Origin of the sequence: Pseudoalteromonas sp. CST2 (assembly GCF_028599385.1) — a bacterium.
Classification (GTDB): Bacteria; Pseudomonadota; Gammaproteobacteria; order Enterobacterales; family Alteromonadaceae; genus Pseudoalteromonas; species Pseudoalteromonas atlantica.
In genome coordinates, this window is record NZ_JAQREO010000004.1 from 1 (window position 1) to 57,671 (window position 57,671).

The 57,671-nt window shown below is 40.5% G+C and carries 55 protein-coding genes and 2 pseudogenes; 26 read left to right on the top strand and 31 right to left on the bottom strand.

The annotated features are described in order from the left end of the window. The first annotated feature begins 328 nt into the window (after nt 1-328). On the top strand, nt 329-1,378 hold the full coding sequence (locus PSH41_RS06885) for an NAD(P)-dependent alcohol dehydrogenase (protein WP_273589020.1): 1,050 nt from the start codon (nt 329-331) through the stop codon (nt 1,376-1,378). Nucleotides 1,379-1,447: 69 nt separating this feature from the next. On the opposite strand, the gene PSH41_RS06890 is transcribed toward PSH41_RS06885, so the two are convergent. Further along, entirely contained in the window at nt 1,448-2,650 is a 1,203-nt protein-coding gene (locus tag PSH41_RS06890) for an MFS transporter (RefSeq protein ID WP_004587418.1), read from the bottom strand. 370 nt (nt 2,651-3,020) lie between these two features. Here PSH41_RS06890 and PSH41_RS20120 point away from each other — a divergent pair. The 3 genes and pseudogenes from PSH41_RS20120 to PSH41_RS06900 all read left to right on the top strand — a co-directional run. Continuing rightward, nucleotides 3,021-3,791: pseudogene (locus PSH41_RS20120) on the top strand (PAS domain-containing protein); the annotation flags it as partial. 108 nt (nt 3,792-3,899) lie between these two features. After that, nucleotides 3,900-4,322 (top strand): annotated as a pseudogene (locus PSH41_RS20125) (methyl-accepting chemotaxis protein); the annotation flags it as partial. A 98-nt stretch (nt 4,323-4,420) separates the two neighbouring features. After that, nucleotides 4,421-6,556: a TonB-dependent receptor plug domain-containing protein gene (locus PSH41_RS06900; protein WP_273589018.1), complete on the top strand. Its 2,136-nt coding sequence runs from the start codon at nt 4,421-4,423 to the stop codon at nt 6,554-6,556. A 42-nt stretch (nt 6,557-6,598) separates the two neighbouring features. Here PSH41_RS06900 and PSH41_RS06905 read toward each other — a convergent pair whose 3' ends face one another. Further along, the gene (locus PSH41_RS06905) at nt 6,599-6,772 is read right to left on the bottom strand and encodes a DUF2986 domain-containing protein (RefSeq protein WP_273589017.1); all 174 of its coding nucleotides are present in this window, start codon (nt 6,770-6,772) and stop codon (nt 6,599-6,601) included. A gap of 215 nt (nt 6,773-6,987) precedes the next feature. Here PSH41_RS06905 and PSH41_RS06910 point away from each other — a divergent pair, with 215 nt between their 5' ends. Next, on the top strand, nt 6,988-8,475 hold the full coding sequence (locus tag PSH41_RS06910) for a dipeptidase (RefSeq protein WP_273589016.1): 1,488 nt from the start codon (nt 6,988-6,990) through the stop codon (nt 8,473-8,475). 74 nt (nt 8,476-8,549) lie between these two features. On the opposite strand, the gene PSH41_RS06915 is transcribed toward PSH41_RS06910, so the two are convergent. Further along, nucleotides 8,550-9,335 carry a putative porin gene (locus tag PSH41_RS06915; protein ID WP_273589015.1) on the bottom strand — a complete coding sequence of 262 codons (786 nt, stop codon included), beginning with the start codon at nt 9,333-9,335 and terminating at the stop codon, nt 8,550-8,552. A gap of 238 nt (nt 9,336-9,573) precedes the next feature. Here PSH41_RS06915 and PSH41_RS06920 point away from each other — a divergent pair, with 238 nt between their 5' ends. Continuing rightward, nucleotides 9,574-9,762 (top strand): 2TM domain-containing protein, encoded by a 189-nt coding sequence (locus tag PSH41_RS06920; RefSeq protein WP_273589014.1) that lies wholly within the window; start codon nt 9,574-9,576, stop codon nt 9,760-9,762. Nucleotides 9,763-9,820: 58 nt separating this feature from the next. On the opposite strand, the gene PSH41_RS06925 is transcribed toward PSH41_RS06920, so the two are convergent. The 3 genes from PSH41_RS06925 to PSH41_RS06935 form a co-directional block, all read right to left on the bottom strand. Further along, entirely contained in the window at nt 9,821-10,258 is a 438-nt protein-coding gene (locus PSH41_RS06925) for an OsmC family protein (protein WP_273589022.1), read from the bottom strand. Between the two features lie 147 nt (nt 10,259-10,405). Continuing rightward, on the bottom strand, nt 10,406-10,543 hold the full coding sequence (locus tag PSH41_RS06930; RefSeq protein WP_024034255.1) for a DUF2256 domain-containing protein: 138 nt from the start codon (nt 10,541-10,543) through the stop codon (nt 10,406-10,408). 1 nt (nt 10,544) lies between these two features. After that, nucleotides 10,545-12,047, bottom strand: coding sequence for a cryptochrome/deoxyribodipyrimidine photo-lyase family protein (locus PSH41_RS06935; RefSeq protein ID WP_273589013.1), 1,503 nt, complete (start codon nt 12,045-12,047; stop codon nt 10,545-10,547). An 84-nt stretch (nt 12,048-12,131) separates the two neighbouring features. On the opposite strand from PSH41_RS06935, the gene PSH41_RS06940 reads away from it, so the two are divergent. The 4 genes from PSH41_RS06940 (at nt 12,132) to PSH41_RS06955 (ending at nt 17,141) form a co-directional block, all read left to right on the top strand. Then, nucleotides 12,132-12,740: a flavin reductase family protein gene (locus PSH41_RS06940; protein WP_154944808.1), complete on the top strand. Its 609-nt coding sequence runs from the start codon at nt 12,132-12,134 to the stop codon at nt 12,738-12,740. A 71-nt stretch (nt 12,741-12,811) separates the two neighbouring features. Continuing rightward, nucleotides 12,812-14,740 carry a S9 family peptidase gene (locus tag PSH41_RS06945; protein WP_248462578.1) on the top strand — a complete coding sequence of 643 codons (1,929 nt, stop codon included), beginning with the start codon at nt 12,812-12,814 and terminating at the stop codon, nt 14,738-14,740. A 262-nt stretch (nt 14,741-15,002) separates the two neighbouring features. Next, nucleotides 15,003-16,457 (top strand): ATP-binding protein, encoded by a 1,455-nt coding sequence (locus PSH41_RS06950; RefSeq protein ID WP_004587406.1) that lies wholly within the window; start codon nt 15,003-15,005, stop codon nt 16,455-16,457. Nucleotides 16,458-16,466: 9 nt separating this feature from the next. Continuing rightward, nucleotides 16,467-17,141, top strand: coding sequence for a response regulator (locus PSH41_RS06955; RefSeq protein WP_029773415.1), 675 nt, complete (start codon nt 16,467-16,469; stop codon nt 17,139-17,141). Nucleotides 17,142-17,159: 18 nt separating this feature from the next. Here the strand turns inward: PSH41_RS06955 and PSH41_RS06960 are convergent, their stop codons facing one another. After that, nucleotides 17,160-18,014, bottom strand: a complete 855-nt coding sequence (locus PSH41_RS06960; protein WP_024034251.1) for a PA4780 family RIO1-like protein kinase — start codon at nt 18,012-18,014, stop codon at nt 17,160-17,162. Between the two features lie 253 nt (nt 18,015-18,267). Between PSH41_RS06960 and PSH41_RS06965 the strand changes: the two genes are divergently transcribed. Then, entirely contained in the window at nt 18,268-18,543 is a 276-nt protein-coding gene (locus tag PSH41_RS06965) for an EF-hand domain-containing protein (protein WP_004587403.1), read from the top strand. Nucleotides 18,544-18,554: 11 nt separating this feature from the next. After that, on the top strand, nt 18,555-19,007 hold the full coding sequence (locus PSH41_RS06970; protein ID WP_004587402.1) for a hypothetical protein: 453 nt from the start codon (nt 18,555-18,557) through the stop codon (nt 19,005-19,007). Nucleotides 19,008-19,135: 128 nt separating this feature from the next. Here PSH41_RS06970 and PSH41_RS06975 read toward each other — a convergent pair whose 3' ends face one another. The 5 genes from PSH41_RS06975 to PSH41_RS06995 form a co-directional block, all read right to left on the bottom strand. Beyond that, entirely contained in the window at nt 19,136-20,437 is a 1,302-nt protein-coding gene (locus tag PSH41_RS06975; RefSeq protein ID WP_096739964.1) for an MFS transporter, read from the bottom strand. A 4-nt stretch (nt 20,438-20,441) separates the two neighbouring features. Next, nucleotides 20,442-22,382 (bottom strand): putative bifunctional diguanylate cyclase/phosphodiesterase, encoded by a 1,941-nt coding sequence (locus PSH41_RS06980; protein WP_273589012.1) that lies wholly within the window; start codon nt 22,380-22,382, stop codon nt 20,442-20,444. A 145-nt stretch (nt 22,383-22,527) separates the two neighbouring features. Next, nucleotides 22,528-23,367 (bottom strand): glutathione-dependent disulfide-bond oxidoreductase, encoded by an 840-nt coding sequence (yghU, locus tag PSH41_RS06985; RefSeq protein WP_004587400.1) that lies wholly within the window; start codon nt 23,365-23,367, stop codon nt 22,528-22,530. Between the two features lie 90 nt (nt 23,368-23,457). Further along, complete coding sequence (locus PSH41_RS06990) at nt 23,458-24,039, bottom strand: rhomboid family intramembrane serine protease (protein WP_024034245.1); 582 nt, start codon at nt 24,037-24,039, stop codon at nt 23,458-23,460. Between the two features lie 104 nt (nt 24,040-24,143). Further along, on the bottom strand, nt 24,144-24,827 hold the full coding sequence (locus tag PSH41_RS06995; RefSeq protein WP_029773419.1) for a type 1 glutamine amidotransferase domain-containing protein: 684 nt from the start codon (nt 24,825-24,827) through the stop codon (nt 24,144-24,146). A 164-nt stretch (nt 24,828-24,991) separates the two neighbouring features. On the opposite strand from PSH41_RS06995, the gene PSH41_RS07000 reads away from it, so the two are divergent. Beyond that, nucleotides 24,992-25,915 carry a LysR family transcriptional regulator gene (locus PSH41_RS07000; RefSeq protein ID WP_024034243.1) on the top strand — a complete coding sequence of 308 codons (924 nt, stop codon included), beginning with the start codon at nt 24,992-24,994 and terminating at the stop codon, nt 25,913-25,915. 12 nt (nt 25,916-25,927) lie between these two features. On the opposite strand, the gene PSH41_RS07005 is transcribed toward PSH41_RS07000, so the two are convergent. From PSH41_RS07005 to PSH41_RS07025, 5 genes are all read right to left on the bottom strand, one after another. After that, nucleotides 25,928-26,662, bottom strand: coding sequence for a dienelactone hydrolase family protein (locus PSH41_RS07005; protein WP_029773421.1), 735 nt, complete (start codon nt 26,660-26,662; stop codon nt 25,928-25,930). A gap of 77 nt (nt 26,663-26,739) precedes the next feature. Then, nucleotides 26,740-28,071 carry a glycerophosphodiester phosphodiesterase family protein gene (locus tag PSH41_RS07010; RefSeq protein WP_248462568.1) on the bottom strand — a complete coding sequence of 444 codons (1,332 nt, stop codon included), beginning with the start codon at nt 28,069-28,071 and terminating at the stop codon, nt 26,740-26,742. Between the two features lie 55 nt (nt 28,072-28,126). After that, the gene (locus tag PSH41_RS07015) at nt 28,127-28,990 is read right to left on the bottom strand and encodes a carboxylate/amino acid/amine transporter (protein ID WP_055252992.1); all 864 of its coding nucleotides are present in this window, start codon (nt 28,988-28,990) and stop codon (nt 28,127-28,129) included. Nucleotides 28,991-29,093: 103 nt separating this feature from the next. Then, on the bottom strand, nt 29,094-31,229 hold the full coding sequence (locus PSH41_RS07020) for a M3 family metallopeptidase (protein ID WP_096042068.1): 2,136 nt from the start codon (nt 31,227-31,229) through the stop codon (nt 29,094-29,096). Between the two features lie 212 nt (nt 31,230-31,441). After that, nucleotides 31,442-31,648, bottom strand: a complete 207-nt coding sequence (locus PSH41_RS07025) for a hypothetical protein (RefSeq protein WP_004587392.1) — start codon at nt 31,646-31,648, stop codon at nt 31,442-31,444. 197 nt (nt 31,649-31,845) lie between these two features. On the opposite strand from PSH41_RS07025, the gene PSH41_RS07030 reads away from it, so the two are divergent. The 6 genes from PSH41_RS07030 (at nt 31,846) to yegD (ending at nt 38,801) form a co-directional block, all read left to right on the top strand. After that, nucleotides 31,846-32,709: a mechanosensitive ion channel family protein gene (locus PSH41_RS07030; protein WP_024034237.1), complete on the top strand. Its 864-nt coding sequence runs from the start codon at nt 31,846-31,848 to the stop codon at nt 32,707-32,709. 410 nt (nt 32,710-33,119) lie between these two features. Further along, on the top strand, nt 33,120-35,384 hold the full coding sequence (locus tag PSH41_RS07035; RefSeq protein ID WP_273589011.1) for a TonB-dependent receptor: 2,265 nt from the start codon (nt 33,120-33,122) through the stop codon (nt 35,382-35,384). Nucleotides 35,385-35,490: 106 nt separating this feature from the next. Then, entirely contained in the window at nt 35,491-35,790 is a 300-nt protein-coding gene (locus PSH41_RS07040) for a hypothetical protein (RefSeq protein ID WP_004587389.1), read from the top strand. A gap of 52 nt (nt 35,791-35,842) precedes the next feature. Next, nucleotides 35,843-36,499: an HAD family hydrolase gene (locus PSH41_RS07045; protein ID WP_264390434.1), complete on the top strand. Its 657-nt coding sequence runs from the start codon at nt 35,843-35,845 to the stop codon at nt 36,497-36,499. 33 nt (nt 36,500-36,532) lie between these two features. Next, nucleotides 36,533-37,375, top strand: a complete 843-nt coding sequence (locus PSH41_RS07050; RefSeq protein ID WP_096739955.1) for a DNA ligase — start codon at nt 36,533-36,535, stop codon at nt 37,373-37,375. A gap of 61 nt (nt 37,376-37,436) precedes the next feature. Then, on the top strand, nt 37,437-38,801 hold the full coding sequence (gene yegD, locus PSH41_RS07055; protein WP_273589010.1) for a molecular chaperone: 1,365 nt from the start codon (nt 37,437-37,439) through the stop codon (nt 38,799-38,801). A gap of 11 nt (nt 38,802-38,812) precedes the next feature. Here the strand turns inward: yegD and PSH41_RS07060 are convergent, their stop codons facing one another. Genes PSH41_RS07060 through PSH41_RS07070 form a run of 3 tightly spaced genes read right to left on the bottom strand, consistent with a single transcriptional unit; the run spans nt 38,813 to nt 41,169 of the window. Next, nucleotides 38,813-39,277 carry a methylglyoxal synthase gene (locus PSH41_RS07060; RefSeq protein ID WP_004587385.1) on the bottom strand — a complete coding sequence of 155 codons (465 nt, stop codon included), beginning with the start codon at nt 39,275-39,277 and terminating at the stop codon, nt 38,813-38,815. A 60-nt stretch (nt 39,278-39,337) separates the two neighbouring features. Then, entirely contained in the window at nt 39,338-39,979 is a 642-nt protein-coding gene (locus PSH41_RS07065; RefSeq protein WP_273589009.1) for a LysE family translocator, read from the bottom strand. Continuing rightward, a complete protein-coding gene (locus tag PSH41_RS07070; protein WP_273589008.1) occupies nt 39,976-41,169 on the bottom strand; it encodes a multidrug effflux MFS transporter in 1,194 nt (397 codons plus the stop codon). The genes PSH41_RS07065 and PSH41_RS07070 overlap by 4 nt, the downstream gene beginning before the upstream one ends. Before the next feature lie 183 nt (nt 41,170-41,352). Between PSH41_RS07070 and PSH41_RS07075 the strand changes: the two genes are divergently transcribed. Beyond that, the gene (locus PSH41_RS07075) at nt 41,353-41,826 is read left to right on the top strand and encodes a hotdog fold domain-containing protein (RefSeq protein ID WP_273589007.1); all 474 of its coding nucleotides are present in this window, start codon (nt 41,353-41,355) and stop codon (nt 41,824-41,826) included. A 7-nt stretch (nt 41,827-41,833) separates the two neighbouring features. Here PSH41_RS07075 and PSH41_RS07080 read toward each other — a convergent pair whose 3' ends face one another. The 3 genes from PSH41_RS07080 to PSH41_RS07090 all read right to left on the bottom strand — a co-directional run bounded on the left by PSH41_RS07080 (nt 41,834) and on the right by PSH41_RS07090 (nt 43,931). Next, nucleotides 41,834-42,325, bottom strand: coding sequence for a bactofilin family protein (locus PSH41_RS07080; RefSeq protein ID WP_004587381.1), 492 nt, complete (start codon nt 42,323-42,325; stop codon nt 41,834-41,836). Then, nucleotides 42,315-43,478, bottom strand: coding sequence for a M23 family metallopeptidase (locus tag PSH41_RS07085; protein ID WP_273589006.1), 1,164 nt, complete (start codon nt 43,476-43,478; stop codon nt 42,315-42,317). Before PSH41_RS07085 ends, PSH41_RS07080 begins: the two co-directional genes overlap by 11 nt. 138 nt (nt 43,479-43,616) lie before the next feature. Then, nucleotides 43,617-43,931, bottom strand: coding sequence for a YebG family protein (locus PSH41_RS07090; protein WP_024034226.1), 315 nt, complete (start codon nt 43,929-43,931; stop codon nt 43,617-43,619). Nucleotides 43,932-44,276: 345 nt separating this feature from the next. Here PSH41_RS07090 and PSH41_RS07095 point away from each other — a divergent pair, with 345 nt between their 5' ends. Continuing rightward, nucleotides 44,277-44,573 (top strand): ComEA family DNA-binding protein, encoded by a 297-nt coding sequence (locus PSH41_RS07095; RefSeq protein ID WP_273589005.1) that lies wholly within the window; start codon nt 44,277-44,279, stop codon nt 44,571-44,573. Between the two features lie 11 nt (nt 44,574-44,584). Here PSH41_RS07095 and PSH41_RS07100 read toward each other — a convergent pair whose 3' ends face one another. Both PSH41_RS07100 and dsbB read right to left on the bottom strand, forming a co-directional pair. Beyond that, on the bottom strand, nt 44,585-44,887 hold the full coding sequence (locus tag PSH41_RS07100; RefSeq protein ID WP_273589004.1) for a DUF6170 family protein: 303 nt from the start codon (nt 44,885-44,887) through the stop codon (nt 44,585-44,587). A gap of 1 nt (nt 44,888) precedes the next feature. Continuing rightward, nucleotides 44,889-45,407: a disulfide bond formation protein DsbB gene (gene dsbB, locus PSH41_RS07105; protein WP_004587376.1), complete on the bottom strand. Its 519-nt coding sequence runs from the start codon at nt 45,405-45,407 to the stop codon at nt 44,889-44,891. Nucleotides 45,408-45,929: 522 nt separating this feature from the next. On the opposite strand from dsbB, the gene fadR reads away from it, so the two are divergent. Together fadR and PSH41_RS07115 are read left to right on the top strand one after the other, a co-directional pair. Next, the gene (fadR, locus tag PSH41_RS07110; protein WP_004587375.1) at nt 45,930-46,643 is read left to right on the top strand and encodes a fatty acid metabolism transcriptional regulator FadR; all 714 of its coding nucleotides are present in this window, start codon (nt 45,930-45,932) and stop codon (nt 46,641-46,643) included. A 235-nt stretch (nt 46,644-46,878) separates the two neighbouring features. Then, nucleotides 46,879-47,484: a peroxiredoxin gene (locus tag PSH41_RS07115; RefSeq protein WP_004587374.1), complete on the top strand. Its 606-nt coding sequence runs from the start codon at nt 46,879-46,881 to the stop codon at nt 47,482-47,484. An 88-nt stretch (nt 47,485-47,572) separates the two neighbouring features. Here the strand turns inward: PSH41_RS07115 and PSH41_RS07120 are convergent, their stop codons facing one another. Together PSH41_RS07120 and smpB are read right to left on the bottom strand one after the other, a co-directional pair. Further along, on the bottom strand, nt 47,573-50,164 hold the full coding sequence (locus PSH41_RS07120; RefSeq protein WP_096042063.1) for a TonB-dependent receptor: 2,592 nt from the start codon (nt 50,162-50,164) through the stop codon (nt 47,573-47,575). A 378-nt stretch (nt 50,165-50,542) separates the two neighbouring features. After that, nucleotides 50,543-51,022, bottom strand: a complete 480-nt coding sequence (gene smpB, locus PSH41_RS07125; RefSeq protein ID WP_004587371.1) for an SsrA-binding protein SmpB — start codon at nt 51,020-51,022, stop codon at nt 50,543-50,545. A 145-nt stretch (nt 51,023-51,167) separates the two neighbouring features. Here smpB and PSH41_RS07130 point away from each other — a divergent pair, with 145 nt between their 5' ends. Continuing rightward, entirely contained in the window at nt 51,168-51,605 is a 438-nt protein-coding gene (locus PSH41_RS07130; RefSeq protein WP_055253005.1) for a type II toxin-antitoxin system RatA family toxin, read from the top strand. After that, nucleotides 51,605-51,922, top strand: coding sequence for an RnfH family protein (locus tag PSH41_RS07135; RefSeq protein ID WP_029773434.1), 318 nt, complete (start codon nt 51,605-51,607; stop codon nt 51,920-51,922). The genes PSH41_RS07130 and PSH41_RS07135 overlap by 1 nt, the downstream gene beginning before the upstream one ends. Before the next feature lie 64 nt (nt 51,923-51,986). Here the strand turns inward: PSH41_RS07135 and PSH41_RS07140 are convergent, their stop codons facing one another. After that, complete coding sequence (locus tag PSH41_RS07140) at nt 51,987-52,346, bottom strand: outer membrane protein assembly factor BamE (RefSeq protein ID WP_004587368.1); 360 nt, start codon at nt 52,344-52,346, stop codon at nt 51,987-51,989. Nucleotides 52,347-52,453: 107 nt separating this feature from the next. Here PSH41_RS07140 and PSH41_RS07145 point away from each other — a divergent pair, with 107 nt between their 5' ends. Continuing rightward, nucleotides 52,454-52,768, top strand: coding sequence for a GIY-YIG nuclease family protein (locus PSH41_RS07145; RefSeq protein ID WP_004587367.1), 315 nt, complete (start codon nt 52,454-52,456; stop codon nt 52,766-52,768). Here the strand turns inward: PSH41_RS07145 and PSH41_RS07150 are convergent. The 3 genes from PSH41_RS07150 to ilvC form a co-directional block, all read right to left on the bottom strand. Then, nucleotides 52,754-53,932, bottom strand: a complete 1,179-nt coding sequence (locus tag PSH41_RS07150; RefSeq protein WP_273589003.1) for a tetratricopeptide repeat protein — start codon at nt 53,930-53,932, stop codon at nt 52,754-52,756. The genes PSH41_RS07145 and PSH41_RS07150 overlap by 15 nt on opposite strands. Nucleotides 53,933-54,011: 79 nt before the next feature. Beyond that, complete coding sequence (locus tag PSH41_RS07155; RefSeq protein ID WP_273589002.1) at nt 54,012-55,931, bottom strand: methyl-accepting chemotaxis protein; 1,920 nt, start codon at nt 55,929-55,931, stop codon at nt 54,012-54,014. Between the two features lie 164 nt (nt 55,932-56,095). Next, nucleotides 56,096-57,568 carry a ketol-acid reductoisomerase gene (ilvC, locus tag PSH41_RS07160; RefSeq protein ID WP_273586184.1) on the bottom strand — a complete coding sequence of 491 codons (1,473 nt, stop codon included), beginning with the start codon at nt 57,566-57,568 and terminating at the stop codon, nt 56,096-56,098. Nucleotides 57,569-57,671 lie beyond the last annotated feature (103 nt).

Sequence of the window (57,671 nt, forward strand, 5' to 3'; positions counted from 1 at the left end):
CTACTTGCTCAACAATAGATAATTTAAAGCCTAATGTATAATCTCGCTGAGTACGCTTAACGTCTTTAGTTTTAGTGGTTTTCATAAAATAAGTCCTAAATGTGTAAACACATTTCAGGACAAGACAACATTTAAATTAAAAAAGCCCAACCTTGTTGGGCTTTTTTGGTCAGGGTGCATTCACTGCGCCGGCGTTAGTGTAAACCACATCAAAGTGCATACCGGTATTATTTTTAGAGACAGCCCTTATGGGGTTGGCTTTTTAAATAAAGCACTTAAATAAGCAAAAAGGTAGACGACTTAAATTTTTACAGACTATGGAGTTGTTATGAAAACAGTAGGATATGCAGCAAAAAGCGAAGGTGCGCAACTAGGTGAATATACTTTTGAGCGCCGCGATTTACGCGATAACGATGTAGAAATTGAAATTTTATATTGTGGCGTATGCCACTCTGATTTACATGCAGTGCGCAATGACTGGGGAGGCAGCCGTTACCCGTTAGTCCCTGGGCACGAAATTGTAGGTAAAGTAAAAGCCATTGGTAGCGCTGTTAAAAACTATGCAAAAGGTGACACGGTAGCGGTAGGCTGCATGGTTGATTCATGCCAAAGCTGTAAACAGTGTGATAACGGCGAAGAGCAATTTTGCCAAGAAGGCATGGTAGGCACATACGCAGGTAAAGATAGAGAAACCGGCGAGATGACCCAAGGTGGCTATTCTAAACATATTGTTGTTCGTGAAGAATTTGTACTATCAGTCCCTGAAAGTCTAGAGCTTTCGCGCGTTGCCCCTTTATTATGTGCAGGTATCACTACTTACTCTCCATTACATAAGTGGGGCGTTACAAAAGGCAGCCGTGTTGCCGTTGTAGGGCTTGGTGGCTTAGGTCACATGGCTGTTAAAAATGCCGTAGCCATGGGCGCGAGTGTAACAGTGGTTGGGCGAAGTGAGTCTAAAAAAGATGACGCACTAAAACTTGGCGCGCAGCATTATTTAGTGTCGACTGACGAAGATGCAATGAAAGCGTCGCAGTCGGCTTTTGATATTATTATTGACACCGTACCTGTTAAGCACGATTTGTCTATTTACACACCCTTATTAGACATAGATGGGACGCTAGTTATTGTTGGGCAGGTTGGCCCTGTAGAGGAACTAAACACTGTGCCTCTTTTAATGGGTCGTCGGCGCATCGCAGGCTCACTAATTGGTGGGATAGAAGAAACCCAGCAGATGCTAGATTTTTGTGGCAAAAATAACGTATTGCCAGAGTGTGAAATGATTAATATTGACCAAATAAACACCGCGTATGAGCGAATGGAAAAGTCAGACGTACGCTATCGTTTTGTTATTGATATGGCGTCGTTAGAGGCCCAGTAAGGTGGGTGACTAAATACCCTTGTTAAAGTAAAAGAGCGGCTAATTGTATTAGCCGCTCTTTTTATATGCTTAACACGTTTGTGCTGCGGGTTGTTGTTTATTAAGTTGCAAGTAGCTTAAAAACCACATTACTAAGCCGCCTAAAAACAACGCCGCTGCGACATAACCTGTTTGGTTAGGCGCTGCACCTTGTGCAATAACAGCCCCGCCAACCCAAGGGCCGATAGCATTTGCGGTGTTAAATGCGCATTGTACTAATGCACCAATCATTGCATGGCCCTCTGGGGCTACATCCATTAATAAAGATTGAATAAGCGTTGCCAAACCTACACTGCAACCAATAAAAAATATAACCGCATACAGCATCCAAATATTGTAACTTGCGCTAACGTAGGCAATTGCAAATACGATGGTGCACACCAGTGCAAGGCCTGTGGTTTTAATGGCAGATTTATCGGCCGCTTTACCTAATATGTAATTACCTAACGTACAACCAATACCAAACATCACCATAGCGATAGAAATAGTGTAAGGGGCTGTTTTAGTTACATCTAAAATTGTATCGGCAATGTAAGTGTAAATACAAAACACGCCGCCAAAGCCAATAATAACAATACCTAAAATAGACCACACCAGTTTATTTTTAAGTACGCCAAACTCGTTAAGTAAGTTAGATGGCTTAGCGTTATCAATATTTGGCACTACTTTGTATACAAATATAAACGCAATAAACGCTAAAACCGCAGCGCCACCTAAGCAATAACGCCAGCTTAGATTTTGCCCCACCAAGGTAACAATAGGCACGCCAACGATGGTCGCAATGGTTAAGCCCATAAATACTTTTGACATAAAGCTTGCGCGTTTACCCGAAGGGGCAATATCGGAGGCAAGCAAAATAGCGGCACCAAAGTAAGCGCCGTGAGGTAAGCCACTTAAAAAGCGAAAAATAACGAGCTGCTCTAATGAGGTTGCTAATGCACTCAAACCATTAGAAATACACATTAGGCTTAAAAAAATCAGCAAAGCTTTGCGTTTTCGCATATTGGCCGTTGTAAGCATTAATACCGGCGCGCCTACCACAACACCAATAGCATAGGCGCTAATTGCATAGCCACTTTGCGAAGGGGTTGAGCCAAACGTTTCACTGATCAGCGGCAGCATAGGCATCATTGAAAATTCTGATAATCCTAAAATAAACGTACCTAGTGCTAACACTAATAAAATAGCAGCTTTATTTAACTGATTAGATGCCGACGCAACATCTGCACTCATAGAAGATCCTTTAACTTTGATTTTAAAAATAGTGAATAGCCACACATTAACTGTGTGGAGAGTAAACATATATTAGGTGTGGAGTGTGTCAGTGAGATGGCTATTTTAAGTTAAAAAGTGTACTGCGTCATGTATAAAAAATAGTATTTTTGGCTTGTTTTACTTTTGTTAACTGTCAAAAAGTGCTAGTTATTAGATTAATTTATAAAAAGTTTTTACAAAGCAGCTCACTAGCAAGTGTTTAATTGCTCGCAGAAAAACTAAAAAACACCTATATTTACAAAGTTGTTACATTTATTGCTAACTTACATATTATTTTTATATTTGTTTGTTATTGTCATCCTATTATTATTCCTTAAAGGTTTAACACATGTTTGGTCTACGAAAAGATAACGCCAAAGTTGAAGAATTGGAACGTCAACTCAATGAAAGTAAATCAGTACTATCCGCTATTTATAACCATGTAGCGTATATTGAATTTACACCCGAGGGAAAAATTTTAGACGCTAATGATCTTTTTTTAGATACCGTAGGCTACAAAAGAGAAGAGATAATAGGCAAGCACCACCGGATTTTTTGCGATTCAGACTACGCTAAGTCGAGTGAGTACAGCCAATTTTGGCAAGCGCTGCAAGGAGCAAACTCAACGAGCGGTAACTTTATGCGCTTTAACGCTAATGGCGAAAAGCTATGGCTAGAGGCTACTTATTTTCCTGTTGAAGTAAACGGGGTGGTTACTAAGGTTATTAAAATAGCGTCGGATATTACAAAAAGTTATGTACAGCGAAAATCTCAAGAAGCGCTCACCGAAGCGCTTGATAAGGCGCTGGCTACAATAGAATTTCACCCTGATGGCACCATAATTAAAGCAAATCAAAACTTTTTATATACGGTGGGTTATTCACTTGCAGAAATAGTTGGCAAGCATCACAAAATGTTTTGCACTGACTCTTTTTATCAAAATAACCCTCGGTTTTGGGAAGAGCTAAGCGATGGACAGTTTAAGTCGGGTAAGTTTAAACGCATAACCTCTGATGGCTCGCAAATATGGCTAGAGGCAACTTATAACCCAATTTTAGATAATAAAGGCAAAGTGATAAAAATAGTGAAGTTTGCCTCTAATATTACCGATCGCATAAAAGACAACGAAGCCGTTAGTGAGGCCGCACAAATTGCGTATGAATCGGCGGTGTCGAGTGCGCAAACGGCAAAAACGGGCTCAGATATATTACATGATGCAATTGCAAACTCAGATGCAATTGTAAGCCAAGTACTTAAATCGGTTGATTTAATTAAAAACCTGAATGAGCAGTCAGCAGTTATCGGCTCTATTGTTTCGACCATAAGCAGTATTGCCGATCAAACTAATTTATTGGCGTTAAATGCAGCCATTGAAGCCGCCCGAGCGGGCGAGTACGGGCGAGGCTTTGCCGTGGTAGCCGATGAAGTTAGGCAGCTTGCAGCAAGCACCAGCAGTTCAACCAACGAAATTGCAACCGTAGTTAAAAACAACCAAGAGCTGACTAACGATATTTCAAAGCAAATCACCTCCGTCTCTGATTCGTCAGAGCAAGGCCGAGAGCTAATAGCGAAAGTCTCAGAAGTAATTCAAGAAATAGAACGCGGCGCAGATGCTGTTTCTGCTACAGTGTCTAAGCTTAACGCGAGTTAAGTGGCAGTAAGTTCTCAAAGTGCGACATTTTGTCGCGCTCTAAACTTGTAACTACATTATATAATTTATGCCATATATAACAGTGGCATAAATTATAAATGGCTCATATTCAACATATCCAACACACTTATTTATTCTCACCTTTAGCACTTTTATTAACTGGCCTTTTTTCTCCTGCAGTATTTGCAGATGATAACACTTTAGAAATTATTGAAGTGCATGGGCAGGTACACAATAAGCACTTATCGCTTGGTTCGTCAGAGGCAATGCTTAGCAATTTAGGTGTTGATTTTTCGGCTGCGGGCGGGGTGTCTAACTTACCTATTTTAAATGGTTTAATGGGCGATAGAGTAAAAGTACTGGTTGATGGCGCAGAGGTTACTGCAGCGTGCGCTAATCAGATGAACCCGCCTCTTTCTTACGTATCAGCCAATCAAGTAACGGCTTACAATGTAGTTGCTGGTGTTTCACCTGTAAGCGCTGGTGGCGATAATATTGCAGGTGTAATAAGCGTTAACTCAATTTCACCACAATACAGCGAAAGTAGTGAGCTTGCATGGCACTCAGGCTATGTCTCGGCTAAGTACAGCAGTGTTGATAACGGCCATAAACTAGGTTTGGGAGCACGTTTAGCAAGCGATACTGTGAGCCTTAATTATCAAGGGTCGTTTAGTGATGCCAACAGCTACGAAGACGGAAAGGGGAATGTGGTACTAGATACATTATATCGGGCTCAAAACCACAGCCTAACTGGCGCGATACGTGACGATAAACAGCAAGTTGTGATAAAGCTTACGCATCAAAAAATACCGTATCAGGGTTTTGCTAATCAGTACATGGATATGACTGATAACACCAGTTATGGCGCTATTGCCCAATATAAGCGCAGTTTTGAAAACAGCGAGCTACAAGGACAAGTTAATTGGCACAGCGTTAAACACGAAATGGGTTTTTTTAGTAAAGAAAAAACCGGCATGATGCCCATGAAAACAGATGCAAAAGACATAAGCACACAGCTTAAATGGCGCCTTACACTTGATCAAAATAGCTCATTACTACTTGGACAAGAATATTATAATTACCGCATTGATGATTGGTGGCCGGCGATTGAAGGCTCAACCATGATGGGGCCAAATGATTATATAAATATTAATAACGGTAAGCGTGAGCGTATTGCCTTATTTGCAGAATATGAAAGCCAAATCAATAACAAGCTCTGGTTAAATACGGGTATAAGGGTTGAGCGTGTTAATACACAGGTTGATGAAGTACAAGCCTATAACGATGGCATGAGTATGATGAATATGGGCAGTATGAGCACAATGACAACTGCCAATAATGCGCTAGCTGCCAATAACTTTAACAATGCCGATAGAGATAAAACCGACACCTTAGTTGATGTAAATGTATTAGCTAATTATCAATTTACACTTTATGACGAGCTGCAATTAGGCCTTGCCCGTAAAAACCGAGCCCCTAATTTATATGAGCGCTACAGCTGGGGTGTAAGTAATATGGCAAGCACTATGATTGGCTGGTACGGCGACGCTAATGGTTATATTGGTAACCCAAACCTCAAAGCCGAAACCGCCCATATCATCAGTGCAACGTATTCAAAAACAGCAAAAAATGATGCGTGGCGAGTAAGTGCTAATGTGTGGTACACCGATGTAAACGACTACATTGACGCAAATATTGTACGTAGTTTTAATAGTTATGGATTAGCAAATACAACACGTAACATTTTAAGCTTTACTAATGTTGACGCCACACTTTATGGCGCAAAGCTTGATATAAGTAAGTCACTTTATCAATCAACACAGTTTGGCGAATGGCAATTAAAAGCAAACATAACGAGCACTCGTGGTAAGCGCCGCGACACTAACCAACCGCTTTATCAAATTAAGCCGTTACATACAGCGCTCTCATTAAGTCAGCAAATAGGGATATTTGAAAATGCACTGTTGTGGGAGTGGGTGGATACAAAATCACGCGTTGATGTTAACCGCTTAGAAAACCAAACCGTTAGTTACAGCTTAGTTAATATAAGCTCTAAAGCTTCTTTTGATGCGCTTACGCTGGGTATTGAGGTGGTAAACTTATTTGATACGTTTTATCAATTACCCCTAGGCGGGGTAAGTATTGCAGCGCTTAAGCAAGGTAGCAGCACGGGGTTTACTCAATTAGCTGGGCAAGGGCGCTCATTTAATATAAGTGCCAGTTACGCATTTTAAACCCATATAAAGCGTTGAGAATAGGTTGCTTGGCGCTTTAGTTTAATCAGGTGTTGGCGTAACTTGCTCGGCGTTGGTTGCTTGCTGCGCCTCTAAAGCTAGTTTTTCACGCGCTGCTTTTGATACATACGCCGGTTTATTGCTTTTATGCAATTTAGCATTAGCACGTTTATCTTTTTTCTGAAATTTGGTGACGATTTTTTTGCGGCGGTTCATTAGTACTAATACTCTGATTAATTAAGGTCGCGCATTATACAACCAATGCAATGTAAGCCGCTATCTAAATTTAAAGCGCGATTGTTGTAACCCTGCCGCAAAGCGCTATTTAATACTATTGCTTGGCGGTATAATTTAGCTTTAATACCAATTTAATTATTTAAGCGATTTATTATTGCGCATTGGTAGTAATGATTCATACAAAAGGATACGTTTTGAAAAAGTTAGCTTTGCTTTGCAGTGCTTTATTTGCTTTTAGCGCACATGCACAATTACATACAAATATTGATAGTGTTGCCGATTACGCTGTGGATACTTATCAACAATCACAAATTCACACGTTAACTAATTTAGTGGCTTTTCCTACGGTAAATAAAGAGTCGATACCCGCGCCACAAAATCCTGACTTTATTAATTTTAAATCAGTATTAAAAATGAAAGCTGCAGAGCTTGGGTTTGATTACCAAGACCTAGGCTACACCGTGCTTATAGGCATGGGAGATCAAAACGAAAAGGTTACCGTTGTAACCCACGGTGACGTACAACCGGCCAATGCTAGTAAGTGGAAACAAAGCCCATTTATTATTGATACCTCAGAGCCTGGAAAATTAGTCGGGCGAGGCACAGAAGACGACAAAGGCGCAATAGCCACCGCACTATACGCCATGAAAGCGATTAAAGATAAAGGCATAGAGCTTAATAACCGCATAGAGCTGATGATTTACCTAGCCGAGGAATCTGACTGGGGCCCGCTTACAGAATTTATGAAAACCTACGAGCAGCCAAAATACGCCGTAACCATTGATGCATCATACCCAGTTGTAGTAGCCGAGAAAGGCTGGAGCTTAATTGCTCCTACTTTTAATGCTACCTCAAAACAAACCGGTATGTATGTGAGTGATTTAGCGGGCGGCGCGTTTAAAAGCCAAATACCAGAAGATGCAAGCTTAGTGCTGCATAACGCAAGCGCTGTAGTTATTAACTCATTAAAAGCTAACGCTAAAACACTTAGTGAAGTTGAGTTTAACTTTGAAGAGCAAGGTGAAGGCTTAAAAATAACTGTAAAAGGGGTGTCTGCGCACTCATCAGAGCCAGAGTCGGGCGTTAATGCTATTGCACACCTGAGCGAGCTATTTAAAGACGTCGCACTTGAAAATAATAGCGATGGGCAGCTTATAAAATTTGTAAATCAATTAATTGGTTTAGATATTCATGGTAAGCAATTTGGTAATATTGCCTACGAGCATGAATTCATGGGCCCAATGAGCGTAGCCCCTACCGTAATTGAACGCGATGGTAACGCACTAACGTTAGCCATTAACGCGCGCCGCCCAGTTGGTAAAGATGAAAACTTACTTAAAGCGCAAATAAACAGTGCGATTAAGGAATGGGAAACTGCAAATAACGTAACGCTTACTAAAGTCGAGACCATTATTGGTACACCCATGCTGTTAGATAGCGCGCCGCACGCACAAAAGCTGCTCGATATTTTTAAACATTTTACAGGTGACGAAAAAGCTGACTTTGTATCAATAGGGGGCGGCACTAACGCAAAATTATTTGATAATGCAGTATCGTTTGGCCCTTCAATGCCAGGCAAACGTTATACCGGCCACTCAGAGCATGAATTTATTACGCTTGAGCAATTAGCGCTTAATTTACGTATGTATACCGCAATGATGATAGAGCTAGGCAATATGTAAGCTATAGCTGTTTTAATATAAAAGCCGCCTTGTTTAACTGAAGTGAATCCAGCAAGGCGGTTTTTTTGTATTTACTAAAACTGCGCTACAAAACTGAGATTGTATATATCGTAGTTATCGTTATTGGTGTAATTAGCTGTAAAATAGTATTTATCGTTAATAAAGTATTTACCTTCAACAACTAAATCTGAGTCGTATAAACCAACGCCAACTGCAACATGCTTATTAAAGTAATAATTTGCCAACACATTAAAAATTGAATCATCGCCAGCATCGAGATAGTCAGCATTTATAGTAAAGTAGCGTTCATCGTAAAGGTGAGCAAAGTAACGTGATGATAAGTCCCACGACTCTATTTCATCATCCGTCTCAACAGTAAAACCAATGTAGTCGGTGTCATTAATTTGGTGATTATATTGCGCTTTAAACAAATAAACTGTGCCACCATATTCGTAATCTACCATACGTGCAGATACTTTTAACGAATCAGCAAATAAGTAACCTATGCCAAGTGAATAGGTATCAGTATCGCCAATATTAGGCAGCTCTATGGTTGCAAAAGCATTACCGTAAAAGCCTTCTCCAAAAATCCCTTTTCTACTATAACCATCTGAATTAAAGTAATTTAAGCCTATATTACTATCTGTATCTAGGTAGCCATAATCATCCCACACTCCCGAGCTTTGTTGCTCTTCAAAGTAATAATGCGTAGATAATCCGTACACATTATCGCTGTAATAGCGTGAATCTATTTTTGCGTAGTTTATTGTATTAAACCATTGCTTTGACGCTGATTGTTCAGCATTTACTGATGCTGTACAGCTAAGTGCAAGCAAAGAGAGTGGTATTAAGTAGCGCATAAGTATCCTTTCTTATAATTAAATAGGTGTATCTAGAAAAGGTATTATATTAAATGCTCTTTAAAATACATTTAAATAATTGTAAGTAACTGTATGTTTGTATAAGTATTTGTAGAGATGCGCTTGAAGGGGCTGCTATAAATTTATGACTAATGTCATATTAACTGATGACAAATAGCACCTTTCAGGCTTAAAAATTAAGGCAATAATAACCTTACATTTTAAGAGGAGATCAAACATGAATACACCAGCATTTTTTGATAATTTAAAACGTTACTTTGTGGCTTTGGTATTTTTGACCGCGATAAACTTAATTACATCGCCAAATTATTTATGGGTAGTATGGCCTGCTTTAGGGATGGGTATAGCACTGCTAAATGAGTTATTAAACTCAAATAACTCAAAAAAGGTTAGGGATGAGTGTTAAGCCAAGTAACAGGTTACCTGGCTTAACGCGTAAAACCGTAAGGTTTAAAAATTACGTTTTATGCGGTTGAGTCGAGCGTTGCTTTTAGGGAGATTTCGGTATTAAGTAGCTTTGAAATAGGGCAGCTTTTTTTAGTTTGCTCACACAATGCCTGAAATTGCTCGTTAGCAATATCTTTAATACGTGCGTTTACTTCAAGCGCTATATGGGTGACTGCAAAGCCGTCATCAACCTCATCAAGGCTTACGGTGGCTTTAGTATCAATTTTATCGGCTTTAAAACCGGCATCACCAAGTGCAAGCGAAAGCGCCATACTAAAGCAGGCACTGTGCGCAGCTCCCACTAATTCTTCTGGGTTAGAACCAGGCTCGTCTTCAAAGCGAGTATTAAAACCAAATGGTTGTTTATCAAGTGCGCCGCTTTGTGTAGAAATACTGCCTTTACCTGTTTTAATATCGCCTGACCAGGTTGAGCTTGCCGTTTTTTTAATCGTCATCATCTTCTCCTTGCGTTGCATGTAAGCTTTTCAGGCTGAGTAAGTGCTATTTACATAAAACACCTAAATACAGCCTTAAAAGCCGAGTTATTCATACCATTGCAAAATAGACGCCAGCTCACGTATAGCATAAAGGATTAATACCTTTTACTTTTTATTACGTTTACAACGCTCTGAGCAGTAAATAACGTTATCCCAATCGCGCTGCCACTTTTTACGCCACGCAAAAGGCTTGTTGCAAACAGGGCACATTTTTTGTGGTAAGTGACTTTTTTTATGTGCCATATTAATTACTTTTTGCGGTGTTTTTGTGTGTACGAGTAAGCCCTACATGCTTTTTTAATATGTTAGGAATTGCACGTTTAACATCGGCGCGCTCGCGGTATTGCCATAAACGTTCGCGCGCTTGTTTAGAGGCTTGAGTTAAATCAAGCATGGGCTCGGGGTAGTCTTCACCAAGTTTAAAGTCGTTAAACAACGCTTCCATTGGTGTTTGTTGCCAAGGCTCGTGTAAATATTCTATCGGCAGCTTTTCAAGTTCGGGGCACCATTTTTTAATAAAGGCGCCGGTTGGGTCTTGATCTTCAGATTGCTTAATTGGGTTGTAATGCCTAATGGTATTAATACCCGTAACTGAGGCCTGCATTTGTATTTGTGGGTAATGAATGCCAGGTTCAAAGTCTAAAAAGTAATTTGCCAAAGGTAAGCTTGCCTGCTGCCAGCTTATATTTAAATGATGCGTTACAAAGCTAACCAACATAGCGCGCATTCTAAAATTAATATAGCCCGTGGTGTTTAAACAGCGCATACAGGCATCAATAATGGGTATACCCGTTTGGCCTTGTGCCCAGCGCTCAATATCGTGTTGTACGTTGTCATCGTTTCTATATGGGAACTGATGATACCCCGCATTGAGCGCTTTAAACTCCATCGTACTCTCACTTTCAAATTTTTGCATAAAATGGCAGTGCCAATGCAAACGCGATACAAATGCAGCAAGCGGGCGCTTCCAGCCTTTTTTGCTTGGGTGTTTTGCATGGTATGCATCAATAGCCATTTGATAAACCTGTTTAAGGCTAATATTACCCCATGCTAAATAAGGCGAAAGCCTAGAGCAATGAATACGGCTAAAGCTGGGGCTAGATATGCCTTTTTGATATCCCTTACCGCGCTCAGCAAAAAAGCTTTGCAATATTGTGTGCGCAGTTAAAGGCCCACCTACTTGAAAGTTGTCATCATTTTGCGTGTAGCTGTCGGGCAATTTAGGTGTTTGGTAGTTATTAAGTGTAATGGTTTTTATGTTTTTCCAATTAGGAATAGCAATAGGGGCCTGCATTGTTTGTTGCCAGCGTGTGTTCCAGTCTTTACGGTTTTTTTTGCCGCGAATAACGGCGCCCGTTTGTGACTCAAGCCAGTTAACTTTGTTAGCTTTACACCATATAGCAACGGCTTTATCGCGCTCAAAAGTATTATTTAAGCCAATTTCTTGATGGCTAAATATGTTTGCTATTTGGTATGTCTGATTAAGCGTGTTTAACAGTGTCAGCATGTTTTGGTTAAAAATATACAGTGTTGCTTTGTAGCGAGTTAGCTGCTGATTTATTTCGCCTATTGATTGATAAACAAAACGCCAATGGCGCGCATTATAATGTGCATCCTCAAGCATTAGTGGCTCAAAGTTGTATAGCAGTAACGTGGGTAAATCATCACTAAATGCATTTTTAAGTGGTTGATGGTCGCTAAGGCGTAAATCGCGTTTAAACCACACTATGTTTATTTTTTTGCGCATGTTTAAAAAAGTGGCTGCAGTTATGAAATACTGTACGCAATACAGCGCTTTTACGATTTGCAGTACGACGTATAAAGGAAAATTATGTTTTTAGATTTAACGCAAAGCACGCAGCACAATGTTTACTCGTATTTAGTGGGGGGTATTAGCCCACGGCCTATTGCTTGGGTAAGCACACTTAGTAAGGAGGGGATTGCTAATATTGCCCCGTACTCTTTTTTTACAGTGGCCAGCTGTAACCCGCCAGTGCTGAGCGTGACCCAAGTAAACCCACGCGACAAAGCCAATAAAGACACGCTTTTAAACCTTCAAGCCACTAACAACTGCGTGGTTAATATTGTTAGTGAAGAGCTAGTAGAAAAAATGAATCAAAGCTGCGCTAATTATCCACATAATGTGAGTGAATTTGAGGCGGCAAATATTGAAACAATCGCCAGTACACACGTAACATCCCCAGGCGCCGCAGCGGCTAAAGTAAGATACGAGTGCACCTTAAGAGACGTTATTCAGATAAGCGACGAACCAGGTGGCGGCAAAGTTATGCTACTCAATGTGGTCGGAATTTATATTGACGATAACGTGTTAGTGAATGGCTATATAGATCCCACGCGATTAAACAGCGTAGGTAAAATGGGTGGAGACTACTTTAGCTCTACTAAAGATAAATTTGTACTAAAGCGGCCACAATTGTAAAATAACAGATTAACTTTATACACTTACTGTTAACTCATTAAGCGTTACTTATAAAAACAAATGGATATTGAATGTCTAAACTTTACCTCACTTTAGTATTTGCCCTACTTAGTTTTAGCTGCCTATCAGCCTCTGATAAAAAGCTACCCATAGAAGCGTTTGCAGGCTTAAAAAGCATAAGCCAAGTTAAGCTCTCACCAGATGGAAATAACATTGCGTATGTTAGAAACCTTGATGGCGATTTAGTTTTAATGGTGCAAAGCCTTACAACAGGCAAGGGCAAGCCGATTATTAAATCTGATAACCACACTGTATTTTTTGACTGGTTTAGTTGGGCAAATAATGATGTGTTGTTATTGGGCGCACGATACATTAAATATCAATTTGGTGGGGTTAAGTATGCGTCTACATTAATGTATTCGTATAATCTAAGTGATGATAAAGGAATAAAACTGGCTTTTAGAGCAAACAACACGCGTGATGAAAAGCAGCCTCAGTTTTCTGACCGAATTATTAGCTTTTTACCGGAGCAAGAAAATAAAATACTCGTGCAGGGCGACTTTAAAATTGCCAATACCCCTGCTGTGTATGAACTTGACCTAACTACCTTACGTAAAAAACAAATACAACGTGCTCGTGCAGATGTAACCAGTTGGTTTGCTGATAGACAAGGCAAGGTTCGTATTGCTAAAAAAATGGATGAAACACAATTCACTTACGAGCTGTACAACGAGCAAAATGAGTCGTGGCAAACACTATTTAGCTACGAAGTATTTAGTGAGCAAAGCATTTCGATACTTGGCTTTGATAAAGACCCTAACTTTTTATACATCACTGCGCTACATGAAGGGCGTGATGCATTATTTAAGCTTAATCTATCAACTAACAAACGTGAACTCATTTTTAGCGACGACAAGTACGATGTAGATGGCGATATTTTTTACTCCCGTAAAACTGGCGAAGTGGCAGGCTTTACGCATTCGCATTTAGAAGATGGTATTGCGTATTGGGATGAAGACTTAGACAAGCTACATCGCTCTTTACGAGCATCACTACCTAAAGATTCATTTGAAATGGATATTGTTAGCACCAGCGACGATCAGCAAAAATATGTACTGTATGTCAGCTCAGATAAAACATCAGGCGCCTACATGTTAGGTGACAGAAAGCGAGGTGATTTAACATTTTTTGCAGACGTTTACCCACACATTAACGAAAGCGTATACGCCGGTAAAGAGCACATTAGCTATAAAGCACGTGACGGGCTTATTATAGAAGGCTACTTAACGCTGCCTGTTGGCTATGAGAAAGGCGATAAGTTACCCACTATTATATTTCCACATGGTGGGCCTATGGCGCGAGACTATGCAGGCTTTGACTATTGGACTGCGCTACTGGCATATAATGGTTACGCCGTGTTACAGCCTAACTTTCGTGGCTCAAGTGGTTATGGTTATGACTTTTTAATGCAGTCGATCCAAGGTTTTGGTTTAGCCATGCAAGATGACTTACAAGATGGAGCTAACTGGTTAATAGACCAAGGGATTGCTCAGGCTGATAAAATTTGTATTGGTGGTGCAAGCTACGGTGGATATGCCGCCTTAATGGCTGTTATTAAACACCCTGAAACATTTAAATGTGCGGCAAGTTTTGCAGGGGTAACTGACCTTGAGCATATTGTGAGTAAAGCCCGCCACTTTACAAACAAAGACATAGTACGAAAACAGTTTGGAACAAATAGCGATAAGTTAGAGGCCAATTCGCCGGTCAATTTTGCTAAATCAATCAACAAACCTGTTTTACTTGTGCATGGTAGCGACGACAGTGTTGTCCCTATTTACCATAGTAGAGAAATGGAAGATGAACTAGATGACGAAGATAAAGATGTTACTTACATTGAGCTAGAAGATGGCGATCATTACTTGTCCTATCAGCCGCATAGAATTAAAACGTTACAAGCGTTTCTCGATTTTTTTGATAAGCATTTAAAAAACGATTAATAACAAAGGCGACTTAGGTCGCCTTTTTTGAGCGTAATTTTTCATATAATGCACATTGTTTGCACTTTTACTTGTTAACGTTATACGTTGTTGTTAAAGGCGCTATTTATAAGTCGCTATAATAGAACACGCAATTAATACAATTGTTATTACAGACTATTCTTTAAAGGGCTTAGAGCTTTTAAAAATACGTTTTAGCAGTAAAAAAATACGCAATAAATAACAGCTCAAATGCTTTTAGAGTCAGGTTTATAAAAAATAAATGAAAATTCATAACAAACTTTTTTTAATATTATTTAGCTTCACCTTTAGCATTATTGCAGGGCTAGTTGTGCTTATTCAGTACAGTATTGGCCAAGGTATTATTGATTTTGTAAACGCCAAAGAAGTAAAAGCATTAGAGCCATTAGCGGTACAGCTGGCTAATAAATACGCGCAAACTCCCTCGTGGGATAAAATTATAGGTAACGATCAGCGCTTTTTAAGGTTGGTTGAATCGCAATTGCAATCAAGCCAGTTTTTACCTAGTTTACGCGATATGCCACAGCGCCCAGAAATTCGCGGTGAACGCAGACCCAGACCCCCACAGCATATGGCGCAACGAGATCGACGCCCACCGCCCGAGCATGCCGCGCACTATGCACTACTGGATGAAAACCAGCAGCGTATTTTTGGTAAATTATTTGAGGATTTAAAGTACATTAAAACGCCCATAGAGCTTGAAGGTAAAACAATTGCTTACCTTGCTGTTTCAAAAAGAAAAAGCCTAGCAGATGGGTACGAGCTGGATTTTTTAAAGCAACAAACTAACTATTTATGGCTTATTGCGTTAACCGCAGGGCTACTTACCTTACTGTTGTCTTTTTTACTGGCAAGGCATTTAGTTGGCCCTGTAAAGCAAATAGCCAGTGGTATGCATAAGCTAACCAAAGGGCAGTACAGCACCAAACTTTTATTAGATAGAAAAGACGAGCTGGGCCAGCTTAGTGAAGATTTTAATACCTTGGCCTTTACGCTCGCTAAAGATGAGCAAGTACGTAAACGCTGGTTAGCTAATATTTCTCATGAACTAAGAACGCCAATGAGCATTTTACTCGGTGAGCTCGAAGCTATGCTGCTTGGAATACGTGAACCAAATAATAAAAATATAAGTTCTGCTAACGATGAAGCGCTGCATTTAAAACGCTTGATTGACGACCTACACATGCTAAACAGCGCAGAGCTAGGTGGCATGCATTACACCATGCAACCTACCGACGTAGGCTTTTTACTTAACTCCATAGAGCAAAAGTATCACGTTATTTTTGAGCAGCACGCTATTAATTTTTACCTTCTTAATAGTGCTAACAACACCACAGTAAACGCAGATAAAACACGTATACTGCAATTACTAGATAATATATTAATGAATGCGGTGCATTACGCCCAGTGCTCAACTATTTCTTTAAGTGCCAATAACGTAAATATTAAAGGCCAAGCCTATTTAGAGCTTATAATAGAGGACAACGGGATAGGCGTTGAGCAAACGCATTTATCGCACTTGTTTGAATATTTATACCGTGTAGACAGCTCTCGCAATCGCCAAGAGGGAGGCTCTGGTTTAGGTTTGTCTATTTGTCAGCATATAGTTAAAGGTCATAATGGCGAAATATCAGCCGAAAAAGCCAGTATTGGCGGGCTTGGCATTGTTATTAAATTACCCTTATTAGTTCAGTAGAGGATAAGTATGAGTGAGCAAATACTCATTGTTGAAGATGAAATAAAACTTGCCAATTTAATGAGCGACTTTTTAACAAGCCATCATTATCAAACGCACCTTATTCATCATGGTGATGAAGTACTTAGCTGGCTTGAAAGTAATAAGCCAAGTGTTATTTTATTAGATATTATGTTGCCAGGGCAAAGCGGTATAGAGCTGTGCAAAGCGATAAGAAAGTTCTCTAATGTGCCCATTATTATGGTTTCGGCGAAGGTGGAGGAGATTGACCGGTTACTCGGACTTGAACTGGGCGCCGATGACTATATTTGTAAACCGTTTAGTTATGCTGAGCTGGTGGCGCGAGTAAAAGCAATTTTAAGGCGTGTTAATACCACAAAAGAGCCGGTAAATAATGCCATGACACTGGATGAAAGTACTTACAGTGTAAATTATAAAAATAGCAGTATAGAACTTACTAATTTTGAATTTCAGCTATTTAAGCCTTTGTATTCAAACCCTAACAGAATCTATTCACGCGATAGCTTAATGGACACCATGTACGCAGACCAACGTATAGTTAGCCACCGTACTATAGACAGCCACATAAAAAAGTTACGTAAAAAGCTTGATGAAGTAACGCAAACCGACAGTGTTATTCAGTCGGTTTACGGTGTGGGCTATCGGTTTGTTCATCCTCAATAGCTAAACGTGAGCGCAGTTTTACTCATCGTCAGCGTTTTTAATACGCTCTAAACGGTCGAACTCTTCGTATTCGGCCGCTTGTATTTCATCGAGTACCGCATCTACGTCTGCAGATTCGTTACTGTCTTCAAATTCTCCGCTGAGCACAGTGTTTGGCGTTAAGCTGGCCTCTTCAAACAGTGCCCACATTTCTTTAGCGTAATGAGTGTTTAATAGGCTAGGTGCAAACTGCGCATAATAACGACGTATGTTGTTTACATCGCGCGTAAACATTGCTTGCGCACTGTTATTGGCTGCGGCGTTTACAGCTTGTGGAAGGTCAATAATTACAGGCCCTTTACTATCAACAAGTACGTTAAATTCTGATAAGTCACCGTGGATAATACCAGCGCACAGCATTAATTTAATATAATGAACCATCATACTGTACTGCTCAATAGCGTCTTGCTGTGTAAGGGTCACATGCCCTAACTGTGGAGCAACATCTCCGTCTTCATCGCACACAAGCTCCATTAACAACACACCATCAATACAGTAATAAGTATCAGGAACTCTGACGCCAGCGCGTGATAAACGTGAAAGCGCGTCTACTTCTGCATTTTGCCAAATTTCTTCTTCTAGTTGTCGCCCATAACTAGAGCGTTTACCCATGGCGCGGGCTTGGCGTCCGCCTCTTACTTTTCGGCCTTCTTGATACTGAGCTGCCTTTTTAAAGCTGCGTTTAACGGCATCTTTGTAGACTTTAGCACAGCGAATTTCGCCACCGCTGCGCACCACAAATACATCCGCTTCTTTACCGCTCATTAAGCGGCTTATCACTTCATCAATTAGGCCATCATCAACGAGTGGCTGGAGGCGTTTAGGTATTTTCACTGCGATACAACTAGAAAAATTGGAAGATTAAACATGTATGTTAATAAGTCCTTAGTATGTTAGCTCTCAAACAGGTGTTGAAAGTGGTTTTAAGTAATTAGTTATCACAATAACCGAAATACCGAATAAGGTAAAAATAACATGATAAAAATCGGATTTATTTTTATTTCCTTATTGTTTGCACAATGTTTGCGTTTTTTAAGCGTACTTTATATTCATACCCTTTATTAATATTTAACCCAAGGTGACCACGATGAAGCATTTTTCTACTTTTGCCGTTGCTGCATTATTATCAATGGCTTTTTCAGCCAATGTTGCAGCCAGAGGCGGTGATAACCCACCACCTAAACCTGACTTTTCAAGCATAGATGCAGATGGTGACGGTGTGATTAGCCTTGCAGAATTTAGCGAAAGTGCGCCACCGCAAGGCGATGCGCAAACTATTTTTGACGAAATAGATGCCGATGGGAATGGCGAAATTAGCGAACAAGAGTTAAGTGAACACAAGCCACCACGCCGCGCACGTTAAGGGAGAAAAATATGATCAACAGTATTGGTAGCTCAGCGAGTTTTATGACTCAACAATCTAGCCAAGTAAGCGCTTTAACTTCAGAGCAAACTGAGTTTGTTAAAGAAACACTTGCAGAATTTGATGCACAAAACCTAAGTACGGAAGATGCGCAAAGTATTCAAGCTGCATTTGAAGAGCAGGGGATCTCACCTACAAAAGAGTTGGCTGATTTAATGAGCGAACTTGATTTTGACGCTAAAAGTATTGGCGATGCAGGACGCCCTGAAGGGCAGCGCCCGCCACCGCCGCCGCAAAACTCGCTAGAATCTGTTGATACTGACGAAGTGGTTAGCTACTTAGATGAGTTATTAACTGAGTATTCAAGCCAGCTATCTGATGAAGATAAAGAATCAATTCTTTCATCGGTACAAGAAAAATTTGGTTTAAGTGAAGGTGACTCACTGCTAAATGTAACTGCTTAGGTGTTATAACTTGAGGTAAAGCTGACTGTTTATCCTTAGGTCTTAAGTCCAAAGCCCGGCAATTATTTTGTTGGGCTTTTTTATTATACCAATTCGCTTAATTGATTACGTATTATTGTGCATTGGTATTACTCCGCTTGAGGCAAAAAAATCGCGCTAATAGCACCTAACAAACCGAGCAGGCTATACAACAAAATAAGCTGTGCGGTTGATAAAAATGCTTCTAAAAGCCCTATACTGCCTAACATTAAAAGCAAAATGCCTATTACAGTATTACTAACCGACACGTAATCAGTGCGTTTATTGCCTTGTGCCATATCCACTAAATAGGTTTTACGCCCGAGCCGTACGCCTTGATGAGCAATGCAAAGCAAAAAATAAAAACCAGGTATTACCCAAGCATATTCAAACAGCTGGCTATACCATGTGGCTATTACAAACACGCTCACGCCGTTTATGGTGACAAGTAACGCACTGATCACAAGCACCTTTTGGCTAGAAAAATCGCTGAGTCTTCCCCATATTGGCCCAGAAATTAAACTTGCTAAGCCAGACACGGCTAAAAATACTGCCAATAATGAAAATTCAAACTGCTGAGAGCTTGCTAAAATAATATAAAAAGGCGCGCTTAGGGCTGAGCAAAGTAAAAAGGCGCGGGTAATTACAAAGTGTGCAAATTGTTTATCTTGATAAAGCAGCTTTAATTTACTTAGCGCATTTAAAAAGCCATTTTTACCGCCTTGTGTCGCCCCTTTGTATTCGTTTATGCGGCTATAAAAAAGTGCAGCAACAACCCACAAAACGGCGCCTAAACACAGCGCAATTAATACCGTATTTTGCTCTTTTTGCCCCGAAAAAAACCACATCATTAAACCAAAGGTGAGTGTTGCAAAGCCAGCAATACTTGCCGCCAGGCCACTAATATTGCCCCGCTTTTTTTTAGGAATAACTTTACCTAATACATCTTTAGCGGCAATAGAGTTAAACCCGCGGGCGAGGCTAAAGAGCACCAGCAGAGCTAAAATTGCATAGCCAGCCTGAGCGCCTTCTAGCAAAAATGAAACACCAACCATGGCGCCAATACATACAGCTTGGGCAAATGCACCGCAAACCCATACCCACTTTCTTACAGAGAGTTTACGGATAATATTGGCTATCGCTAATTGTGGTAATAAAGAGCCCGATTCTCTTATAGGCACCAGCCACGCTATAAACGCGCTTGGCACGTTTAAGCTTTGCATTAACCAAGGCAGAGTGACTTTAGGGTTGAGGAGGGCATCGGCAAATTTACTAAAAAGCTGGCTTGTTAATAAAAGAATAAAATTACCGGCCACTTCTTTGCAGTCATCTTCGTTTATGTCTTTACAAGCGCGTGCGTCTTCATCGTTGTTAAGGCGTTTATAGACTTGCTCTTTAGTGAGTTTTTTCATACTGCTAGCTACACAATTTGTTTTGCTCTTTGAGGTACGAATCTACAAAGTGTTGTTCCATAGGTTTAGAAAAGTAATAACCTTGTAGGTGAGACACGCCAATTTCTTTTAGCATGTTGGCTTGCTCTAGGGTTTCTACACCTTCAGCGACTACTATAAAATCTAGTGTTGAGGCCATTTGCACAATAGCATGAATTATACTTAAGCCTCGCTTATCCATGTTTTGAATGAAACTTTTATCTATTTTTACTATGTCTACACCAATATCTAACATGCTCGACAAGGATGAGTACCCAGTACCAAAGTCGTCAATAGAAATACAAAACCCTTGTTTTTGCAGCTCTTTTACTGCTGCTAAAAAGGTGAGCTTATCCTCAGCAAACACAGATTCAGTGATTTCAAGGTGCAGGTTTTTTGGCTTTACGCCGTATTGATCAACGATATTTACAACCTTAGTGACAAAATCAGGGTCTTGAAGTTGTATTACAGATACATTAACGCTAACAGCAATAGGGGGTTGTACGTTTTTAAACGTGCAAGCTTGCACACACGCTTGCTCAATAACCCATAAGCCAAGTTCGGTTATGAGGTTGTATTGCTCGGCAATGGCAATAAATTCATCAGGAAATATCGCTTCGTCATTTAACTGCCAGCGTAAAAGTGACTCAAACGAGGTCACCTTCGCTGTTTGGCTATCCACAATAGGCTGAAACACTAACCGCAAGCCGTTGTCTTTTATTGCACTTGCCAAGCGCTTGCTGAGCAATTGTTCGCGTTCTTGTTGGCGCTTTAAGTCGTTGTTGTAAATATTTACGCAGCCTTTGGCAATACGTTTTTGATGGTACATGGCTAAATCTGCTGAACGAATTAACGCGCTTAAATCGCCCTCATGCTCAGGAAATAACGCTATGCCAATAGTGGCGGATACCCAGCTTTGGTATTTATATCGTTCATGCTCGGCACGAATGCTTTTAATAACCTTTTTGGCAAAATCAAATAAGTCTTGTTCATCCTCATAGGTTGTTAAAATTAAAAATTCATCTCCGCCCCAGCGGCATTTGTATAAGTGGCGGGTGCAAACGTTAGTGAGTCGCTCGGCTATTTCTTTAAGTACTTGGTCGCCAACTTTATGACCCATAGAGTCATTAATTTGCTTAAAGCCATCTAGGTCTACAAACAGTAAAGCGAGTTTTTCCTCGGGGTGATCTGCCAGTTGTTTATTTGCCACTTTTAAAAAAGCGGTGCGGTTTAACAAGCTTGTTAGCGGGTCAGTATTTGATAAACGGTAAATTTCTTCTGTGCGTGTTTCTACTTTGCTTTCCATTTCGTTAAGTAGTTCGCGGTTTTGATTTCGTAATTTTATGGCTGTTTGGGTAAATGTGGCCGACTTATAAGAAGAGGCGACCATAATTGCCGAAAAAGTAATGCCCAAAAAGCCTAATACATAGTGGTAATAGTCATCAGATAAGGTTAGTACTATAGAGTAAGGCATTAATAAAATAATGCTGTAACACACCGAGGTAAAGCGACTACCCGAGAGCAAATTGGCTGAGCCACCAGCAAATGCCGACAAAATAGCTATTGTGGTGGTAATTTCAACGGTGGATGAGCTTTTATGAAACCACAGTGCGTAACATGACCACGAAATCGCGGTCGCTATACACCCCACCGAAAAGCGTTTTAAAAAGCTATTTGCATTAAAAGGCTGGTTAACTTCTTTGGTGTAGTTAAAGTAAATAACATCCATTAGCCTTGCTGCTAAAACAACCAGCATAAAAAAAAGCCAAATTATTTTTTCTTGATTTGTTCTCTCATCCGTTAGGTCAAATGCAAATACAAGTACAAAGCTAACTAACGCCGAAACACCAATGCCAGATAAAGCATTAGAATATAAAAGTTTTACGGCTTCTCTGCGTTCATCACTATTTAAATTTTTATATTGCACTCATTAAAGCCTTATGAAAAGTAATGCGGGTAAAGCAGGTTACATTTTATAAAAACACAATAATAAATATAGTTTAATGACAGGGAAAATGCAGATTTAAATAAAAAAATGCCCATAACACAATGTCTTGTTATGGGCTGTTAGATTAAAAGTCGCTGGCGTTATGTCGTTCGCTAAGTTGCTCTTCTTCAGGGCCCCAGGTGCGATTAACACGTTGACCACGTTTAACAGCGGGGCGCTTTGCTATTTGCTCTGCCCAGCGCATAACATGAGTGTAAGAGGCAACATCTAAAAACTCAGCGGCGTCGTATAATTTTCCAAGCACCAACGAGCCATACCAAGGCCAAATGGCAATGTCGGCAATAGAGTATTCACTACCCGCCATGTATTCGTTTTCACTTAAGTGGCGATTTAATACATCGAGCTGGCGTTTAGTTTCCATAGTAAAACGGTCTATTGGGTATTGCATTTTTGTTGGTGCGTAGCTATAAAAATGACCAAATCCGCCACCTAAATAAGGCGCTGAACCCATTTGCCAAAATAGCCAATTACGGCACTCGGTCTTGGCTTTAAAATCTTTTGGGATTAGCACATCAAATTTTTCTGCCAAGTATTGTAAAATTGAACCCGACTCAAAAATGCGTGTTGGTGGCGTGGTAGAGTGATCCATTAGCGCAGGAATTTTAGAGTTTGGATTAATATCAACAAAGTCTGAGCCAAATTGGTCGCCTTCGCCAATGTTAATTAAATAGGCATCGTAGTCGGCATCGGTTAGGCCAAGCTCTAATAACTCTTCAAACATAATGGTCGCTTTTTGGCCATTAGGCGTGGCTAATGAATAAAGTTGAAACGCATGCTTGCCAATGTCTAAGGTTTTGTCATGAGTGGCGCCGGCAATAGGGCGGTTAATATTAGCAAATTTACCACCACTTTCGCTGTCCCACGTCCAAACTTTAGGCGGCGTGTATTCGTGTTCATTACTCATAAATAACCTCAATTTAAAAATGTAATTAATTTATATACTCATAGATAACAAGCTGGGGGCGTAAAAAATTAATTAAAGGCAATGAAAAAATTATCGTGCTTTTAATTTATCTGCTTTGGCAAGTTTATACCCTAAAAAGAACCCACTTAACGCACCAAAAAGGTGACTTTCGAACGAGACATGAAAGCGTTGTGGTAGCACGCCCCAAATAAATCCGCTGTAAAGCACTGCCACTACTAGGGCAATAACAATAGACTTAAACGAGCGCCTAACCACGCCATAGCACAGTATAAATCCCCATAAACCATAAATAACGCCGCTTAATCCAACATGAAAACTACTTCGACCAAAGGCCCACACTAATAGCCCGCCAATTAACGCAGTAAATATAAACACGGTATAAAAGCGTTTTACACTGTATTGGCAAATTAGCCAGCTTAGTACAGCAAAAGGCAACATGTTGCTAGCAAAGTGCCACCAGCTGCCATGTAAAAATGGGGCGCATAAAATACCGATTAACCCTTGAACGCTGCGAGGGTAAATACCTAAACCATTAAGCGTAATGCCAGGTAAACTATTGATCACTTGTAGTATTAGGCATATAAAAACTACGCTAAATATTGCAAATCGCGTACTGGTTATCAGTGAAGATGATGATGGGGTAGTTGGCATATAAACGCTTTAGTAGGATTGTTTTGTACCAGTATAGGAGTATGTTTTCGCTATTAAAAGCGATTTAATAAGCGCGGCGTTATACGCCGCGCACAGGGGTTATTTTAACCTAGTTTAGTTAATAGTTTTTTCGCCGCAAGCTCTGAACTTGCTGGATTTTGGCCTGTAATCACTAAACCATCTTCGAGCGCTAATACGCCCCAGTCGTCGGTTTTTTGATAATCGCCGCCTTTTTTAATGAGTTCATCTTCAACTAAAAATGGCACTACGTCTGTTAATTGCACGGCAGCTTCTTCTGAGTTAGTAAAGCCTGTTACTTTTTTACCTGCAACTAAGGCATTGCCTTGCGCATCTTTAACATTTAAAAAAGCGGCACTTGCGTGGCAAACAGCCGCTACTGGCTTTTGCTCTTTTACAAACTTTTCAATAAGTGAGATTGAATCGCTGTTATCTACTAAATCCCATAGTGGGCCGTGGCCGCCTGGGTAAAATACCGCGTCAAAGTCGCTGGCGTTTACTTCACTTAACTTTTTGGTGTTTGCCATAAGTGTTTGTGCTGCGCTGTCGTTGTCATAGCGCTTTGTTGCATCGGTTTCAAAGTCAGAAAGCGTGCTGGTTGGGTCAATTGGCGGTTGGCCACCCGCAGGGGAAGCAAGTGTTACCTCTGCACCAGCATCAACAAATGCATAGTAAGGTGCTGCAAATTCTTCTACCCAAAAACCTGTTTTTTCGCCTGTGTTGCCAAGCTCTGAATGTGAGGTAAGTACCATAAGTATTTTTTTAGCCATAATAATATTCCTTCGATTAGTGAGTAAATTAAAGCTTGGTGTTAACCAAGGTGCTGTAATAACTATATGCACTTAAAAGGATTTAAACAACGGTGATAAATTTAACTTTATTGGTTTAATTATTGATACAATTATTGGGTTGAATAATCATTGGTGGGTTTGTGATGAAAGTGTCGTTTGAGCAACTTAAAAGCATGGTGGTATTTGCGCAAATTGTCGAGCAGGGCAGTTTAACCGCGGCTGCAAAGCAGTTGGGGTTAACGCGCGCGGTGGTAAGTTATCACCTTAAAAAATTAGAAACGCAATTAGAAGTTACGCTGCTAAATCGCTCAACCCGCACTATGGCGCTAACTGAGGCGGGTATTGCGTATTATGAGCGCTGTAGAGTGATCACAGAACAAGCAAACGCAGCTAATCAGCAAATAGAAAACATTAAAAGTGAGCCACAAGGAGTATTAAAAATTAGCTGCCCTGTTAATGTAGGCATGCAACTAATTGTGCCGGCAATTAATACGTTTAAACGCCAATACCCCAAAATTGAAATAGACCTGCAACTAACCGATGATGTGGTTGATATTATAAAAAACGGCTTTGATATTGCTATTCGTGGGGTCGCTTTAAGTGACTCAAACTTACAAGCCACCAAACTAACCACCATGAGTACCTGTATTTGTGGCTCAGCTGAGTATTTTGAGCATTTTGGCAAACCTAAAACGCCAGCTGAATTAGCCTTGCATAAATGGGTGGTGTACCAACTTAGCAGTAAAACATTAACCCTTAGCAAAGAGGGCAAAAAATACGATGTAATACTTCAAGGCGGCATTAGCACCAATAATGCCGCGGCGCGTACCGCGTTTGTAGAGGCCGGGCACGGGCTTGGGCGCATTCCGTTGTATGATGCGTGGCCTAAAGTGCAAGCAGGGCTGTTAGAAATAATACTTGATGATTATAAAACAAAAGATATTGAGCTTTATGGTGTGTTTCCACCTGGGGCGGCGGGCTCCAAAAAGCTCAGGTTGTTTATTGATTATTTAAAAGCCTATTTTGTTAAACAACATACTGCACTGGGCATGCTAAAAAGCACGTAAAACCGCACTTAATTACAAAGTACGATTAAATAATGCAACCGCTTGCTGGTACATAGTAATTGCAAGCGCGGCATCGTAACGCTCGCCCTCATCACGCATAAACGCATGCTGTGCGTTTACTTCTTGCCAGTGATAGTTAATACCCGTGGCTACACATTGCTGGTAAATTTTACTTCGGCCTTGTTGCGGTACATGTGGGTCTTGCTTACCCCAAATAAAGTGTATTTCACCTTGAATATCAGCCATGCGCTCAAACGAATTGTTACCTGCATTAGCCGTTAAGGTATCACTATGAATATCGGTGGCGTATAAACAAAATGCAGCTTTTATGTGTGGGTTTAATGCGGCTCTGTAAGCTAAATGCCCACCAATGCACACACCCATGGCGCCTACTGTGCCAGTGCAGTAATCTTGGCTTTGTACAAAGTCGATGAGTGCTTGTGTGTCGCTGTCGTGGTGCTCAAGTGGCTTTTGCCATTTATCGGCATTGCCTTTATCTTTACCCGCGTCATCGTACGCAAGTACAGTACCAATCGGGTTTAGCTCATGAAATACCTCAGGCACTAACACAACAAAACCATGGCTCGCTAAAATAGCAGCGCTGCGCGCAATAGGCGCGGTTTGCTGAAAAATCTCCGAGTAAAAAATAATACTTGGGTATTGGCCAGCTGCTTGTGGGCGGTAAACGGTAGTACGCATTAAGCCTGTTGGGGTGGGTAGGTCGGTATTATGGTGTTGGATTATCATAAAAGCGCTCAGTTTAATAATTAATAAGGTTATGGTAACTGAGCGCAAAAAAATAAACGACCACTGATACTGGTTTTTTAAATGCTTGCAGGCATTTTATTACAACTTGCGTAGTAGCTTACGGTCGCGGGCCAATCCGAAAATATACCCATAACCCCGACATCCTGCGCGAGTACATCAACCACCGTCATCATGTCGCCATCGTTATCGATAACATCGGCGATTGATTGATAGTAGTAGCCACCGCCCTCGTTAAGAGGCCCCGAGCGCTCAAGGCTCCATGCTATCAGTTCAAGCCCTGCAGCTTTTGCGTCAATGGCGTATTGTGAGGGGACAATATTACTTTCGTTGTCTATGGTGAGCATCATCCAAATAGGGGGCGCTAATATTTTAACGCCATCGGCTACTAGCTCTTCCATACTTGGTTGCCACGTTGCAGGGTTACTTGGATCAAAGCCCGCTTCGCTGTCACGGCCATCTAAATATACGCTTTGATTTGCAAAGTCGGGGTTGTTATTTATCCAATATTTCACATCATCGAGATTAAACGATTGCGGGTACACATCACTGCTTGGTACGTCCAATTGCGTGTACTCATCAAGCATTTTTTGCGCGTATTGCTGTTGTGTCATTCCCTCAAAAGGCATGCTCACTTGCGGCGATTTTAGCTCTGGGGTCATTTTTACACCCAAGCTTTTAAATAACTCAATACTTTGTTTATGAGTTACTAATGTTCCACTTGTGGCGTATAAATCGGTGCGCCAGCTGGGCGTGCCCTGCATATATTCACCAACAGTAGTGGCTTGGGTGTTGGCGCCATCCATTTTACCTTCAAGCGTTAAAAATTCGCTCAGGCTGATATCACTTGTGCAGCATTTAGCGGTGGCAGGCGTGCCACTGGCCGCGTTAGCTGGAGTAAAAGGAACACTGCATTTAGCGGCAAGTTCAGGAATGGCTAATATATTGGTGGTGGTGTGCAAATCGCACTGAGAATGGCGACACACGAGCTCTTTGTCGCTGGTAAAGGTTACATCGCACTCTACAATACCTGCGCCCATACGCGCCGCAGCTATATAAGACTCCTTTGTATGCTCAGGGTATTGCATTGGCGCACCACGATGACCAATAGAAAAATCTGTACGGTAAAATGGCCCATCCGTACACGATTCTAATTTTGTTTTTAAATCGCTCTGTGCCATATCGTTAATTAAGTAGTCGGCACGAGTACCTAATTGAATATCAGGCGCCTCGCCTTTTGCAACTTCAACAATTACAGGCGTCGGTACTTCAACAACCTCAACGGTGGTATTGGTAACGACTACGTCTTTTTCTACAACTTCGACATCGTCGTCGCAGCCGCTCAGTAGTGCAAGTATTACTGAGCTTGTTATTAGGGTGAGATGTTTCATGTTTGTTCCTTAACGTTATTTTATTCAACCCTAATCGCATTCAATGACAAATTAGCTACAAGGATGTGACGTTCTGTTTATTTGTCCCTATTTGATTAATTACCAGTGCCGCTAACATAATTGCACCCCCCATACTTAAGCGCATAATGTCGGCATTTTTATTCCATATAAGCACGTTAACAATAATACCGGCAGGAATAAGCACGTTGTTCATAACGGCTAATGCTCCCACATTTACTTTTGTTGCCCCTTTGTTCCATAAAAAGTAACCAAGGCCCGAGGCTACAATACCTAAATATATTAAAATACCCCACTGGGTAGGTGTACTCGGTAATTTGCTTGTATTGCCAAATAAAGCGTAGCAAGCACTCGCCACCACTAAGGCGCCAATAAAAAACCAACCAAATACGGTTTTGTCATCCAACTGATTAGTGGCCATTAAACGTTTATAAGTTACTTGTCCGGTGGCAAAACTAATATTGGCACCTTGAACCAGTAATAAACCGATGATGAAATGACTATTGAGGCTTTCCCAGCGAATAGCTACCGCGCCCAGTACGGCAATAAGCGCAACCGCAAAAAAGCGAGGGTTAAAATGCTTATTAAGTGCATCGTTTAAAAGCGTTATATAAAGCGGCGTCATAACGGTAAAGAGCAACACTTCGGGTACGCTTAAAAATAAAAAGGAGTGATAGTAAAAGCTGTACATAACACCTAGTTGCACAGCGCCTATCAGCATCAGCTTAAGTGCGAGTGGTTTTGAGGTAAGTTTAGGTTTTAAAAAGGGTAAAAAAACCAACGTGGCTAATGCAACTCGTATTAATACGCTAAACCACGCATCAACTTGGCCTGCTAGGTACACACCAATTAAACTAAATGAAAAAGCCCAAAGTAGGGTAACTGCAAATAAATAGCCCATAATTGTCGTTTTTTATAATTTATAGTGTGGCTAGTTTATCTGTTATAAACAATAAAAGCCCGCAAGCGGGCTTTTATAAGGTTAAAATTAATAAACGAGGTTATTAATCAACTAAACCACGGCGCTTAAGAAGTGCGTCTGTCGTTGGTTTTTGGCCTCTAAACTCAATGTAGCTTTGCATTAAGTCGCGGCTGTTACCTTTTGATAGGATTTCTTCACGGAACTTGTCACCGTTTTCACGGGTTAGGCCACCGTTGTTTTCCATATGTGCAAACGCATCGGCTGCAAATACTTCAGTCCATAGGTAGGCGTAGTAACCTGCTGAGTAACCACCTGCAAAAGTATGGCTAAAGTAGTTTGATTTATAACGCGGTGGCACTGGGTAGTAATCAATACCGTGTGCTTTTAGCGCATCGCTTTCAAACTTTTGAACATCACTGATTTTTTTATCAGAACCAAATGAGTGCCATTCCATATCAAGTAAAGCAGCTGCTAAGTATTCAGTAGTACCAAAGCCTTGGTTGAATTTTTGCGATGCTAGTACTTTATCAAGTAATGCTTGTGGAATTGGCTCACCCGTTTTGTAATGCTTAGCGTAGTTAGCAAGTACGGTAGGTTCAATCATCCAGTCTTCGTGTGCCTGTGAAGGAAATTCAACAAAGTCACGTGCTGTAGCAGTACCCGCTAGGCTTGGGTATTTAACATTTGAGAATAAACCGTGCGCAGCATGACCAAATTCATGGAACATAGTCGATACTTCGTCGAAGGTCATTAGCGTTGGCTCACCTTCAGCTGGTTTTGGAATGTTTTGTGCGTTGTAAATAACCGGTTTAGTGCCTTTTAAGCCGCTTTGGCTTACATATGCACTCATCCATGCACCGCCACGCTTACCTTCACGTGCGTATGGGTCCATGTAAAATAAACCTATAGCGCTGCCATCTGCGTTAAATACTTCGTACGCTGTTACATCTTCGTGGTAAACAGGTAAGTCTTTACGCTCTTTAAAGGTGATACCGTAAAGCTTGTTCATTGCGAAGAATAAACCATCATGGATCACAGAGTTCATTTCAAAGTAAGGCTTAACTAGCGCAGGATCTAGGTCGTACTTTTCAGCACGTACTTTTTCTGCGTAAAACGCCCAATCCCATGGCTTAAGCTCAAAGCTTTCGCCAGAATCGTTAATTACTTTTTGGATAGCGGCCGCTTCTGCTTTGGCTTTTTCAACAGCTTTTGGTGCAAGGTCATCTAAAATACCGTACACGTTGTCGGTTGTTTGTGCCATACGCGAAGTCATTACATACGATGCCCAATCTTTAAAGCCTAACAGCTCTGCTTTTTGTGCACGCAGGTTAGTTTCTTCAATAATGATAGGGCCGTTAGTTTTAGCAGCACGATTTGTAGAGGCTTTAAAAATTTGCTCGCGTAGCTCACGGTTTTCAAGGCTTGATAAGATAGGCTGCTGAGTGGTATTAACCAAGGTGATCATGTAGCCGTCTTTGCCTGCTTTTTTAGCTGCGGCTGCAAGGCCTGCAATTTCACCTTCAGATAGGCCAGCAAGTTTAGATTTGTCTGTAACAACAATAACGTCTTCTTTAAACGATTTTAAAATGTTTTGAGAGAACGCAGTAGATAGCTCTGCAAGTTGAGCGTTTATTTCACGCATTTTTGCTTTTTCAGCATCGCTTAACTTAGCACCGGCTTTTACAAATTGCTTGTAGTAGAAATCAACTAAGCGTTGATCTTCAGCGTTAAGCGCATCTTTATTGTCGTAAATAGTTTGTACACGCTTAAATAACGCACCATTTAGGTAAATGTCATCAGAGTGAGCAGATAATACCGGCGCCATTTTTTTGCTTATACGTTGGTATTCGTCATCTGAAATTAAACCCGATAGGTTGTAAAAAGCAGCAGATACGCGGTTTAACAACTCACCAGATTTTTCCATCTCAACAAGTGTGTTTTCAAATGTTGCTGGTTCTGGGTTGTTTGCAATAGCTTGAACTTGCGCAGTGTGCTGAGCAATACCTGCATCAAAGCCTGCTTCGTAGTCTTTTGTACCAAACTTATCAAACTCTGGTGCCATGTATTGTAATGGGCTTGGTTTGAATAATACATTGTTTGCGTTCATATCTTGCACTTGTGCTGCGCTCTCTTTAGCTGTGTTCTGAGTTTCGTTAGATGAACAAGCAGATAGGATTAGGGCACTAGCAATAGTAGTGGCGATCAGTGTTTTACGCATAATAACTCCATAAAAAGATGAGCCGAAATAGGCTTTTCGAGTCGAAAACCCAGTTAACTTATCAAATTTTGGCGTTTATACAATAAAGTTTATCGGTATTAAGCGGGATTTAAACGCAAATTAGCTACTAAAAATGCGATTTGGAGGTAAAAGTAGCCTTAAAAATAAACGTAAGGCTACTTAAATATTGTATTGTGTGTGTTTTTTAAAGGCTAGTTATAGCCAAGAACAAAGCGTTTTTCAGAACCAAAGCTATTAGATTGCTGGCCAAATTCTTTATTAATAGTAGCAAGTGTTTGTTCTTGCTCAGCAAGAAGGCACAAAATTTTATTGCGGTAATCTAGGCTGCTTTCAAACAAATTTAAATCTACCTGCGGCTGCAAAGTAGCGAGTCTTTGATTTAGAGTAAGTTGTGACATATGTAATCTCCAGTGCTTGTACACTATTTATATAGCACTCGGTGCAATAAAGAGTTAATAAATTGTTTAAACAAAAACGTTAAACCTATTAACTTAGCGTTTTAACACTATTATGCCGTGCTAAGCTTAGCGAAGACTGAACCACACTCATTTTTACTGAACAAATAACAAACAACAAATAATACTTTGGAAAATACATGACGCTCGAACACATTCAACATTATCTCAGCTTGGTTATTTTTACCTATAACGACGTACACATCACTGTGGCTAAGGTTATACAAGTTCCTTTAATTTTATTTGCTATGTGGTTTGTAGTAACGCGCATTGGCAAACTTATTAAAAAAACACTGCTGGCAAAAAAAATCAGCCAAGACGCGGTTCATCTATTTACGCGCATTTATTTTATTTTGAGTATCGCAATATTAATTTTCACCTCGTTAGAGGTTTTAAGTATTCCGCTTACGGCCTTTGCATTTGTATCAGGGGCCATAGCCATTGGGGTTGGATTTGGTGCGCAAAACATTATTAATAACTTTATTAGTGGCTGGATTTTAATGTGGGAGCGGCCAATTCGTATTGGGGACTTTTTAGAAGTAGGTAATGCAAAGGGCGTAGTAGAAACTATTAATACGCGCTCTACCCGCATTCGCCGTAACGATGGTGTGCATATGTTAATCCCTAATTCGCAACTATTAGAAAACACAGTGACTAACTGGACCTTAATAGACGGTAATGCCCGCTCCTCGGTTAGCGTAGGTGTTGCTTATGGCAGCGATGTATTGTTAGTTAAAACGTTAATTCAACAAGTGCTTGATGATCATGATGCGATACTAACAAATCCAAAAGCCTCTGTTTTATTTGACGACTTTGCTGATAGCTCACTGGTGTTTAATGCAATTTTTTGGGTTTGTGCAGAGTCAGAAACCATGCTCAGAAAAGTACGTAGTGATATCCGTTTTAGTATCTATGCTGTTTTTGAAAAACATGATGTGGTGATTGCGTTTCCACAGCGCGATATTCACATTGATGGAGAAATTGCGTTAAAGCGTACTCAATGAATTTAGCCTTTAAAAATTTAGCAAGCATTAACGGGTTTTAACTGCGCGTTTCTAGTTTGGGTTTATTTGTAAAAATACGCAGTTTGCTACTTTAAAGCGGCTTTTGAAAGAAAGGACATATGTCCGCATTATTAGTCTTTTGCATCTAAAAGCGGGTAAAAAAGCTATAAAATGAGGTTAAATGTTGCAAAAAAGTTTACTTTTTTGTACATATTTATGCAGTAAATTTGTAATACGATGGTATAATCTTCATCGTTCGTTCAGCCTCATTACTCCGTTTTTGTACTCTCGGTGATGAGGTCCGCGCGCCATAAAGCTAGACGCGAAAAATTGTACGAGCCCGCAATGAATACATTGCGCAACACAAAAAACCGTTGAACAAGAGTGCATACAAAAGGTTTATACCCGACATGAAAGCAATCAAAAAAACTGCAATAGCGACCATAATTAATGCTGCTTTATTATCTGCAGCTGGTACCTCTGTTTCTACTCTTGCTGCTGAAGAAGAAACTGCAAAAAAAAATAACCAATTAGAAGTTATTCAAGTTACTGCTCGTAAACGTGTAGAAAATGCACAAGAAGTGCCTGTTGCTGTATCTGCATTACAAGGTGATAACCTTGATGCTTATAGTTCTGCTGGTATGGATATTCGCTTTATGAGTGCGAAAATCCCAAGTCTTTCAATCGAATCATCGTTTGGACGTTCTTTCCCTCGTTTTTATGTTCGTGGTCTGGGTAATACCGATTTCGATCTTAATGCTTCACAACCTGTTTCATTAGTTGTTGATGAAGTGGTTCAAGAAAATGCCATTTTAAAAGGCTTTCCAGTATTTGATGTTGAGCGTGTAGAAGTACTACGTGGTCCTCAAGGTACTTTGTTTGGCCGTAATACGCCGGCTGGCCTAGTTAAATTTGATACTGTTAAACCAAGCCAAGAATTTGAAGGTTACGGTGCTGTTTCTTACGGTAGCCGTGGCGCTGTAGATACAGAAGGCGCTGTAGGTGGTGCATTAACTGACCGTTTATCTGCACGTGTTTCTTTGCTATGGCAAGATAAAGATGATTACATCGACAACCAAGCGCCTGGCTTTGAAGCGAAAGACGAGCAAGGCGGCTACACAGAAAAAGCAGCGCGTATTCAGTTTTTATACGAAGGCGATGACTTTACTGCACTACTAAACTATCACACACGTGACTTAGACGGCTCACCAATTGCGTTTCGTGCAAACGTTATTGAAGCCGGTTCAAATGACTTAGTAGACAACTACGAGCATGATGTTGTTTATCAAGATGCCGCTGTACGCAATACCCAGCAAGTTGAATCTGAAGGCGCAAGCTTAAAGCTTGAGTGGGATATTAGCGATGAATACACGCTAACCTCTATTTCAGGTTGGGAAAGTGCAGAAATATACTCACGTGCCGACATTGATGGTGGTTACGGTGCTGAATACATTCCTGATTACATGGGCCCAGGTTTAATTCCGTTTTCTTCAGAAAGTGCGGATGGCATTCCAGAGCAAGATCAGTTAACGCAAGAGCTTCGCCTTGCTAGTAACTTCAGTGGTGACTTAAACTACCAAGTTGGTCTTTTTTACTTTGATGAAGAGCTTACAATCGAAAACTTTAGTTACGATACGTTCTCTTCACCTGCTGGCGCTTTAAACGGTTATGTTCAGCAACAACAAGATACAACTGCATGGGCTATTTTCGGCTCAGTAGATTACATTTTCTCAGATAAATTAAAAGTAACTGCGGGTCTTCGTTACTCTGATGACGAAAAAGATTTTGTTGCAGACCGTACTATTAGCCCAATTGGCGGTGGTGCTTTATACGTAGAACGCAGTGTAAGTGACAGCCACGTAAGCTGGGATTTATCTGCAAACTACAAAGTTAATGACGATGTAAACTGGTACAGCCGTGTAGCAAACACGTTCCGCGCGCCTAGCTTACAAGGTCGTATTTTATTTGGTGATGACGTAACAACGGCTGAGTCAGAAACCGTTACTTCATTCGAAACCGGTATTAAATCAGACGTTCTTGATGGCCAAGGCCGTGTAAATGCAACGGTATTTTACTACATAATGGACGACCAACAGCTTACTGCTGTAGGTGGTGGTGCTAACTTTAACCGCCTAGTTAACGCTGATAAAACAACAGGCTACGGTTTTGAGCTAGATACAGAGTGGGTATTAAGCGATGAGTTTAATGCAACATTTAACTTAAGCTACAACAAAACTGAAATTAAAGATGATGAGTTAGCTGTAGCTACTTGTTTTCAATGTACAGTTAATGACCCTATCAACGATGCTGGTTTAGCCGTGCTAGATGGCAACAGCTTACCGCATGCGCCAGAGTGGATCTCTAACTTTACCCTTCGTTATACGAAAGAACTTGAAGATGGTAATTTCTTCGCATTAGGTGATATTTCTTACCGTAGCGAAATTAACATGTTCCTATACGATTCAGTAGAATTTGAAGGTAAAGCATTAACAGAAGTAGGTTTACGTGCAGGCTACGAGTGGGCTGAAGGTGATTACGAGTACCAAGTATCTGCATTTGTTCGTAACTTATTTGATGAGCAACAAGCAATTGGTGCGGTAGACTTCAATAACAATACGGGTATTGTTAATGAAGAGCGCTACATTGGTGCTGAATTTAAAGTTAACTTCTTCTAAAGATAACCTTAAATTTTATTAATTTTTAAAAGCCTGCCTCGTGCAGGCTTTTATGTTTTTATAAAGCTGGTAAAGTAGCGTTAATTAACTTTGATGAGATAGAAAAATGGCTGGATTTTGGAACTACCGTGTAATTTTTTGTGAAGCAACGAAAGATGAAGCAGCGCAATACCAAATACACGAAGTAGAATATAACTTAAATGGCAAAGTAACTAATTGGTCAGAAACAGGCGCAGCACCTTTTGGTACAACGCTAGATGAGTTAGCAGCTGATGCCGATCGTTTAAAAACGGCGCTAGAAAAACCAGTACTTAAGGTTGTGCGCAAAGCCCGAGGCTACGAGCTGGTTGATGTTGAAACCGGTGAGGAAGCATTTGCTGAGCCACCTGCTGGCTTAACAGCATAATATTATAAAGGCGCCTAGGCGCCTTTTTTAACGTAAAATTTAAGGAATGAGGATGAGCTTAAACGCAGTATTGTTTGATATGGATGGCACGCTAGTTGACTCTGAAAGCATGCACTTTGAGTGTTGGAGCCAGCTGCTTGCACCCTACAATGTAAGTTATAACGAAGTGGAGTTTTGTCAGCGCTTTTCAGGGCGCCCAACGTTAGAAGCAGCAATTGATATTAAAAATGAGCATAATTTAGACGTCAGCGCACAGTTTTTAGCAGATGAAAAATATCGATTATTTGGTGAATACGTAAAAACTAATTTACCGCCTGTTATGCCTTTTACTGAGCAAACCTTACACGCTGTTAAAAACAGTGGGCTAAAAATGGCGTTAGTTACCGGTAGTGCTCGCAGCGAAGCAATGCCTATTTTAAAAGGGCTAGGTTTTTATGAGTTATTTGATACTGTAGTGACAAAAGACGATGTAACAAATCCAAAGCCAGCAGGCGATCCTTATCTTTTAGCGCTTGAGCACATACATGTAGCCCCAGAGCATGCAATTGCTGTAGAGGACACCTTTACGGGCGTTTGTGCTGCAACTAATGCACAGGTTAGAGTCGTTGCGATTGCAAATCATCATACAATTGACCATGACTTTAGTAAGGCGACGTACAAAATGGCTGACCTAGGTGAGTTTTGGCAGTGGGTCGAATCTCAACTATAGTTATAGCCTTATTTTATTTGCAGGGATGCAGTAATGGCTCAGCTAAAGTACTTACTTTTCATTGTCAGCTTAATTGGCTCACAGTTTGCCTTTGCGGCGCAGCCTCAGGTGTTATTGGCAAAAGTATATGATGAATCTAAACATGGCAATATTAGTGAATACCTCGTCAGTGAAAAATTTGATGGTGTAAGAGCAATATGGACGGGCGATAAATTTATTACCCGTAAAGGAAATGCGATTAACGCCCCGAGTTGGTTTACGGCGCCATTACCAAATGTTTGGTTAGATGGGGAGCTGTGGATAGCGCGCACTCAATTTTCTTTGGTCAGTGGGATTGTAAGAACTAAACGCCCCAGTAATTCAGATTGGCACGCTATACGCTATCAAATATTTGATATGCCAGACTCAACCCTTCCTTTTAGTGCGCGTTATAAAAACTACCAAGCCTTGGTAAAACAAATCAATAAGCAGCATATAACTGCAGTTAAGCAACACCGCTTTACTAGCACAGCCCAATTAACAGCGTATTTTGAAGATTTAACTAAGCAAGGGGCTGAAGGGGTGATGCTGCATTTAGCCAATGCTAAACATAAAAGCGGGCGCAGTAATACATTATTAAAGTTAAAGCCCTACCTTGATGCTGAAGCGGTTGTTATTGCACATTTACCGGGTAAAGGAAAATACACCGGTATGTTAGGTGCATTAAAAGTAAAAACACCTTATGGGCAAATATTTAAAATAGGCACGGGCTTTAGTAACAAACAGCGCCAAACACCTCCGGCTATAGGTAGCACGGTAACGTATCGGTACCATGGGTTAACAAAGCATGGCTTACCACGTTTTGCGAGCTTTTTAAGGGTGAGGGAGGGTCATTAGCGTTTATAATATTGGCAAAGTATGCTAAATTGCGCGGCCTTTTTCTAATGTATGGTGAAGTATGTTTGTAGGTTTTGATTACGGTAGTTCTAATTGTGCCATGGGTGTTATGGAGCAAGAGGAAGTACAGTTAGTGCCACTTGAGCAAGGAAAACATTATTTACCTTCTACTCTTTATACGCACCATAGCGCATTAGTTGTCGACTTTGTGGCAAAGCATGTAAAAGGCACTGCCCACGAGCATAACTTTTTAACGCAGCGCCAAGCTTTATTAAATACACTCCCGCGTATTAAGTCAGATCTTGATTTACAACCTACAGATGAAACGCTATTTATTGGCCGTGAAGCCATTAGTGAATATGTGCAGTTTCCTGAAGAAGGCTACTTTGTAAAATCACCTAAATCTTTTTTTGGTGCCACAGGCTTAAAGCAAGGGCAAATTAATTTTTTTGAAGATATTGCTACGGCAATGATTTTAAAAATAAAGCAACGCGCAGAGCTTTCACTTAAAACCCCACTTACGCAAACGGTTATTGGTCGTCCAGTTAACTTTCAGGCCGTTGGCGGTGAGCAGTCAAATCAGCAAGCTGTAGGTATTTTAGAGCGCGCTGCTAAGCGTGCGGGCTTTAAAGACGTGGAGTTTCTATACGAACCGCTTGCAGCAGGGATTGATTACGAAAGCAGTTTAGTGGAAGACAAAAAAGTGCTGGTTATTGATATTGGCGGTGGTACCAGCGATTGCTCGTTTGTACAAATGGGGCCAAGCTTTAGAGGTAACAGTGAGCGCGATAATGACTTTTTAGCCCACAGCGGTAAGCGAGTTGGCGGGAATGACTTAGATATAGCGCTTAGTTTTCATGGTTTAATGCCATTGCTTGGTTTAGGCAGTACCTTTAAATCGGGCCTACCTTTACCAAACCAACCTTTTTGGCAAGCCTGTAAAATTAATGATGTAAATTTACAAAGTCAGTTTTATAGTGAAAGCCACTATCGAGAACTCACTGCCCAATTACGCGATGTCAGTGCACCTGCGCTTTTCAAACGCTTAATTCATTTACAGCAAAATAAACAGGGCCATCAGTTGGTACAGCAAGGTGAGGCGGCTAAAATAGCGCTTTCATCGGCAGATGCTTTTGATTGCGATCTTCGCTTTTTAGATAATGACCTTAGTAAAAACCTATCGGTTAGCGATTTGGCGGTTGCAGTAGAAAGTAGTATTAGCCAAATAGTAACGTTAGCAAAACAAGCAATTACCGATGCAGGAACCACTCCAGATGTTATTTATTTAACAGGGGGAAGTGCACAGTCACCACTTATTAAAGCGGCGTTAAGTGAGCATTTAGGTGATATTAAAATGCTGAATGGCGATCACTTTGGTAGCGTAACGGCTGGCCTAACAAAATGGGCCAGCATGCTTTATAAGTAGCTTAAAAGGCTTTAAAGACTAATTTGTCGGGTTGCGAGGTATTTTTCGTAATCTGGCAAAGTACGTTCAAGCTCAGTGTCCATTAAGGGCGAGCTTAATAACATGTCGGCGCTGACTTCATTACAGGCCACAGGAATATTCCAAACAGCTGCTAAACGCAGTAACGCTTTAACATCAGGGTCGTGTGGTTGCGATGCCAACGGATCCCAAAAAAACACCAATACATGAATTTCGTGTTCAGCAATTTTAGCACCTAGCTGTTGATCGCCCCCCATAGGACCACTTAATAGCTGAATAACCTCTAGCCCGGTGGTTTTTTCGATTAAATGGCCTGTGGTGCCAGTACCGTATAAGGTGTGTCTGCTTAAGGCTTCTTTGTGTTTTTCGCACCATAATTTAAGCGCGGCTTTTTTACCATCATGCGCAACTAAGGCAATATTTTTATTAGCGGGTAGCGATTGTTTTTTTTGTTCCATGCTGCATCTTATTTTGTTGAGTAACCAAGGCTTTGGTTAAGTAATACCAATTTAGTGTAATTAGTATAATAAATTAATGGCCAGTGCAATAAATACCATGCCGGTCACTCGGTCTATCCAAAGTTGGCTATGTGGATGTTTTTTGAAAAATTGCGCTATTTTGTCGCCAAAGTAAATATACGTACAGTCAATTGGGAAAGCAAAAATAGGGTAGAGCAGCCCAAAAAATGCTAATTGAAACGTTGCCGATGATAAGCTTGGGTCTACAAACTGCGGTATAAAAGCAATAAAAAATAACGCGACTTTAGGGTTTAATACCTCGGTCATCATGGCTTGAAACATGACATTTGGCTTTTTACTGGTGCTTACATGGGGCTTATCATCACTAGCGCAATTCACGGTATTTGGCTGCGAAAAAGTGCTTTTAATCATCACAACCCCTAAATAGCACAAATACGCCGCTCCTAAGTACTGTACTGCACTATAAGCGGTGGGCGAAGCTTTTAATACCGCGCTTAATCCAATAACAGCAAAAAATGTGTGTATTACTCCACCTAAAGCAAAGCCAAATGCGCTTTGCATACCTGCCGCTCTGCCATTGGCAAATGTTTGCGCCATTAAAAATGCGTTTGATGGCCCAGGGGCCACCGCCATTAAAAAGCTCGCCAGTAAAAATGATGCTAAAAAATCAGGGTTGATCATGTATTAACCGGGTGCAATATATGGGCTTTTTTACTCATTAAAATTAGCCAAAGTGGTGCCAGTAACAATAAATGAAAAGCAATTAGCCAAGGTGTGCTAAGGCCTAAATATTGCGTTAAAAACACAAGCACACTAGCGCCACTCATTTGCATAGCACCAATTAGGGCAGAGGCTGTACCGGCTTGTTTTGGAAAGCGCGATAACGCCATACCAGCCGCAGAGCCTAAGCTTAGGGCAAAACCAAGTGCTGCAATTAAAATAGGTAGCATAAGCGCAATGGCCGATTCTATATGGCTAAGTGCAATCATTAATATGCCAGAGGCTACCAATACTGTAACCCCAACGCGCAGGGCTTTTTGGCTATTACGTTTAATATAAATGGGCGTAATAAAGCTGGCTACAATACTTAATACGGCATTGAGCGTAAACCAAAAAGTAAAGTCGGCAACGGTGCCCCCTAAGTGCGTAATTATCCACCCAGGTGCCAAGGTGACATACACAAGAATCGCCGACATGGCGACCATACACAGTAAGCTATTAAATAAAAATATCGGTGTTTTTAATATTGGCACAAAGCGGCGTAAGTCCAATATATGCCCTTGGTAGTGACTATCAGCAGGGCGGGTTTCTCTAAATAAGGTGAGCGTAATGACTAGGCCCGCTAACGCAAACAAGGTTAAAAACATAAAGTTCATGCGCCAGCCAAATTGCACGGTAAGCCAAGCACCTAAAATAGGCGCAAGCGCAGGAATAAAACACACAATTCCATTTAAATAGGTAATCATTTGCCCGCTGCGTTCGCTGCCGTATTTATCACGTACAATAGCAAAAGCAACCACAAACGTAGCACATGCACCTAACCCTTGCAGAGCGCGTGAAAACATTAATACAGCAAAAGAGGGCGCCATGTAGGCAAGTAAGGCTGAGCCTGCATATAAGCTAACACCTACAACCGCTACCGGCTTTCGGCCAAACTTATCAGCAAGCGGCCCTGCAATTAATTGCCCTAAACCCACAGTAAGCATAAAAATAGCCACCGTTTGCTGAACCTGTTGTTCGGTTACGTTAAATTGCGTGGCAATAGTTGGAAAAGCGGGAAGATAAATATCAATTGCCATAGGGCAAAATATTACGAGTAACGCTAAGATGAGTAATAAAATTAAGTTAGGTTTAGCGGGCTGTGTTTGCATTAGGTCTCCTTTTGCTGGCTATTTTAGGTGCCCGCTTATAAAAAAGAAAGGGCTTATGAGTGAGCCTCGCTTTATTGTGATAAATATTTCATGAGATTAGGATTAACAGCACAGTGAATTGCGCTTTTTTTAACTGGTCTGATGTGTTAATTTGAATTTATAAACACAAAATGGGAAATAACAATGAGTAATAAATCAGCCCTTTTAAAAACCTGGCTTAAATTTAAACGCTTACCTTTTGGCAATTGGTTGTTTAGCAAAGCGGTATGCATAAAAGCCCCGTATTTTGGCTCAATGAAACCTTACGTGCTCGATTTAAGAGAAGGGCACTGTAGCGCTGTCGTAAAAAACCGCCGTAGTGTGCATAACCATATTGGGACTATTCATGCTATTGCACAATGTAACTTAGCTGAGCTGTGTGCTGGTGTAATGGTAGATGCCACCGTGCCTTATAAAACGCATCGCTGGATCCCAAAAGGAATGACGGTACACTATTTAGCAAAGGTTGATACCGATGTAACTGCTATTGCAGAAATCGCCTTGCCTCGCCAATGGGTAGATAAAGAAGATTTAGTGGTGCCAGTTAAGCTTTACAATACCCGCAATGAACTGGTGTTCACTGCAGATATTACGATGTACATAACCGAGAAAAAGTAATGAGCGCTTAATTAGATTTGGCTTTATCAGCGGCTTGCTTATTAACAAACGACAAGTCGCTATCAGCATCATCAAGCAAAGTTTTTACTTCTTTAGCCGGCTTTAAATCTTCGCTAATAAGTTCCGGTTCTTCTTTTTCAAAGCGCTGTTTTAAGCTGCCTTCAATAATGGCTCCCGCATCAATACTTAGTGTATCGTGAAAAACATCGCCATGTACGTGAGCGCTGCTTTGAATATTCACTTCACTTGCGTTTAGTGAGCCAATAATTTTGCCTTTTACAATGACACTTTTAGCTTCAACCACACCTTCAACAATGCCGGTAGAGCCAATTACCAAGTGCTCTGCCTTTATATCGCCATCAATTCGGCCATCTAGCTGCACTTCGCCCTGGCTTGTAAGTGTGCCAGTTAAGCGCACATCTTCAGAAATAATAGAAGGGGTATGATTTACTCTTTTTAACGTAGTTTGACTACTTGGTTGCTTTTTTTTACCGAACACGAGAAAGCGCCTTTGTTATTTTTAGAGGATTGACATGTTTGCCATCGAGTAACACTTCATAGTGTAAGTGGGTGCTGGTACTTCTGCCAGTACTGCCCATTAATCCAATTACCTCATTTTTAGCAATTGTTTGGCCTTTTTTCACTTTAATTTTATTTAAGTGGCCAAAACGGGTGACCAAGCCATTTTTGTGCTCTAGCTCGATAAAGTTACCATAGCCGCCATTTTTACCAGCGCGCAATACACGTGCATCAGCAGGGGCAAAAATTTCGGTTTTATGCCAGCCGGCTAAATCAACACCTTTGTGAAAAGCGCGGCGGTTGTTCATCGGATCTTTACGTAACCCAAAGTTGCTCGAAATATAGTATTTAGCCGCAGGCAAGGGCAGTGAGTTAGGCAGCTCTGTTAAAAAGTTTTCAAGGTTGTTGAGTAATAATAGCTTATCAACAATGGCTAAAAACTGCCCTGGTATTTTAGTTTCGTCAAATACATCTAACGGGCCACCTTGCGCAGTGGTTTGTGCGCCCAGTGCTAAATGTTGTTCAAGGGCTGATTCTAAGCCTGCGCCTTTTAACATCGCTAAAATTGCATCATGGCGTTTATTAATTTGCGCATCAATAAGCGCAAAATTATGCTCGTAGTATTTATTTAAGCGCTCATAACGTGCGGCAAAAGTGATTGGCGTTAGAAGGCTGGCGTGTTTGTCTTTCGGCTCTTCATCTACAAGTGGTTCATGAAACTCGCCTTTGTCTTGATTAACAGGCGATTCAAGTTGTTCTTCTAATTTTATTGTCTCTTTACTAATAGATGCGGGGAGGGATTCAATCATACCTTGCAAAAGTGCTTGCTTTTGCTCTAGTACTGCAAGTTGTTCTAATTGCTTAGCGTGCAGTGCTTTTTGTTCTTGGACCTGCTTTTGCCACACTTGTTGCTTGTCAATTTGGCTTTGTTCTATGTCGGTAATTTTATTTGTTTGGCTATAAACACGAAAACTAGAAATACCGACCCAAGTAATAGTGCCTAAAATAAGCAGTACTGTAAAAAGCTGAAACCAAGGCGCCAAAACAACATGCTTAACTTCGCCATTTTGACGAATAAGCAACTGACGGGCTGGGAAAAATTTTTGGTAAAAAGACTTAATAAATACTGACATGGCACATAAACACTCGCTATTAACCGGATTAATGTATCAATTTCAGTCTAAAAAGCCAGAAAAAATTTGTAACTGTTCAAAAATTAATAAAAAAGGGCTGCTATTTAGTAGCAGCCCTTTATTTAAAATAGTCACAAATTAGCTAGCTTGTTGCTCGTCGTTATCTTTTATTGATGCTACGTTGTCGGCTTTTTTAGCTTTAGCTGTACCTTTTGTTGTGGGCTCTTTTGCGCCTTTTAACACCGCCATAAAGTCATCTTTACTCTTTGCAATTTCAAGCGCAAGCGATTCAACCTGTTGCTCGCTCAGTGGCACATCTACTTTTTCCAGCATTACTTCAAGCGATTCTGCTATATCGAGCATTTTGTCATAGGCATCCGCTTCTTTTTTAGTAGTAAACGTCATTCGCTCAACTCCGTTTCGTTCTACAACATATTTAACAACAACAGCCATGATCTCTCCTGCTTGATTGCGTGGTAATGTGGTTACTGACCCGTAGGTCACTGTTTTTATATACAGTAAATGTTTGTGTGTAAAATTGCAAGTATTCGGTGCATTTTTAGCTTGTCATCAATTTGACAAAAAAGCGTAACTTTACTTTAGTTAAGCAATCACTTGTTGTACCAGCTGCATTTTAGGTTTTCGGATTTAGGTGATTATGCACTGGAAATAATATAAGTGATGCGCGTTGCTCCTTATTTAACATTATTTCCTCAAATAAAAATTAAGCACATGTTTAAAGCCAAATTAGCCGTTTAACTATAACGCTTTGGTATAAACAAAAATAAGGAATAACAAATGAAAAATCTATTAACGCTACTTATTATTAGCTTTTTATGCTTTAGCGCGTTTACCCACGCTAACCCAGTTGAAAATAAGCCTATGGTTGAAATGCCGCAAGCGCCGGTTATTAATATTAATAGTGCCGATTCAGAAATGCTGGCCAAGTTGCCTGGTATAGGTAAGAAAAAAGCGCAGGCTATTGTTGATTACAGGGTTGAAAATGGTGAATTTTCCCAGCTGAGCGACTTAACTAACGTAAAAGGAATAGGTAAAAAGCTTGTAGCTAAACTAGAAGGAAAAGTGTCTTTGTAATAGGCAGGGCGCTAAGCGCCCTGTGAATACTGCTCAAGTGCTTTGGATAAATATTTTTTAGCGAAGTTTATTTCAATCGGGGTTGTTAAAAGCGGGTAACACAGGCCACCTAAAATTAAAAAGGGAATGAGTTCCCACCCTTTAAAAACAGTAAATAATAAAAACAATGGGCTGAGCAATATCAGCTTTACTATTCTTAATAACACTCTATCGGTAGCAGGTAGCATACTTAGCGCAATAGCAACAACGGCTTGTCGCTGCCTCACTTTAAGGTGCTTTAGTTCAGGCAGCTGACTGGTAAAAAACGTAAACATATTAAATAGTCTTTTTAGTAAGTAAGCGAGTGGTAACAATTACAAAAAGCGTGATAGTAAATAACGCAAATAGTATTTCCATCCATGCTGGCATACTTAATCCCGCAAATTGCCAATCGATATTACCGCAATCCCCTGTGGCTTGAAAAAAGCTTGGGATCCATTCATGCAATGGCATAAATGAAGGAAAGTTTGGCTCAAACTCACAGCTAAACGCAAAGGGATCGGTGGTTGTTTGCATTTCAATGTGCTCACGTGCAATAAAGTAACCCCACACACTTGATACACCCCACACTAAATAAGCGATAGCGCGTACTAATTTACTTTGTGGTTTAGTTGCGCCAATAATGCCTGCCCCTAATAAGCCTAATACCGCAGTTCGCTGGTAAATACACATAATGCATGGAGCAAGGCCCATCTGGTATTGAAAAAACAGTGCGGTGACTTCTAATAAAAATACAATGCCTGTAAATAGTAGCCATGGAGTACGTTGAGTAGGGAGTTGTGCTAGCCAGTTCATAAAAAATCCGCATTGAAATAAGACGTTGAATTATGTACTAGGATAAAGTAACGAGCAACAAAAAGGGTAAAAAAGCTACCGAAGTGGCTTTTTTTAAGATGAAATTAATAAGCGGTTATGGCCAATCCTATTTAGGGAAAGGTTAAGCTTAATTTGCTAAGTGAAGATGTAATATAAGATTGGTTCACTAAAAAGGCTTGTTTAAACGTCACAGTGAACAGGCTCTGCTGTATGCAATATTTTGAATGTACTTGTTGCCGCACACGGGAATTATTGTAGTAATGTAATGGTGAAGCAAAAACAGCAATGGTATTAATGTACCTACTATGAATAGGGTTAATTGATTTAGCAAATTAGACCTAATTTAAGCATGTTGAATTTTATTATTTACTATTGCGAAATTTTCAGCGGTTGGTTGGCACTTATATCAACGAGTTTACTTGTTAGTTATATTTCATCTGGTACAATCTGTCAGTTATTCGTATAAAACGATGAGTTGTGATTAATTCGAGTGGGAATTGAATGAGAATTTTTAAAGCTAAAAGCCCAGCAGGATTTGCTGAAGAGTATATAGTTGAATCTATCTGGAACGGCGATTTCCCTCCAGGTTCAATTCTACCTGCAGAGCGTGAGCTTTCTGAGTTAATTGGTGTAACCAGAACAACCTTACGTGAAGTACTGCAACGTTTAGCACGCGATGGCTGGCTAACTATTCAGCACGGCAAGCCAACCAGAGTGAATAACTTTTGGGAAACATCGGGTTTAAACATACTCGAAACGCTGGCGCGCTTAGATGAAGACAAAATGCCAGAGCTGACCGATCAGTTATTATCTGCACGTACTAATATTAGTGCTATTTATACCCGTGCAGCGATAAAGCTTAACCCTGAGCGTGTTATTGAGATTTTATCAAAAAGCGATGAACTTGAAGACACTGCGCAAGCTTTTGCAGATTACGATTACAAAGTACACCACGAATTAGCTGTCGCTGGTAATAACCGCATCTACGTACTTATACTTAACGGTTTTAGAGGGTTTTACTTTAAAATTGGTTGTCATTATTTCTCAGACGCAGGCACTCGCCAGTTAGCACGTCAATTTTATAAAGACCTAACAGTATTGGCTGAAAACCGTGAGCATGATGGCGCGATTTCAATGATGCGTAAGTTTGGCCATCAAACCGGTGAAATCTGGCAAAATATTAAAGGCGATATGCCTTCCGATATCATGGATTAACCCATTTTTAAAACCTGCAAATGCAGGTTTTTTTATAGGCGTAATAAAGTTTTAATATCTGTTCGGTATTTTCGATTGTGCACATCGCTAAATACGATTGTTCTTTTTTCCTTATTAAATTTAAAATGCCACGTAATTATGTGTTGGCGCTATTGTTTTTTTATTTTTAGCGCCCATATAAGTATCAGCATTGCGTATGCAATCGACAACAAACTCAAAATATTTGGAGAATAAAATGGGTGTATTAGTAGGCCGCCAGGCACCAGACTTTACCGCTGCAGCTGTACTAGGTAATGGTGAAATTGTAGATAGCTATAACCTTCATGAAACAATTAAAGGTAAAAAAGCAGTAATCTTCTTTTACCCACTAGATTTCACGTTTGTATGTCCTTCAGAACTTATCGCATTTGATAAGCGTTACGAAGAATTCCAAAAGCGTGGCGTAGAAGTAATTGGTGTTTCTATCGATTCACAATTCTCACACAACGCATGGCGTAACACTGCTGTAGCAGACGGCGGTATTGGTAAAGTTCAATACGCACTAGTTGCAGACGTTAAGCACGAAATTTGTAAAGCATACGACGTTGAGCACCCTGAAGCGGGCGTTGCATTTCGTGGCTCTTTCCTAATCGATGAGGAAGGTAACGTACGTCACCAAGTAGTGAACGACTTACCACTTGGTCGTAACATCGACGAAATGATCCGCATGGTTGACGCGCTAGCATTTCACAGCGAAAACGGCGAAGTATGTCCTGCTGGTTGGGAAGAAGGTAAAAAAGGTATGGACGCAAGCCCTGAAGGTGTTGCTAAGTTCCTATCTGAAAACGAAGGCGAGCTATAATTTAGCCCCTACGTTTTAATAAAAAAAACCGCCATATGGCGGTTTTTTTGTTTTTAGCATAGCCCATTTAATAATGAGCTATATTAAATTAAAACGAGAAGGTTACTTTAGTGTAGAAGTAACGACCTCGTGGGTTGTGTACACCCGATGCATACCCGTAAAGGTCGGCATCGCCATCACCAATGGCAAATGGTGGCTCTTCGTCAAATACGTTATTTACACCAAGCGACACTTTAGTTGCATCACTTACACGGTAAGATGTTTGTAAATCTACCAGTGCTTGCGAGTCAACCATACGCGATGTATTGCTATCAAAGTCTAAGTTACCGTCAAAGTCTATATCTGGGGTATCTTCAAACTCGCCTACGTAGCTAATATTTACGTTGGTATTAAATTGGCCAATTTCCCAGTTAGTAGAGAAAATCCAGCGGTGCTCTGGGTAATTGTATTCACCCGTGTAATCGCGGCCGTCTTTTTCAAACTTGTTTTGGTACGCCCATTCTAAGTTAAATTTAAGCAAGCCTAAATCATCCAGCGAATGGTTGTAATTTGCTGATAAATCAACACCTGACACTTCTTGCGAAGAGACGTTTTCAAAGGTGCTGTATATTTTTTGAATGGTGCCTAAGCTATTACCACCACTAGGTGCTAAGCGTACACACACCGTGCTATCTTGGTTATTACACTCAGAGTTATAAATTGGGCCAAATTCTTGTTCATCAATTTTATTATCTTGGGTAATACTCCACACATCTACGCTTAAACCAAACTCAGCAGAAGGTGCCCAAATAAAGCCAACGTTCCATGATTCTGACTCTTCGGCTTCTAAGTCAGGGTTACCAGCAAATTCAATGTTGTAATCTAGCGCGTCACAATCAAGGCCAGTTGCTTCACAGCGATAAGTATCTACAAAAAACTGACTTTCTTGTGATGGACCTAAACCTACTTGTGCAAGCGATGGCGCTCTAAACCCTTGTGCCCACGAACCACGAATGGTTATTTCGTCGGTAGGTGCCCAACGTAAAGCGACTTTAGGGTTTGTTGTATTACCAAAGTCGCTGTAATCATCGTAACGGCCAGCGAGTTGTAGCTCTAGGTTTTCAGCAAGTGGGATTGAAAATTCCACATAGGCTGCGTATTGGTCGCGCTCTGCTGCAGCAGACACAGACTCAGTACCAAAAATTAAACCGCGCTGAAATTGGTCATCCGGTGTATCGGTTACATCTTCTTCACGGTATTCAATACCCGCGGCCATCATAACCACATCATCACCAAAGCTAAATGCTTCACCAGAGATGTTAGCGTCGAATGAGGTCATATGAGACTCACCGCGGCGAACTAAGCTTGTGGTAATTCTGTCAATGACTTCTGGGCTGTTATAGGTGCCACCAAATGGGTTGTAGTTACCGGCATCAATTTCTTGTTGTAAAAAGTCGGTGCGAACCCAACCTTGCGAGCGATCGCCTGTTTGAAGTGATTTACTACGGCCTTTTTGAACTGCAGCTTCCCAGCTCCATTCCTTAATTTCGCCTCTTAGGCCAGCTACAAAGCGAAGTGTGTCTGATTCAATATCCCATTGGCGAGCGCCTGCATCAACCGTACGGTAACGGCCAATTTGAATATCTTCACCAAACGGGTTGTTAGGGTGGCTAGCGGGTACTGTTAAACCTGCATCTTCATCTAGTGGAGTAGGGGCACCGGCTGCAACTGAGGTATTATGCTGCACTGCCATTTCTAAAAAGCCGGTAATACCATTATCAAAATTGTATTCAAATTGAGAAATAGCACCTACGCGCTCAGACTCAGGGGCGATGTAGCCAAATGGGCCGTAATCAAATAAACAACTACCGCTTGATGTGGCGTTTTCTGCAGGACAATCTGGGTCAATTGTTTTTACACCATCAACATAAAAGTAGCCTGGAAAGCCACGAGAAGAGCGAAAGTCTTCGCCGCCATAAGGCGATTGATTAGCGGTGCCTAAGCTGCCCATTTCATCTGACGAAAGCGAGGTGTTTTTAAAATAATCAATAATAATTGAGGCGCTGCTTTTTTCGCTAGTTGTACCCCATACTAAACTTGCTGTTGTTTCTTCGTAATTAGGGCCATCGGTACCACCGTAGCCTAAGTTTAGTTCAACGCCATCTATGTCTTTTTTCAAAATAACGTTGACTACGCCCGCTACTGCATCAGAGCCATAAATTGCTGATGCGCCATCTTTTAAAATATCAATGCGTTCAATCGCCGATACCGGAATACTATTAATATCGACAAATGAGTTTGTTATACCTTCGGCAAAGGCACTAATAGCCACACGGCGGCCGTTGATTAGTACCAATGTAGCATCAGCACCTAAACCACGTAGGCTGACCGCGGCAGATCCATTTGCAGTTGAATCTTGGTTGTTGCCGCGTGTTGAGAAAGTACCGCTGCCTGCCACAGGCATTCTTTCGAGGAGTTGTTGAAGGTTATCGTAACCCATGTTTTCGATATCTGCTCTGCCAATAGATTGTACTGGCGAAGGCCCTTCGATATCGGTGCGTTTTATGCGCGAACCTGTTACTTCAATGCGTTCTACTTTTTTTGCTTCTTCAGCAGCATAAGCTGTTGTTGTAAACCCTGCTGAAAGTGCGATTGTAGCACCTGCAATTATGCTAGGTGTAAATGCAATTGATTGCTTCATCCTTAAGTCCTTGTTGATATGTTATAAATTTAGTTGCTTAACAAGCGCTGACATTAATATCATGTAACTTAAGTGTTATCAATCTACACCCTTTGCGATTTTAGTATGAGTTTTTGTAGAGTATTGAGGGAAAAATATTCAATAATAGAAACAACGAAAAGGGATAGACAAGGCTAAATTACTCGCTTTGTACCATAAAATTTGCGCACTAAAATGGACAGGCATCTAAAGAAATTAAAAAAATAAATAAAGTGTAATAATTTATTTATATCACGCACAGGGATGAATTAAATAAAGCTGAGGGTAATTTGAACAGGTTGTTTTATATTTAACCGGTGAGAAATTAAAAAAAACGCCTAAATAAATTAGGCGTTGTGTTTATACTTTATGTTTCATGAGGCGTTCTTTCTCACGCGACCAATCTTTATTTTTGCCGTCTTCACGTTTGTCATGCATTTTTTTACCTTTTGCTAAGTGAAATTCAAGTTTCACCCAACATTTTTTCCAATACATGGCAGTGGCAACAAGTGAGTAGCCATCTCGTTCAGTGGCACCGACTAATCTATCAAGCTCTTTGCGGCTTAATAGCAGTTTACGGTATCGCATTGGATCGCAAATAACATGAGTCGAGGCGCTATTTAAAGGCTGAATTTGACTGCCTAATAAAAAAGCTTCGCCATTTTTAAGATGAATATAAGTTTCTGAGATGTTTACCTTACCAGCTCGGATACTTTTTACTTCCCAGCCCTGTAGTTCAACACCTGCTTCAAACTTGTCGTGTAAAAAATACTCATGACGCGCTTTTTTGTTAAGCGCGATGGTATTACTGTTCGATTTTGATGATTTGTTCTTAGCCATAGTGCCCTATAATATACGTATTAAGAGATGTTTTACATCGATTTTTTATATGTGCCTTTAAAATAATCTGGTGAACTTAAGACCATGAAAATTTGGGGAAACGCGCAAAGCTTGCTAAAATTCGCCCACACAGTTGGGAGTGAGTATGCCACAAATAGAAAAAAGTGCGCTGGTTATGTACAGCACTAAAGAGATGTTTGACCTAGTTAATGATGTAGAAGCTTATCCGCAGTTTTTACCTAATTGCTCAGACTCTAAAATCGTTTCGCAGCACAATAATAACATGACCGCGAGTTTAGAAATATCCAAGGCGGGTATAAAAAAGTGGTTTACCACTGAAAACACCTTTATTGACGAGCAAACCGTGCAATTAAGGCTGGTTGATGGCCCATTTAAAACTCTTAAAGGGCGTTGGCATTTTCAAGCGTTAGATAAAAAAGCTTGTAAAGTTGAGCTTAAGCTTGAATTTGAATTCTCTAGCAAGCTTATAGAATTGGCGTTTGGTAAAATATTTAATGATGTAGCTAAAAATATGGTTAGTGCATTCACGCAACGTGCAAAAGATGTATACGGAGCAAGATAATGATTAGCGTTGAGATAGTTTTTGCATTACCGACTAAAGCAACCACATTAACGGTGGAAGTAGCGCAAGGAACCACAGCCGAACAAGCTGTTATTCAATCGGGGATCATTGAAAAGTGCCCTGAAATAGACCCAACTGCGCTTACTTTAGGTGTATGGAATAGAACAGTAAAAGCGCATTACGAATTAAAAGATGGCGACAGAATAGAAATTTATCGTCCTCTAATTGCAGACCCTAAAGATGCTCGAAGAAAGCGTGCTGAAAAAGCAAAAGAGGAAGGTCGAGCAAATAAAGTTACCGGTGGGCGTCCTTTATAAAGGTTATTAATGTAGTAAATAAAAAAGGTGAGCCATGCTCACCTTTTTTTAATAACTAAAGCGTTTACTGCTCTAGCGGAGTATCAAAGTTTTCTGGTTGATCATAATCACCCGAAACAGCAACTAGTTGATCATTTTCAAATTTAACCAGCAACTCTTTATGCTGCTCATTATCGCGGCCTTTGTTAAAGCTGTACACATAACGCCAGGTACTATTATCAAACGCATCTTCTGCTATTGGACGACCTAATACATAAATAACTTGCTCTCGTGTCATGTTTACACGAAGCTTATCTACATCTGATTGCTCTAAAAAGTTACCCTGTGGGATATTGATTCTATATACCCAGCTAGAACAACCTGCTAAAGAGCTGAATGTGAGAGCAACGATAAGCCAAAGAGAAAAAGTTTTTAACGACTGCATTGTTAGTTGTGATCCTTATTTTTTATAATCTGCATGATACCGATTAGTCACTGAAGGTAAAACCCTTTTAAGAAATTGTTTTTAGTTACGAGGGTTAGGGCAACGTTTTGACCACAAACACACAAAAAAGTTTAAGTATAAATATAAGCAAAGCACACAAAGTACCCTCAACGTGGTATTTGTATATAGTGCAAACGCGTTTAGGCCACTGGTATACAGGTATAACAACCAATGTTGATAAGCGCTTAGCCACGCATCAAGCGGGTAAAGGCGCAAAAAACTTAAAAGGCAAAGGCCCTTTAGTTTTAATTCATCAACAAAAGGTGGGCTCAAAAAGCGAAGCCAGCAAGTTAGAGTGGCAAATTAAAAAATTAAGTAGGGCCCAAAAAGAGCACTACGTACAACAGCTAATGACTAAGTGAAGCTGTGGCATTTTTTAATGCTTTTAATTTATTACGATAGCGGGCTTTGTCATAGTTAAACTCGGCGTTTATACCCGCTAAACGCATATAATGTGTTGCCTGCTTTATATTGCCGGTAAAATAATATGCTCGCGCAAGGCCAAAGTGGCTTTCGTGTAACTTAGCGTCAATTTTATAAGCGCTTTTAAAATGCTTAATCGCTTGAGAGTAATTTTTAAGTACCAGTTCACTATTACCCAATGATATATGGTAATACGGGTTAGCTTGGCGCTTTTTATTGAGCTGTTTTAGCATTTGCTGACCTTGTTTAGCGCGGTTACTTAAGGTGTACAGCACAGCGAGATTACCTATGGCAGTATGGTTATTTTTATCAAGCAATAATGCATAGTTATATGCCTGTTCAGCTTCTTTTAAATAATTAAGCTGCCTAAATACAATACCTAAATTTCCCCAGCCACCACTGTATAATGGGGCGGCTTCAACTGCGGCACTAAAGTAGCTATAAGCTAAATTATAATTTTTATTTACTAACGCTTGAGCGCCTTTATTGTTATAAAACATAGCCGTAACAAACTCTTTGCTTATTGGGCTGGTTTTAAAGCGTTGTTTTCTTATATTCGGGTCGAAGTCTATGGTTAACTGTTTATCACGTTGATAAACCATTGTGGCTGGTATTGTTTGCATAAGCGCATTGTCAATTGATAAATTAATATGCCCTGTCAGTAAATTAACCCCTTTATTCATTGCCCAATACTCAGGAATATGGACTTTCTGAAAGCGCGCTTTTATACCTAAATAATCAGCTAAGCTATACGCTAATATCGATAACGATAGGCAATTAGCATTTAAATTAGCGTAGGTTTGCGATGCACTCAATGTGGCGCCACTTTGATAGGTTAATGAGTTATCGCCGTTTTTTAATAAAAAACTTAAAATACTGTTCGCTAAGTAATGCGCGCTGCGCTTACTGGTTAAGTGGGCATCAAGTTGGGAAGTGATTGTTTTGTCGAGCTTAAATATGTCTTGCTTGGTTTCAACGTTAATACGGTTAAATGTTGGATGGTTTGCAAGGGCAAGCGGTGGTGGTTCACGCACCGTGGTGTTACATGCGCTTAAATATAAGCAGCTACTTAGTAATAATGCGTTAAAACAAGATATGTTCATAAACCACCTCCAACATATTACATCTATAAGTGTAGATGCAATATGCGCAGGTGGTTTATTAAAGTGTTACAAAACGTGTTTAGTGGTGTTTTTCAAAGGTGGCTACGAGTGCATCAAGCGCTTGAGCGCTATTTGCTAAATCGCGAATTGCTTGCTCGGTGTTTATTTGCTCATTCATAGCACGGTCACTAATTTCACTTATTTGCTCAATATTACGTCCTACATCAGCAACCACGTTACTTTGCTGCTCAGTTGCGGTGGCAATTAAGGTAGCCATGTCGTTTATTTGATTTGCTGTTTCGCTTATCGCATCAAGCAATTCAACAGAGCTTTGCATTGCGCCTACGCTTTGTTGGGCTTTTTGCTTAGATTGACTAATATCGTTTACTACATCTTCAGAAATAGTGGTTAGCTCTTCAATCATTGACTGAATTTCGGTGGTTGATTGCGAGGTACGATTAGCAAGCGCGCGTACTTCATCGGCCACCACTGCAAAGCCTCTACCATGCTCACCAGCCCGTGCCGATTCGATGGCTGCGTTTAAGGCCAGTAAATTAGTTTGCTCTGAAATGCCGCGAATAGAGTCAACAATACTCGCTATATCAATTGTTTTTTTAGAAAGTAGTGTTACTTGTTCGGTAATGCCGTCAATGTCAGTGGCAAGCGCTGAAATTGTAGCTTGGCTTTGCAGTACTTGCTGATGGCTTTGGCTGGTGTTTTCTTGACTGCTTTGCGTTAACTTGGCTGCATTAGCCGCACTTTGTGCTATTTCTTGTACAGTTGCGCCCATTTCGTTAATGGCTGCAGCTACCGAAATGGTTTGCTCTTTTTGATTATCAATAGACTGCGAGTTGTTTTTTGCTTGTTCAAATACATGATTAGAACTTTGGCGTATTTCTGTACTTTCGTTGGCGACTTGCTTTATGGCAGTTTCAATTTTATGAATAAATTGGTTAAAGCCATGGCTTAAATTGTTTAGCTCTGGCTGATTAGACTCTGGCAAACGGTACGCTAAATTAGCATCGCCTGATCCTAAACGTGAGAACAGCTCGGCCATATCCGAAAGCGGTGACGCTAAAGAACGTGCTAACAAGTAACTTAGCATGCTAGCAACGAGGGCTATCACTAGCGTAAAGGTAAATATTTGCCACTCCAATGTACCTACTGTCGCAAACACCTCACTTTTAGGTACTTGGGCTAATACGTATAAGTCGGTATTGGCTATTGGCATGGCTGCTAAAAATGTGGCTTCGTTATTAAGTGATAATTCTGTAATTGCAAAACCAGAAGGGTTATACAAAGTACTATGAACATTACTGCCATAAAGTGTGTCTATGTTTACTTTAGCCACTTTATTTGCATCTTTATGTAACTGAATTAAACCGCTTTTATCTGTAATAAACACAAAGCCAGTTTGCTCAATTTTAAATTGTTGTAATAGCTTTTGCATGTCGGTGATGCTTTTTGCAAGCCCCGCTAATCCAAGCCCATTTGTTTGTTGATGATTTACAAACATTTTTACATCAGTCGGGGATTCTTGATAAATACTGATTGAGTACGGATTATTTGAGTTGGTAAAGCCAAAAAACCACCCATCAGCCGCGTCGTTTTTAAGCACGCGTAAAAATCCGTGTTGGTTCCAATATTGTGCTGTATCACGGTTAGCCCACGACGCCGTTGCTAAATCAAACTGCTTTGCTACGCGGTTTAATTCCTTAAGCAGTAGTGTGTCGTCTTGGTTATTTGAGCGCGCCCACTCTAAGATAAATTCATTTGATGATAGTTGCTGTGCAGCACCTAGTAGTTCGTTTATTTCGCCACCAATTTGATTACTAATACTATGTAATTTGCTGGGTAGCTCAGATTCAATCATACGTCGTTCTATAATATCTTCAGAGCTATATAAAGACGTTAAACCAATTAATGCAGCGACACAGATTGCAATGGTACTGCCTAAAATGGTGATTTTTTGAGTGATAGTTAGGTTTTTTATCGTCATATTATTTAACTTTACAACTAGGTAGATAGCCATGTTAGCACATTATTAATTAAGCGCTAATTATTGCAATATATCTAAAAGGGTATACTCGCTTCTTATTATTACTAGCACGAAAAAGCCCACAGCGTATGCATGTGGGCTTGGTTTCTAACAAGCGAAACTAGTTATACAATTTTCTTCATTGCTGACATGTAGCCGCGTAGTCTAGCGCCAACAATTTCAACAGGGTGCTCACGTAGTGCAGTGTTAATTTGAATCAATGTTTGGTTATCTACTTGGTTACTTTGCTCATTTAAGCCTTTACCAATAACATCGGTGTCGATGTTTTTCATAAAATCGGCCAATAATGGTAAACACGCATGGTTGTATAAGTAACAGCCGTATTCTGCAGTATCAGAAATAGTACGGTTCATTTCGAATAACTTTTTACGTGCTATTGTGTTGGCAATTAACGGTGTTTCGTGTAAAGACTCATAATAAGCCGACTCGTCAATAATGCCCGCTGCAGTCATGGTTTCAAATGCAAGCTCAACGCCCGCTTTAACCATAGCAACCATTAAAATACCGTTATCGAAAAACTCTTGCTCAGAGATTTCTACATCACCAGCAGGGGTTTTTTCAAAGTTAGTTTCGGCAGTTTCTGCACGCCATTTTAGTAAGTTTGCATCGTCGTTTGCCCAATCTTCCATCATTACGCGTGAGAAAGTACCGTCGATAATGTCATCTTGGTGCTTGTTATAAAGCGGGCGCATAATAACTTTAAGTTCTTCGCTTAGTTCAAACGCTTTTACTTTTGCAGGGTTTGATAAACGGTCAAGCATGTTAGTAACGCCGCCGTATTTAAGGGCTTCGGTAATTACTTCCCAGCCGTATTGAATTAGTTTTGATGCGTAACCCGCATCAATGCCTTTTTCAATCATTTTATCAAAACATAAAATTGAACCGGTTTGTAACATGCCACAAAGAATTGTTTGCTCGCCCATTAAGTCTGATTTAACTTCAGCGATAAACGATGACTTAAGTACACCGGCACGATGACCACCGGTACCCGCAGCGTAGGCTTTAGCTTGTGCTAAGCCGTGACCTTGTGGGTCATTTTCTGGGTGAACAGCAATAAGAGTAGGTACACCAAAGCCGCGTTTGTATTCTTCGCGAACTTCAGAGCCAGGACACTTAGGAGCAACCATGATTACCGTAATGTCTTCACGAATTTGCATGCCTTCTTCAACAATATTAAAACCGTGCGAGTAAGCAAGTGTAGAGCCTTGTTTCATTAAAGGCATAATGGCAGTTACAACGGCCGTATGTTGCTTATCTGGTGTTAGGTTTAATACTACGTCAGCGCTCGGAATTAGCTCTTCGTAGGTGCCTACAGTAAAACCGTTTTCAGATGCATTTAAGTATGACTGACGACGCTCATCAATTGCTGATTGACGTAACGTGTACGATACATCTAGGCCTGAGTCACGTAAGTTTAAACCTTGGTTAAGACCTTGTGCGCCACAGCCAACAATAACCAGCTTTTTACCTTTAAGTGCATCAACACCCTCGGTAAATTCACTTGGGTCCATAAATTCACATTGCGCTAATTGAGCTAGCTGCTCGCGTAAAGGTAAGGTATTAAAATAATTCGCCATGTTAGTGTCCTATAATTCGTGTTTGTTAGATGCAAAGCGTATTTGCTTTGCTTAAACACACCATAAAAAAAAACTTTGCTTGCGTAAAATGATATATTTGCAC

Coding starts and splice junctions, on each gene's coding strand:
- PSH41_RS06885 (WP_273589020.1), top strand. CDS start 329: ATGAAAACAGTAGGATATGCAGCAAAAAGCGAAGGTGCGCAACTAGGT.
- PSH41_RS06890 (WP_004587418.1), bottom strand. CDS start 2,650: ATGAGTGCAGATGTTGCGTCGGCATCTAATCAGTTAAATAAAGCTGCT.
- PSH41_RS06900 (WP_273589018.1), top strand. CDS start 4,421: ATGGCTCATATTCAACATATCCAACACACTTATTTATTCTCACCTTTA.
- PSH41_RS06905 (WP_273589017.1), bottom strand. CDS start 6,772: ATGAACCGCCGCAAAAAAATCGTCACCAAATTTCAGAAAAAAGATAAA.
- PSH41_RS06915 (WP_273589015.1), bottom strand. CDS start 9,335: ATGCGCTACTTAATACCACTCTCTTTGCTTGCACTTAGCTGTACAGCA.
- PSH41_RS06920 (WP_273589014.1), top strand. CDS start 9,574: ATGAATACACCAGCATTTTTTGATAATTTAAAACGTTACTTTGTGGCT.
- PSH41_RS06925 (WP_273589022.1), bottom strand. CDS start 10,258: ATGACGATTAAAAAAACGGCAAGCTCAACCTGGTCAGGCGATATTAAA.
- PSH41_RS06930 (WP_024034255.1), bottom strand. CDS start 10,543: ATGGCACATAAAAAAAGTCACTTACCACAAAAAATGTGCCCTGTTTGC.
- PSH41_RS06935 (WP_273589013.1), bottom strand. CDS start 12,047: ATGCGCAAAAAAATAAACATAGTGTGGTTTAAACGCGATTTACGCCTT.
- PSH41_RS06940 (WP_154944808.1), top strand. CDS start 12,132: ATGTTTTTAGATTTAACGCAAAGCACGCAGCACAATGTTTACTCGTAT.
- PSH41_RS06945 (WP_248462578.1), top strand. CDS start 12,812: ATGTCTAAACTTTACCTCACTTTAGTATTTGCCCTACTTAGTTTTAGC.
- PSH41_RS06950 (WP_004587406.1), top strand. CDS start 15,003: ATGAAAATTCATAACAAACTTTTTTTAATATTATTTAGCTTCACCTTT.
- PSH41_RS06955 (WP_029773415.1), top strand. CDS start 16,467: ATGAGTGAGCAAATACTCATTGTTGAAGATGAAATAAAACTTGCCAAT.
- PSH41_RS06965 (WP_004587403.1), top strand. CDS start 18,268: ATGAAGCATTTTTCTACTTTTGCCGTTGCTGCATTATTATCAATGGCT.
- PSH41_RS06970 (WP_004587402.1), top strand. CDS start 18,555: ATGATCAACAGTATTGGTAGCTCAGCGAGTTTTATGACTCAACAATCT.
- PSH41_RS06975 (WP_096739964.1), bottom strand. CDS start 20,437: ATGAAAAAACTCACTAAAGAGCAAGTCTATAAACGCCTTAACAACGAT.
- yghU (WP_004587400.1), bottom strand. CDS start 23,367: ATGAGTAATGAACACGAATACACGCCGCCTAAAGTTTGGACGTGGGAC.
- PSH41_RS06990 (WP_024034245.1), bottom strand. CDS start 24,039: ATGCCAACTACCCCATCATCATCTTCACTGATAACCAGTACGCGATTT.
- PSH41_RS06995 (WP_029773419.1), bottom strand. CDS start 24,827: ATGGCTAAAAAAATACTTATGGTACTTACCTCACATTCAGAGCTTGGC.
- PSH41_RS07000 (WP_024034243.1), top strand. CDS start 24,992: ATGAAAGTGTCGTTTGAGCAACTTAAAAGCATGGTGGTATTTGCGCAA.
- PSH41_RS07005 (WP_029773421.1), bottom strand. CDS start 26,662: ATGATAATCCAACACCATAATACCGACCTACCCACCCCAACAGGCTTA.
- PSH41_RS07010 (WP_248462568.1), bottom strand. CDS start 28,071: ATGAAACATCTCACCCTAATAACAAGCTCAGTAATACTTGCACTACTG.
- PSH41_RS07015 (WP_055252992.1), bottom strand. CDS start 28,990: ATGGGCTATTTATTTGCAGTTACCCTACTTTGGGCTTTTTCATTTAGT.
- PSH41_RS07020 (WP_096042068.1), bottom strand. CDS start 31,229: ATGCGTAAAACACTGATCGCCACTACTATTGCTAGTGCCCTAATCCTA.
- PSH41_RS07025 (WP_004587392.1), bottom strand. CDS start 31,648: ATGTCACAACTTACTCTAAATCAAAGACTCGCTACTTTGCAGCCGCAG.
- PSH41_RS07030 (WP_024034237.1), top strand. CDS start 31,846: ATGACGCTCGAACACATTCAACATTATCTCAGCTTGGTTATTTTTACC.
- PSH41_RS07035 (WP_273589011.1), top strand. CDS start 33,120: ATGAAAGCAATCAAAAAAACTGCAATAGCGACCATAATTAATGCTGCT.
- PSH41_RS07040 (WP_004587389.1), top strand. CDS start 35,491: ATGGCTGGATTTTGGAACTACCGTGTAATTTTTTGTGAAGCAACGAAA.
- PSH41_RS07045 (WP_264390434.1), top strand. CDS start 35,843: ATGAGCTTAAACGCAGTATTGTTTGATATGGATGGCACGCTAGTTGAC.
- PSH41_RS07050 (WP_096739955.1), top strand. CDS start 36,533: ATGGCTCAGCTAAAGTACTTACTTTTCATTGTCAGCTTAATTGGCTCA.
- yegD (WP_273589010.1), top strand. CDS start 37,437: ATGTTTGTAGGTTTTGATTACGGTAGTTCTAATTGTGCCATGGGTGTT.
- PSH41_RS07060 (WP_004587385.1), bottom strand. CDS start 39,277: ATGGAACAAAAAAAACAATCGCTACCCGCTAATAAAAATATTGCCTTA.
- PSH41_RS07065 (WP_273589009.1), bottom strand. CDS start 39,979: ATGATCAACCCTGATTTTTTAGCATCATTTTTACTGGCGAGCTTTTTA.
- PSH41_RS07070 (WP_273589008.1), bottom strand. CDS start 41,169: ATGCAAACACAGCCCGCTAAACCTAACTTAATTTTATTACTCATCTTA.
- PSH41_RS07075 (WP_273589007.1), top strand. CDS start 41,353: ATGAGTAATAAATCAGCCCTTTTAAAAACCTGGCTTAAATTTAAACGC.
- PSH41_RS07085 (WP_273589006.1), bottom strand. CDS start 43,478: ATGTCAGTATTTATTAAGTCTTTTTACCAAAAATTTTTCCCAGCCCGT.
- PSH41_RS07090 (WP_024034226.1), bottom strand. CDS start 43,931: ATGGCTGTTGTTGTTAAATATGTTGTAGAACGAAACGGAGTTGAGCGA.
- PSH41_RS07095 (WP_273589005.1), top strand. CDS start 44,277: ATGAAAAATCTATTAACGCTACTTATTATTAGCTTTTTATGCTTTAGC.
- PSH41_RS07100 (WP_273589004.1), bottom strand. CDS start 44,887: ATGTTTACGTTTTTTACCAGTCAGCTGCCTGAACTAAAGCACCTTAAA.
- dsbB (WP_004587376.1), bottom strand. CDS start 45,407: ATGAACTGGCTAGCACAACTCCCTACTCAACGTACTCCATGGCTACTA.
- fadR (WP_004587375.1), top strand. CDS start 45,930: ATGAGAATTTTTAAAGCTAAAAGCCCAGCAGGATTTGCTGAAGAGTAT.
- PSH41_RS07115 (WP_004587374.1), top strand. CDS start 46,879: ATGGGTGTATTAGTAGGCCGCCAGGCACCAGACTTTACCGCTGCAGCT.
- PSH41_RS07120 (WP_096042063.1), bottom strand. CDS start 50,164: ATGAAGCAATCAATTGCATTTACACCTAGCATAATTGCAGGTGCTACA.
- smpB (WP_004587371.1), bottom strand. CDS start 51,022: ATGGCTAAGAACAAATCATCAAAATCGAACAGTAATACCATCGCGCTT.
- PSH41_RS07130 (WP_055253005.1), top strand. CDS start 51,168: ATGCCACAAATAGAAAAAAGTGCGCTGGTTATGTACAGCACTAAAGAG.
- PSH41_RS07135 (WP_029773434.1), top strand. CDS start 51,605: ATGATTAGCGTTGAGATAGTTTTTGCATTACCGACTAAAGCAACCACA.
- PSH41_RS07140 (WP_004587368.1), bottom strand. CDS start 52,346: ATGCAGTCGTTAAAAACTTTTTCTCTTTGGCTTATCGTTGCTCTCACA.
- PSH41_RS07150 (WP_273589003.1), bottom strand. CDS start 53,932: ATGAACATATCTTGTTTTAACGCATTATTACTAAGTAGCTGCTTATAT.
- PSH41_RS07155 (WP_273589002.1), bottom strand. CDS start 55,931: ATGACGATAAAAAACCTAACTATCACTCAAAAAATCACCATTTTAGGC.
- ilvC (WP_273586184.1), bottom strand. CDS start 57,568: ATGGCGAATTATTTTAATACCTTACCTTTACGCGAGCAGCTAGCTCAA.